This is a genomic window from Epilithonimonas lactis (assembly GCF_900110605.1).
Lineage (GTDB): Bacteria > Bacteroidota > Bacteroidia > Flavobacteriales > Weeksellaceae > Epilithonimonas > Epilithonimonas lactis.
The window spans coordinates 57,672-115,342 of sequence record NZ_FOFI01000002.1 but is presented as its reverse complement, the minus strand read 5'-3'; the positions used below and the strand labels follow the sequence as shown (position 1 = coordinate 115,342).

The 57,671-nt window shown below is 35.1% G+C and carries 56 protein-coding genes and 1 other RNA gene (1 of these 57 only partly in view); 46 read left to right on the top strand and 11 right to left on the bottom strand.

What is annotated here, in order from left to right; genetic code table 11:
- The first annotated feature begins 300 nt into the window (after window positions 1-300).
- The 9 genes from BMW39_RS05695 (at window position 301) to BMW39_RS05660 (ending at window position 8,825) form a co-directional block, all read left to right on the top strand.
- Complete coding sequence (locus tag BMW39_RS05695; RefSeq protein WP_034973018.1) at window positions 301-1,542, top strand: site-specific integrase; 1,242 nt, start codon at window positions 301-303, stop codon at window positions 1,540-1,542.
- A gap of 15 nt (window positions 1,543-1,557) precedes the next feature.
- Entirely contained in the window at window positions 1,558-2,292 is a 735-nt protein-coding gene (locus BMW39_RS05690) for a hypothetical protein (protein ID WP_034973016.1), read from the top strand.
- Window positions 2,293-2,849: 557 nt separating this feature from the next.
- The gene (locus tag BMW39_RS05685; RefSeq protein WP_034973014.1) at window positions 2,850-3,128 is read left to right on the top strand and encodes a hypothetical protein; all 279 of its coding nucleotides are present in this window, start codon (window positions 2,850-2,852) and stop codon (window positions 3,126-3,128) included.
- Window positions 3,129-3,834: 706 nt separating this feature from the next.
- A complete protein-coding gene (locus BMW39_RS05680; RefSeq protein WP_034973012.1) occupies window positions 3,835-4,113 on the top strand; it encodes a helix-turn-helix domain-containing protein in 279 nt (92 codons plus the stop codon).
- 74 nt (window positions 4,114-4,187) lie between these two features.
- Window positions 4,188-5,426 (top strand): primase-helicase family protein, encoded by a 1,239-nt coding sequence (locus BMW39_RS05675; RefSeq protein ID WP_034973010.1) that lies wholly within the window; start codon window positions 4,188-4,190, stop codon window positions 5,424-5,426.
- 268 nt (window positions 5,427-5,694) lie between these two features.
- A complete protein-coding gene (locus BMW39_RS05670) occupies window positions 5,695-6,678 on the top strand; it encodes a toprim domain-containing protein (protein ID WP_034973008.1) in 984 nt (327 codons plus the stop codon).
- Window positions 6,679-6,966: 288 nt separating this feature from the next.
- The gene (locus tag BMW39_RS05665) at window positions 6,967-8,127 is read left to right on the top strand and encodes a hypothetical protein (protein WP_051879792.1); all 1,161 of its coding nucleotides are present in this window, start codon (window positions 6,967-6,969) and stop codon (window positions 8,125-8,127) included.
- Between the two features lie 145 nt (window positions 8,128-8,272).
- Complete coding sequence (locus BMW39_RS19720) at window positions 8,273-8,443, top strand: recombinase family protein (protein ID WP_221406028.1); 171 nt, start codon at window positions 8,273-8,275, stop codon at window positions 8,441-8,443.
- A complete protein-coding gene (locus tag BMW39_RS05660) occupies window positions 8,436-8,825 on the top strand; it encodes a recombinase family protein (RefSeq protein WP_221406027.1) in 390 nt (129 codons plus the stop codon). Before BMW39_RS19720 ends, BMW39_RS05660 begins: the two co-directional genes overlap by 8 nt.
- A 191-nt stretch (window positions 8,826-9,016) precedes the next feature.
- On the opposite strand, the gene BMW39_RS05655 is transcribed toward BMW39_RS05660, so the two are convergent.
- The gene (locus BMW39_RS05655) at window positions 9,017-9,913 is read right to left on the bottom strand and encodes an oxidoreductase (RefSeq protein WP_034973006.1); all 897 of its coding nucleotides are present in this window, start codon (window positions 9,911-9,913) and stop codon (window positions 9,017-9,019) included.
- A 79-nt stretch (window positions 9,914-9,992) separates the two neighbouring features.
- Window positions 9,993-10,844, bottom strand: a complete 852-nt coding sequence (locus tag BMW39_RS05650; RefSeq protein ID WP_074719321.1) for a helix-turn-helix domain-containing protein — start codon at window positions 10,842-10,844, stop codon at window positions 9,993-9,995.
- A gap of 203 nt (window positions 10,845-11,047) precedes the next feature.
- On the opposite strand from BMW39_RS05650, the gene BMW39_RS05645 reads away from it, so the two are divergent.
- Window positions 11,048-11,479, top strand: coding sequence for an energy transducer TonB (locus BMW39_RS05645; protein WP_051879791.1), 432 nt, complete (start codon window positions 11,048-11,050; stop codon window positions 11,477-11,479).
- Window positions 11,480-11,651: 172 nt separating this feature from the next.
- Here BMW39_RS05645 and ssrA read toward each other — a convergent pair.
- Window positions 11,652-12,050: a transfer-messenger RNA gene (gene ssrA, locus BMW39_RS05640) on the bottom strand.
- A 688-nt stretch (window positions 12,051-12,738) separates the two neighbouring features.
- Between ssrA and BMW39_RS05630 the strand changes: the two genes are divergently transcribed.
- The 4 genes from BMW39_RS05630 (at window position 12,739) to BMW39_RS05615 (ending at window position 17,919) form a co-directional block, all read left to right on the top strand.
- On the top strand, window positions 12,739-13,554 hold the full coding sequence (locus BMW39_RS05630) for a peptidase associated/transthyretin-like domain-containing protein (protein ID WP_131474267.1): 816 nt from the start codon (window positions 12,739-12,741) through the stop codon (window positions 13,552-13,554).
- Window positions 13,555-13,931: 377 nt separating this feature from the next.
- A complete protein-coding gene (locus tag BMW39_RS05625; protein WP_034962801.1) occupies window positions 13,932-14,906 on the top strand; it encodes a ribonucleotide-diphosphate reductase subunit beta in 975 nt (324 codons plus the stop codon).
- 367 nt (window positions 14,907-15,273) lie between these two features.
- Window positions 15,274-16,941 carry a ribonucleoside-diphosphate reductase subunit alpha gene (locus BMW39_RS05620; protein ID WP_260260360.1) on the top strand — a complete coding sequence of 556 codons (1,668 nt, stop codon included), beginning with the start codon at window positions 15,274-15,276 and terminating at the stop codon, window positions 16,939-16,941.
- Window positions 16,942-17,031: 90 nt separating this feature from the next.
- Complete coding sequence (locus BMW39_RS05615; protein ID WP_034972999.1) at window positions 17,032-17,919, top strand: DUF72 domain-containing protein; 888 nt, start codon at window positions 17,032-17,034, stop codon at window positions 17,917-17,919.
- Between the two features lie 163 nt (window positions 17,920-18,082).
- Here the strand turns inward: BMW39_RS05615 and BMW39_RS05605 are convergent, their stop codons facing one another.
- Complete coding sequence (locus tag BMW39_RS05605; protein WP_034962796.1) at window positions 18,083-18,379, bottom strand: hypothetical protein; 297 nt, start codon at window positions 18,377-18,379, stop codon at window positions 18,083-18,085.
- A gap of 161 nt (window positions 18,380-18,540) precedes the next feature.
- On the opposite strand from BMW39_RS05605, the gene glyA reads away from it, so the two are divergent.
- The 27 genes from glyA to BMW39_RS05470 all read left to right on the top strand — a co-directional run bounded on the left by glyA (window position 18,541) and on the right by BMW39_RS05470 (window position 45,548).
- Window positions 18,541-19,809, top strand: a complete 1,269-nt coding sequence (glyA, locus tag BMW39_RS05600; protein WP_034972995.1) for a serine hydroxymethyltransferase — start codon at window positions 18,541-18,543, stop codon at window positions 19,807-19,809.
- Between the two features lie 60 nt (window positions 19,810-19,869).
- Window positions 19,870-20,346 carry a regulatory protein RecX gene (locus tag BMW39_RS05595; protein WP_175459331.1) on the top strand — a complete coding sequence of 159 codons (477 nt, stop codon included), beginning with the start codon at window positions 19,870-19,872 and terminating at the stop codon, window positions 20,344-20,346.
- 109 nt (window positions 20,347-20,455) lie between these two features.
- Window positions 20,456-21,112, top strand: coding sequence for an outer membrane beta-barrel protein (locus tag BMW39_RS05590; protein WP_034972993.1), 657 nt, complete (start codon window positions 20,456-20,458; stop codon window positions 21,110-21,112).
- Window positions 21,113-21,160: 48 nt separating this feature from the next.
- A complete protein-coding gene (locus tag BMW39_RS05585; RefSeq protein WP_034972991.1) occupies window positions 21,161-21,943 on the top strand; it encodes a polysaccharide biosynthesis/export family protein in 783 nt (260 codons plus the stop codon).
- A 4-nt stretch (window positions 21,944-21,947) separates the two neighbouring features.
- A complete protein-coding gene (locus BMW39_RS05580; protein WP_034972989.1) occupies window positions 21,948-24,284 on the top strand; it encodes a GumC family protein in 2,337 nt (778 codons plus the stop codon).
- Window positions 24,271-25,116 carry an ABC transporter permease gene (locus BMW39_RS05575; protein ID WP_034972987.1) on the top strand — a complete coding sequence of 282 codons (846 nt, stop codon included), beginning with the start codon at window positions 24,271-24,273 and terminating at the stop codon, window positions 25,114-25,116. The genes BMW39_RS05580 and BMW39_RS05575 overlap by 14 nt, the downstream gene beginning before the upstream one ends.
- A gap of 2 nt (window positions 25,117-25,118) precedes the next feature.
- A complete protein-coding gene (locus tag BMW39_RS19395; RefSeq protein ID WP_034972985.1) occupies window positions 25,119-26,390 on the top strand; it encodes an ABC transporter ATP-binding protein in 1,272 nt (423 codons plus the stop codon).
- Between the two features lie 4 nt (window positions 26,391-26,394).
- Window positions 26,395-27,249, top strand: coding sequence for a class I SAM-dependent methyltransferase (locus BMW39_RS05565; RefSeq protein ID WP_051879790.1), 855 nt, complete (start codon window positions 26,395-26,397; stop codon window positions 27,247-27,249).
- A complete protein-coding gene (locus tag BMW39_RS05560) occupies window positions 27,246-28,325 on the top strand; it encodes a glycosyltransferase WbsX family protein (protein WP_034972983.1) in 1,080 nt (359 codons plus the stop codon). The genes BMW39_RS05565 and BMW39_RS05560 overlap by 4 nt, the downstream gene beginning before the upstream one ends.
- The gene (locus BMW39_RS05555; RefSeq protein ID WP_131474266.1) at window positions 28,312-29,244 is read left to right on the top strand and encodes a glycosyltransferase family 2 protein; all 933 of its coding nucleotides are present in this window, start codon (window positions 28,312-28,314) and stop codon (window positions 29,242-29,244) included. Before BMW39_RS05560 ends, BMW39_RS05555 begins: the two co-directional genes overlap by 14 nt.
- A 1-nt stretch (window position 29,245) precedes the next feature.
- Window positions 29,246-30,166, top strand: coding sequence for a glycosyltransferase family 2 protein (locus BMW39_RS05550; protein WP_051879788.1), 921 nt, complete (start codon window positions 29,246-29,248; stop codon window positions 30,164-30,166).
- A gap of 91 nt (window positions 30,167-30,257) precedes the next feature.
- The gene (locus BMW39_RS05545; protein WP_034972981.1) at window positions 30,258-31,187 is read left to right on the top strand and encodes a glycosyltransferase family 2 protein; all 930 of its coding nucleotides are present in this window, start codon (window positions 30,258-30,260) and stop codon (window positions 31,185-31,187) included.
- A gap of 42 nt (window positions 31,188-31,229) precedes the next feature.
- Window positions 31,230-32,084: an SP_1767 family glycosyltransferase gene (locus BMW39_RS05540; protein ID WP_165569332.1), complete on the top strand. Its 855-nt coding sequence runs from the start codon at window positions 31,230-31,232 to the stop codon at window positions 32,082-32,084.
- A gap of 13 nt (window positions 32,085-32,097) precedes the next feature.
- Window positions 32,098-32,469: an acyltransferase family protein gene (locus tag BMW39_RS19715; RefSeq protein ID WP_074719307.1), complete on the top strand. Its 372-nt coding sequence runs from the start codon at window positions 32,098-32,100 to the stop codon at window positions 32,467-32,469.
- Window positions 32,470-32,477: 8 nt separating this feature from the next.
- Window positions 32,478-33,464 carry a glycosyltransferase family 2 protein gene (locus BMW39_RS05530; RefSeq protein ID WP_051879786.1) on the top strand — a complete coding sequence of 329 codons (987 nt, stop codon included), beginning with the start codon at window positions 32,478-32,480 and terminating at the stop codon, window positions 33,462-33,464.
- Window positions 33,461-34,441 carry a glycosyltransferase family 2 protein gene (locus tag BMW39_RS05525; protein WP_165569331.1) on the top strand — a complete coding sequence of 327 codons (981 nt, stop codon included), beginning with the start codon at window positions 33,461-33,463 and terminating at the stop codon, window positions 34,439-34,441. The genes BMW39_RS05530 and BMW39_RS05525 overlap by 4 nt, the downstream gene beginning before the upstream one ends.
- A gap of 1 nt (window position 34,442) precedes the next feature.
- On the top strand, window positions 34,443-35,468 hold the full coding sequence (locus tag BMW39_RS05520; protein WP_034972977.1) for an acyltransferase family protein: 1,026 nt from the start codon (window positions 34,443-34,445) through the stop codon (window positions 35,466-35,468).
- Window positions 35,465-36,532, top strand: a complete 1,068-nt coding sequence (locus tag BMW39_RS05515; protein WP_034972975.1) for a glycosyltransferase family 4 protein — start codon at window positions 35,465-35,467, stop codon at window positions 36,530-36,532. The genes BMW39_RS05520 and BMW39_RS05515 overlap by 4 nt, the downstream gene beginning before the upstream one ends.
- Before the next feature lie 2 nt (window positions 36,533-36,534).
- Window positions 36,535-37,650, top strand: a complete 1,116-nt coding sequence (locus BMW39_RS05510) for a glycosyltransferase family 4 protein (protein ID WP_034972973.1) — start codon at window positions 36,535-36,537, stop codon at window positions 37,648-37,650.
- The gene (locus tag BMW39_RS05505) at window positions 37,643-38,737 is read left to right on the top strand and encodes an EpsG family protein (protein WP_034972971.1); all 1,095 of its coding nucleotides are present in this window, start codon (window positions 37,643-37,645) and stop codon (window positions 38,735-38,737) included. Before BMW39_RS05510 ends, BMW39_RS05505 begins: the two co-directional genes overlap by 8 nt.
- Window positions 38,734-39,741: a DUF6625 family protein gene (locus tag BMW39_RS05500; RefSeq protein WP_051879785.1), complete on the top strand. Its 1,008-nt coding sequence runs from the start codon at window positions 38,734-38,736 to the stop codon at window positions 39,739-39,741. The genes BMW39_RS05505 and BMW39_RS05500 overlap by 4 nt, the downstream gene beginning before the upstream one ends.
- A gap of 12 nt (window positions 39,742-39,753) precedes the next feature.
- Entirely contained in the window at window positions 39,754-40,788 is a 1,035-nt protein-coding gene (locus BMW39_RS05495) for a glycosyltransferase family 2 protein (RefSeq protein ID WP_034972970.1), read from the top strand.
- Between the two features lie 5 nt (window positions 40,789-40,793).
- Complete coding sequence (locus BMW39_RS05490; protein ID WP_034972968.1) at window positions 40,794-41,678, top strand: glycosyltransferase family 2 protein; 885 nt, start codon at window positions 40,794-40,796, stop codon at window positions 41,676-41,678.
- The gene (locus BMW39_RS05485) at window positions 41,668-42,651 is read left to right on the top strand and encodes a glycosyltransferase (protein ID WP_034972966.1); all 984 of its coding nucleotides are present in this window, start codon (window positions 41,668-41,670) and stop codon (window positions 42,649-42,651) included. The genes BMW39_RS05490 and BMW39_RS05485 overlap by 11 nt, the downstream gene beginning before the upstream one ends.
- A gap of 32 nt (window positions 42,652-42,683) precedes the next feature.
- Window positions 42,684-43,835, top strand: coding sequence for a glycosyltransferase family 4 protein (locus BMW39_RS05480; protein WP_034972963.1), 1,152 nt, complete (start codon window positions 42,684-42,686; stop codon window positions 43,833-43,835).
- Window positions 43,836-44,018: 183 nt separating this feature from the next.
- A complete protein-coding gene (locus tag BMW39_RS05475) occupies window positions 44,019-44,609 on the top strand; it encodes a hypothetical protein (RefSeq protein WP_034972961.1) in 591 nt (196 codons plus the stop codon).
- A gap of 60 nt (window positions 44,610-44,669) precedes the next feature.
- Entirely contained in the window at window positions 44,670-45,548 is an 879-nt protein-coding gene (locus BMW39_RS05470; RefSeq protein WP_034972960.1) for a mechanosensitive ion channel family protein, read from the top strand.
- 4 nt (window positions 45,549-45,552) lie between these two features.
- Here the strand turns inward: BMW39_RS05470 and BMW39_RS05465 are convergent, their stop codons facing one another.
- The 6 genes from BMW39_RS05465 to BMW39_RS05440 all read right to left on the bottom strand — a co-directional run bounded on the left by BMW39_RS05465 (window position 45,553) and on the right by BMW39_RS05440 (window position 53,362).
- Window positions 45,553-46,773, bottom strand: a complete 1,221-nt coding sequence (locus BMW39_RS05465; RefSeq protein WP_034972959.1) for a hypothetical protein — start codon at window positions 46,771-46,773, stop codon at window positions 45,553-45,555.
- On the bottom strand, window positions 46,757-49,336 hold the full coding sequence (locus BMW39_RS05460; protein ID WP_034972951.1) for a DUF2339 domain-containing protein: 2,580 nt from the start codon (window positions 49,334-49,336) through the stop codon (window positions 46,757-46,759). Before BMW39_RS05460 ends, BMW39_RS05465 begins: the two co-directional genes overlap by 17 nt.
- A gap of 430 nt (window positions 49,337-49,766) precedes the next feature.
- Window positions 49,767-50,960 (bottom strand): ADP-forming succinate--CoA ligase subunit beta, encoded by a 1,194-nt coding sequence (gene sucC / locus BMW39_RS05455; RefSeq protein WP_034962752.1) that lies wholly within the window; start codon window positions 50,958-50,960, stop codon window positions 49,767-49,769.
- 238 nt (window positions 50,961-51,198) lie between these two features.
- A complete protein-coding gene (locus BMW39_RS05450) occupies window positions 51,199-51,459 on the bottom strand; it encodes a zinc ribbon domain-containing protein (protein ID WP_034972949.1) in 261 nt (86 codons plus the stop codon).
- 9 nt (window positions 51,460-51,468) lie between these two features.
- Window positions 51,469-51,855 carry a DUF423 domain-containing protein gene (locus tag BMW39_RS05445; RefSeq protein ID WP_034962748.1) on the bottom strand — a complete coding sequence of 129 codons (387 nt, stop codon included), beginning with the start codon at window positions 51,853-51,855 and terminating at the stop codon, window positions 51,469-51,471.
- 178 nt (window positions 51,856-52,033) lie between these two features.
- Complete coding sequence (locus BMW39_RS05440) at window positions 52,034-53,362, bottom strand: hydroxymethylglutaryl-CoA reductase, degradative (protein WP_034972947.1); 1,329 nt, start codon at window positions 53,360-53,362, stop codon at window positions 52,034-52,036.
- Window positions 53,363-53,528: 166 nt separating this feature from the next.
- Here BMW39_RS05440 and BMW39_RS05435 point away from each other — a divergent pair, with 166 nt between their 5' ends.
- From BMW39_RS05435 to BMW39_RS05415, 5 genes are all read left to right on the top strand, one after another.
- Window positions 53,529-54,047 carry a hypothetical protein gene (locus BMW39_RS05435; protein WP_034972943.1) on the top strand — a complete coding sequence of 173 codons (519 nt, stop codon included), beginning with the start codon at window positions 53,529-53,531 and terminating at the stop codon, window positions 54,045-54,047.
- 3 nt (window positions 54,048-54,050) lie between these two features.
- Window positions 54,051-54,617 (top strand): protein adenylyltransferase Fic, encoded by a 567-nt coding sequence (gene fic, locus BMW39_RS05430; RefSeq protein WP_446184386.1) that lies wholly within the window; start codon window positions 54,051-54,053, stop codon window positions 54,615-54,617.
- A 118-nt stretch (window positions 54,618-54,735) separates the two neighbouring features.
- The gene (locus BMW39_RS05425; protein ID WP_034972937.1) at window positions 54,736-55,992 is read left to right on the top strand and encodes a putative DNA modification/repair radical SAM protein; all 1,257 of its coding nucleotides are present in this window, start codon (window positions 54,736-54,738) and stop codon (window positions 55,990-55,992) included.
- A 2-nt stretch (window positions 55,993-55,994) separates the two neighbouring features.
- Window positions 55,995-56,420, top strand: a complete 426-nt coding sequence (locus BMW39_RS05420; protein ID WP_034972935.1) for a hypothetical protein — start codon at window positions 55,995-55,997, stop codon at window positions 56,418-56,420.
- 108 nt (window positions 56,421-56,528) lie between these two features.
- Window positions 56,529-57,287, top strand: coding sequence for a TIGR03915 family putative DNA repair protein (locus tag BMW39_RS05415; RefSeq protein ID WP_034972933.1), 759 nt, complete (start codon window positions 56,529-56,531; stop codon window positions 57,285-57,287).
- An 84-nt stretch (window positions 57,288-57,371) separates the two neighbouring features.
- On the opposite strand, the gene BMW39_RS05410 is transcribed toward BMW39_RS05415, so the two are convergent.
- A protein-coding gene (locus BMW39_RS05410) for a TonB-dependent receptor (protein ID WP_034974152.1) crosses the window boundary here: on the bottom strand, window positions 57,372-57,671 show its end. 1,728 nt of this gene lie beyond the right edge of the window; 300 of the gene's 2,028 nt are visible here — the last part of the coding sequence; its start codon lies beyond the right edge, outside the window; its stop codon occupies window positions 57,372-57,374.

The following is a 57,671-nucleotide window of genomic DNA, read 5'->3' as shown; positions in this document are numbered from 1 at the left end:
TCTACGAGGATTTCTTTAAACGGAAGCAAATATTATACAACAATAAACCACTGTATTGATGCTGATTAACAGGTAGTTGATGTTGTTTTTTGAAATGAAAAATAAATAAAAAAAGGCACTTGAAAGAGTGCCTTTGTTGTGTGGGGTGTGGAGTTGGAGGTTTTTGAACCTATTATGTTTTAACATAATTTAAAATATATAATGTGTCTATTTATCAGTATTTTAACTATATTTATATAAGCTAATATACTTAGTTTTTATGTCTAAATATAGAAGAAGTAGCACCTAAACTGGCACCTGATGAATTATACTTTCAAGCTCAAGCAACCCAATGGTACAAAAGAATCTCTGATTTATTTTCGTTCTTTTTTCAACAATGAAAATAAGAATTTCATCTATTCTACGGGTGAGAAAATAAAACCAAGCGAATGGGATTTTGAGGGCAGACAACCAAATGACATAAACGGAAGGACTAAAAGGGCAGAAATTCATCGAAGCGTCAAAATGCAATTAAATCGATACAGCAGTTTCTTTACAGAGATCGTTAATCGATATAAGAACATAAATGAAGAACTTACCGTCGATATTCTTAAACAAAGATTTGATGAAAAGTTCAAAAAAATTACTGTTAAAAGTGATTTCTTTAGAATTTATCAGGAGTTTTTAGATGAGAAAGAAAATGACTATACTGGGAATTCAATTTCAAATTCTACTTTAAAGCGTTACAAATGCAATAAGAATCTCCTAGAAGATTTTGAGAGCAATTGTAAAGTTAAGATTACTCTGGGAAAATTTGATGATAAACTTTACAATAGGTTTTTAAAGTATTGTATTGAAGAAAAAAAGCATTCTGCAAATACATTACATAGAAATGTCGGTTTGCTTAAAACTTTCCTTCTTTGGGCTCTCAATAAAAAATATACGTACAATAACAATTTTATTACTTTTAAAAAACCTGCGAAATTCACAACTGATGAAATAGCTTTAAATTATGAACAAGTTGAGCTCATATACAATTATGACTTCAGTGATAACAAAAGATTGGAAAGGGTACGTGACCTTTTTGTTTTTGGATGCACTACAGGAATGAGGTTTGGCAATTATAGCACGATTTCAAAAAGTGATGTTGATGGTAATTTCATACGAGTTATCGATTTAAAAAGTAAATCTAAAAACCTAGCAATTCCTTTAAACAGTATTTCTAAATCAATACTCGAAAAGTATGATTATAACCTGCCTAGTATCACAAATCAGAAGATGAATGAGTATATTAAGGAGGTTTTTAAAAAGCTAGAGTTTACTGATGAAATAAAGAAGACTATGAAATATGGCGATGAACTGGTTGATCAAAAAGCTGAATTTTGGACAAGAATTTCTTCACATACAGCAAGAAGAAGTTTCATCACGATAATGAAGAACAAACGAGTTCCGGATAAAGTAATTATGAGTTATACTGGTCATACTAGTTTGGAGGTCTTTAATGCTTATTACAGACCTAGCGAAGATGATAAGATCAACTATATGAATGAGGTTTTTCAATAATCACTAATTTAGATTATGGATAAAAAAAAGCTTTACGGACGTTGGAATTTTTGGGAAGAATTTGTAGGCTATCCTATGATGATATATTACTGGATGAGAGGACACAAAATTCAGAAGCTGTTACAGAGAAGAATTGAAAAAGCCAAACAAAAATCCTCTAAAATCGCTCTCAATGAAAAATTGAGGAATGAGTTTTTGATTAAATATGAAAATTTAGAGAATTTTTTTAGCTTCCATTTCAAAGATATTGATACATCAAGAAATCATAATTTTGAAGAGAAGATTCGTTATTGTTTAGATCAATACAAAAAAGAATCTACAAGTCTTCTAAGCTCAAGTAATCTGATGAAGTTGCAGGGGAATTTTTTAAATGGTGCCGAAACTACACTTTTTCTCTATTTCGTCTTAGAAAGTAAAACTAATAGGGAAATTTGCTTATCAGATATTATGATTGGTGATAAAAGTTCTAAAATTTTCATCGGATTTTTAAAAGGCAAAAAATTCATCGATGAAAATCACAATTTGATGGTAGATCAAAAATCATCATTTATAAGAATTCACCGTTTTCTAAAAGACAATCACATCATTAATCCAGATTTTCAAGATACCACAATTATTGAGGCTATGGAAAACGAATATAATACCAAATTTGATAAAGGAACATTTTCAAGAGCAATTACAGTCAAACCAAGTGACTTTGAAGAAATTATTTATCAAGAATTATCTAAGTTGTTTAATATAAATATTTAGGAATCAGTAATTTATTGATTGTGTTATTATTTATCTGTGAGCGATGTTAGTCAAGGAAATCGTATATTCAAGAGGGAGTTAGAATCAAGTTTTCTTTTGTTCTATTTTTTAGAATAATATGATTTTCGGTATTCATTTTTTGCTTTTATCTCAAATTCTTTCATGATCTAACTAGAAATTTAATCTACATTAAATTCATATTTGTTTTTTGTCATTTAATATCTTCTATTTCATAATCTTTCATTTTGCAATTTTTTTATTATACGTCAAGATTTGTCGTTATGGCTGTATAAATTTGTCACAATGATATGATAATATTCATATTAATTCTCTGTAATGAAGAGATAAATTTTGTTAAAAAATTAAATTCGCACATTATTAAATTAAACTAAAATCGTGAAAAAACTCTACATGAGTGCGGTATTTCTATATACTGCCGCAGGTATATCTGCACAGCAAGTGGTATGGCAGAAAGACATCAAGTCCTCCACACAGGATTTTCTAATGTAGATAAATTAAAAGATAAAACAAATGAATAAAAAAAGAATCTTTTAGTTTTGATTTTCCTAATAATTATTTTTCTTAATAGAAATGTATTAATATTTAGGCCTATATTATCTGTTGTTTCAACACAAACGACATACGGATTAGTTGTAAAAGAAAAAGATGCATTAAGGAGAGGTTTCATAACAGGTGCATTTAATTATTATTATAAGTTTTCAATAAATGGTAAAGATTATTCTAATCCAAGTTACGATGAAAAATATAAAGTCGGTGATACTGTTTTGGTAGAATACAACGAAACTTTTCCTTTTATGAATAGAATAAAAAAATAGAAATAAAAATCAGATTTAAATAAATAAGCCAACTCAATTCAGTTGGCTTATTTATTATTGTACATACTTTAGTACATTAGAAGTGCATCCTTTATTCTTTTCTTTCTTATCAAAGCATCTACGGTTCTAAAGATGGTTTCTATTCCTCTTGGTCAAGAGCATCAATCATTTTTACTTTTTCTATCACAGATCCATCCAGAGAATTAATATTTTCCGCATTATTTTCTGTATCGAAAAAATCAGACAGTTTTACACTAAGATCTTGTGCGATTTTTTCAAATTAAGAAAGATGGATCTGCCTTGCCAGTTTCTTTGCGGCTTTACATCGGTGCGCTAAATGCGACATTGGAAAAAAAGTTCGTTCTGCGACATTCGTTTGCGTTCTCTAATAGCTTTTGTATTGTTTGCAATATTTATCTTACTGCTTTAACAGTAACAAATTTAAATTATAATAATAAAAATAGATTTTCATAAGAAAGGATTGTTCTTAATCCAATTTATACTAGTGCTGATGGTAGACTGAGAGTTGTTTAAATAGTTCTTATTCCACATGTGATCAATTTGCGACTGAGTTTTGAAGTATGTAAATATAATGGGACTATTTAACTTATTTAATATCAATTATTAAACTTTACGCAATTGAGTAGAATTGCATCGTTAGTTATTCAAATCATACAATTTTGTCTGCAATTAAATATCACAGATTATGCAGACAACAAATCCATTCCAAACCATTCTTGACGAATTAGGGGAAGTGAAAGACTTACTTTATTCTCTCAAAAAAGAACCTGAAGTTGAGTTGAAAAAGAAACTATACTCTATCAAAGAGTGCTCAGAAATTCTAAAACTCGATTATCAAACCGTACGCTCACACATTTTAAAAGGTAACATTAAAGCGGAACAAATCGGAAGATTCTACAGGGTCAATCATTTTGATCTGATGGATGCTTTAAACGAAGTCAAATCGCTTAAGTACAGAAGATAAATAAGGCTTTATTTATCAAGCATTCTAATTCACCTTTCTGTACAACTTCCTGTACAGAATCAAACCTTTAAAATATGAGTGAAAAAATCCCATATCTCAGAGTAGGCACAACCTATTATAAAACTATTGAGAAGCCATTGATCTCAGGAGACAAGATTTCAATTTTGGTGCGCTGGAACCGTGAAACGATAATTGGCGACCACGGAAAAATCTACGTTTCTAAAGTTTCAAAGTATGATGGGTTCTGCTGTATTCCTTCTCATCTTAACTATAAGCAGATTATCGACGGATTCTATAATATTTACAATGAGATTCCTTATCAACCAATCAATGAAAGTATAAGTCCTGAAACTTTAGAAAACAAAATTCCATTCTCACTAAAATTTATGGAACATATTTTCGGAGAGCAATTGGAGTTAGGTTTAGATTACATCAAGATATTGCTCGAATATCCAACACAGATACTTCCGATTCTCTGCTTGGTAAGTAAAGAAAGATCCACTGGAAAATCTACTTTCATCAAATGGCTGAAATCCATCTTTGGATTAAATATGACCTACATCAAAGGAGACTCATTCAGCAGTCAGTTTAATTCAGATTGGACTTCGATGCTGATAGTAGCTATTGATGAAGTATTCTTCGACAAAAAGGAAATTACGGAACGCTTAAAATACCTTTCCACCACCGACAAAGACAAGAAGGAAGCCAAAGGAAAAGACCGTGAAGAGGTAGAATTCTTTGGCAAATTCATTCTCTGTTCCAATAATGAAGACAACTTCATTCAGATCGATGAAAATGAAATTCGGTTCTGGATTATCAAAGTTAGATCAATCAAAAGCGAGAACACCGAATTTCTAAAAAATCTCAACAGAGAGATTCCTTATTTTCTTCGATACTTAATGCAAAGACCTTTCCACAGTCGTAAGCAGACAAGGATGTGGTTCACGGATTCACAGATCAGAACAAAGGCTCTCCAAAGATTGGTTTGGAAGAACAACAATAAACTGGAATCCAAGATCATCGAGCTTTTATATGAGTTTTTCGAAAGTAATGAAGATTGCAAGATCCATTGTATTCCTCAGGATATTTTCAATATGCTCGGCAAGATGTTCAGCAAACAATATTGGACGGTAAATGATGTCCGAAAAATCTTGAAAGAGAACTGGAAACTCGAACCTCAAAGTAATTCTTTGTCCTATATCAAATACGACCTCGATTATGGTTTAAGTTTTTTCCAACAGAACAAAACAGGGCGTTATTTTACAGTTGAAAGGAATTTTATTCTTCAAAGATTTGATGAAATGATGAATTAATTGGTAATTAAATTAAAATCAATTAGTTACATCTCATCAAAAGCCTCATCAAATTTTTCAACCTTGGTTTTTGATGAGAGGATGATGAGAAGAATATTTCATATTTGATGAGATGATGAGACTTTGATGAGACTTTAATTTATTATTAATCAGTCCCTTATAGGAATTTCTCATCAATTCATCAAAAATTACTTAAAAACAAACTCATCCACTATCAACAACAGGATGCAGACTGAGTATTACTAAAAACAATAAAAATCAAAAAAAAATGAACTGCAATCAATTCAACAGCATATCGTTGGAAGAAGTCCTCCTTTCTCTCGGACACCTTCCAACTAAACAAAATGAAAAAGAAGCTTGGTATCTCAACCCCTTTGCCAGCGAATCCCAAGCCTCTTTTAAATTGGATAAAAGAATCAATGCCTGGTATCTTCACTCAGAGGGTCTAGGTGGTAACAACACCGATTTTATGAAAAAATATTTGAACACTTCGGTCAATGAAGTTCTGGATTGGGCAGCGAAGCAAAATTTTTCTTCTTTTCATCAGCAACAACAGATCAAAAAGCTTGAACCAAATTACAAAATCGATGAAATACTCGATCTCCAGAATCTTAACCTGAAACAATATTTGAAGGGACGAGCATTAAGTCCTAAAGTCTATGATTACATAAAAGAAGTACGATTTACCATAGGAAGCAAGAAACTCTACGCCATTGGTTTTGAGAACTTATCTGGCGGTTTTGAATTGCGTAATGCTTTTTACAAAAGTTCATTATTGAAAAAGGATTGTTCACTAATAAATCTCAGCAGCAATGGTCAGAATATATCAAATATTCAAGATAGAGATGTCAAAGGTGTAGCGGTTTTTGAAGGTTTTATGGATGCACTGTCTTTTATTGAATTGCAAAAGTCTTTTGCAGGAGATATTCTTGTGATGAATTCCATTGCTCTTTTAAATAAATCCTTAGAACATCTGAAAAACTATCCTGATATCCATCTTTTTCTGGACAACGATACTGCGGGAATTAAATGCAGATCTGAGATTATAAGATCTTTTCCGGAAGCAAAAGACCATTCAGGTATCTATTCAAACCATAAAGATCTCAACGAATTTTTGATACACAGAATGAAAAATAATCTATCAAATAAGGCAGCTGAACAATCTGAAAAATTTCCAGTACAGGATAAACAAGAAGTTAGAAATCAGGGGCAGGAGATCAAAAGATCAAATGGATTTAAAAGGAAACGGTGATCAAGCGTGCTGTATTTTTTACCAACTACACGCAGAAGTTAGGAGCGCATTCGCAACTTTGAAGGTCGTGCCTCCCAACAAAGTTTCTAAGACGCTCTGCGAGGCTTAACCTGAGTAAAATAATATCAGGTTAGCTTATTGAACCTGTGTAAAAAAGACCTAGATCATTCTAATGGAAGTTGTGTAAAATAAACACAGGTAAAATGTAAAGCTGAGTAATATAACTACAACAACTTCAAACAAAGAAATAAAAGCATAAAACTGTAAAACAACAAAGATGTAAAAGCAATGAAGACTTCTATTAATTTCAAAGAAGTTAAATCCGATTCTGAAACCCATAATTTCAGGAAGAAAACTTTCGATTATATCCGTAAAGATCTGACGCCAAAGAATGAATATTGGATGGAACAGAAAATAGCTGACAGGATTCAAAAGATCGAAGCGTATTGCAAAGAAAAGTCAGGAAGAAAATTACAGAAGAATGCAATGCCTGTTCGGGAAGCGGTTGTCGTGATCAAAGAAGATACAACGATGCTGGAGCTTCAAAACCTAGCCAAGAGACTGGAAGAAGAATTGAGCATCCGTGTTTTTCAAATTACTATTCATAAAGATGAAGGGCATACCGATAAAGATACGAAAGAATGGAAACCCAATTACCACGCTCATTTGGTAGCTGACTGGCAGGATCTGAATACTGGCAAAACACTTAAACACCAATCATTTCATTATTCAAAAATGCAGGATCTGACAGCAGAATGCCTGAATATGGAAAGAGGTATTTCCGGTTCCAGAGGAAGATTGGAAGCGATTGAGTTTAAGATTCAGCAGAAAGAAGAAGATCTCAAAGTGTTGGAAGAAAGATATGAAACGATGAGATCTGAGATGGGTTCTACAAAATCGGAGGAGCTGGTTGTCAAGGAAAATGATTTTCTAGGTTTTAAAAAAATTAAGACTGACAAGACCATTGACAATTATGAAAAAGCATTTCGAACATACAAAAGCATACTTCTAAAAAATAAAACGGAGTTGGAATCTAAGTCGAAGCAAATTACTGAGCTCAATACAAAGGTTGGTGATTTAAAAAAACAGGTGCATCTATCCAAAAACAAAAACGCTGTACTATTGACCAATCCGACAGTTTTTGCTTCTGAAAAGAAAAAATATCTGGATTCTGTTATTAATATTGTTGAGAGGGAAATCAAATTTTCAAGATTTAGAAATCCACACCTGGATAGAACAGATAGACAAAAGTTGATATCAGAAATGGAAAAAATCGCACAAAAAATTTCACAGGAAAATACGGTTCCATTTTCAGCCTTCAATGAGATTTTTAAAGATACTGAGATCACAAATCAGCTCTTCTCTCTGTTGCAATTCGGTAATAACAGTACCAATTATGAGGCTGAGGATATTCCAATTCAAAATAAAAGAAAGAGAAAAAGACTCTAATAATCGTAAGGTATTGCAGAGTAATCTCTTTTGATTGATGGCAATCAAGGAAGCAAGAATTCAAGATAGCAAGGATGCAGGAAAGCAAGGAAGCAACCAATTAAGCAGGCAATCTCGCTGGATTGATTGATGACACCTTTAACAAATTGAAGCCTTAGAAAAAGCAGGCTGTGAAAAAATTTATCAGGAGAAAATTTCGGGTGCAACAAAAAATCGCCCGGAACTTGATAAAATGATTGAGCAGTTTAGAGAAAGTGACGAACTCTATGTTTGGCGGCTTGATCGATTAGGTCGAAGCTTAAAAAAACATTATTGATCTTGTTTTAAGTTTAAGCGATAAAGGAATTATCATAAAAGGTCTTGTAGATGGTGTTGATACTTCAACTATTAATGGGAGACTTTTCTTAAATTTAATGGCTTCTTTGGCTGAATATGAAAGAGAATTAATTAGAGAAAGAACAAATGCTGGTTTACAATCTGCAAGAGCAAGAGGTAGATTGGGAGGTAGACCTAAGGGTTATACTAAAGAAACAATTTCTAAACTACTACTTCTGCGCACTATATACAAAGATGTCACTAAACGTCCGGAAGATATTTATAAGCCCTTCGGATTGACCAGAGCAACTTTTTACAGGTATGCTAAAATTCTTGATCATCATACGGACGAAGAAATTAAAAAAATGGGCATTAAAAAGTAAAAAGTTCGCCAATCCAAAGATGCTTAATACTTACTTGTAATCCTAGAAAATTTGTTTGCTGAATGTTTGGTGTTATCCGATTTTGTAAACATAAAAAAACGTCTCAAAAAACGTTTTTTTTTACTATTTCAGGATGTAACAATATCGATAAATTTTAGATTACGATATAGTTAGAACAGATTATTTAAGGCTTACGGAAAAAATAGATTAGTACTATTTTCTGCAAAACGCCACAATTTTTCTCCTAAGTTTGGATCCTTTGCATTTTCACCGATGGAGGCTTTTGCTGGAAATCCAGAGAATTCTCCTTCACCATCAGGACCATAATACTCTCCACCTGTAATATCCGGGGAAGTAGCTGCATATAAAGTTGACAATGCTCCTTGGGGTGCCTCCATGACTGCGGGGTATGCTGCAAATCTTTCTTCAAGATTATCAAGATGTCTTTGAAGATCGGTTCTAGTAACTCCAGGATGAGATGATACTGAAATAATGTGATCTCCTTTCGTATTAATTCTTCTCTGTAGCTCAATAGCGAAAGTTATATCAGCCAACTTACTCATTGCGTATGAAGATCTTGCATCATAAGGTTTTTCCAATCGGACATTTTCAAAATCGATAGTATCAGTCAATTTATGAGCACCGCTGCTAAGTGTTACAACTCTGCTGTCTTTAGTATCTTTTAATAAAGGATATAAGTAGCAGGTTAATGCAAAGTGGCCAATAAAATTAATACCAAACTGAAGTTCAAATCCATCTACGGTTTTTCCTGCTGGAGGAACCATTACTCCGGCATTATTTATCAGAAGATCTAATTTTTTGTATTTGCTTTTAAAATCAGATGCAAAATCGGAAACAGATTTTAGATTTCCTAAATCCAAAACCATATAGGAAATACTGCCATTTCCAGATATTTTACTAATTTTTTCAACAGCCATTTTCATTTTATCTTCATCTCTGGCAGCGATGATCACATCAGCACCCTTTTCATAAAGAGCCAATGCTGTTTGATATCCTATACCTGCGTTGGCTCCTGTAACAATGGCAGTTTTATCTGATTGATTAGGAATATTTTCTATTGTCCACATTTTTTTTATTTATTTGATTACAAAATTACAGATAAGGCGACTCAAGAAAGTATATTTTTCACTGCAATAACTACAAAATTCAAATGTTGATTTTTCTATATTCAGAAGGAGTTATGCCTTCTCTTTTTTTAAAATAAGTATCAAAATGATTGGAGTAAGAGAAACCCAGTGCGTATGCGATGTCGGATATATTCCAGCCGCTATATTTCAATAGTGCTTTTGCTTCATTTAAAATTCTTTCAGAAATGTGCTGAGTGGTAGTTTTTCCGGTGATTTCTTTTACAGCTTTATTGAGTGAATTCACGTGAATATTTAATAATGATGCATAATCGGAAGCCATACGCAACTTAAGGTATTGATTGGGCGATTGTAACGGGAATTGCCTTTCAAGCAATTCCAAAAATTGATAAGCAATCCTTTTTACAGAGTTTTTTGATGGTAAGGCTTTATTATTCTGAATTTTAAGACCCTCATAAATCAGAAGATATATGTAATATTTAACAACTTCTTCCTTAAATGAAAAATCGGTGTTAAGTTCATTAATTAATAAATTATATATGTTTATAATCGTTTCAAGCTGTTTTGGTTCAGGAAAAAAAATATCAACATTGTCTGCATTAAAAATAGGTGAACCCATTGCATTTTCTTTCAGTGCCAAAATATTTAGATATTCTTTTTTAAAAACACAATAGTATCCTTTCTGCTGCTCACTTAAAATATCATAACCATAAGGAACATTAGGATTACTGAAGAAAATTGCAGGCTTATTGATATATACTGACCTGTCGTTAAAATGAAGTCTTGTATCGCTTTGAATAAGCCAAATCTTATAAAAATCATTTCTGCCCAAAGGTGAGGAGTTAACTTCGTATTCATACTCATATCGTTGTGCATTTATAGGATAAGATATCTGTCTGATATGATTTAACATTTTTTCCATATACTAAAATAGTGCTAAAAATGAAACTGTAAGATTAAATTTAGAAAATCGATAATTAGTATTAAAAAATATTAATTTAGCCAAGTTCGAAATATATGTATTTTGTAATCTTGCAATTTTTTACTTAGTAATATTGATAAAAAAATAAGTAATCAGTCTCACAAAACGATCAATTACTTGTAAAAATTATTTAAATGAAAATAAAAATAACACTTATAGGATTGCTTTTATCAATCATTTCCTATGCTCAGGAACTGCCCACAACTGGAGTTCAAACATATCCCCAAAATACAAAAGAATCAAAAACGGATAACAACAAAATTTACAATGAGGTAGAACAAGCGCCGGAGTTTCCAGGAGGAATTAATGCATTCAGGAAGAAGTTTACTGAGAATCTGGATCTTTCTAAAATCGAAGCTAAAGGAATAGTATCAAGTGAACTGAGTTTTACTATTGAAAAAGATGGAACAGTGACTGATCTAAAATCTGAAGGAAAAAATGCACAATTTAATTCTTCGGTTATAGCTGCAGTTAAATCGATTAAAATGAAATGGATTCCAGGTAAAATGGATGGGGATTATGTTCGTTCTACTTTTAAGATGCCATTGAGAATGGCTTTTGAGTGATGTTGCTAAGGTAGAAATACTTTAAGAGATATGTATAGTAGAAAAACAATTTTCTTTAAGTAGTAATAATTATTGGTTTAAAGTTTTTTTCAAAAAGAAATTATTTAAAACTAGCACCTAAACTAGCACCTTGGAATAAAAAACCCTGTAAATTAACAATTTACAGGGTTTTGCGTGGAGTTGGAGGGATTCGAACCCTCGTCCAAACAAGCAATACATAAGATTTCTACATGCTTATTTCGCTATTGATTTTCGAGCTCAGGCAGAGAGCAAACACCCAACCTAAACCTTATCTTCTAAAATTTTCGAATTTTGGTCGAAGTTCCCAAAACCTTATTTCTGCATTGCTATGCCCCAGAATCAAACGCCGCAGAACAGAGCGTTTGTGAGACATCTTGCTTCCTTACTATCTTCGGGAAAGCGCTGGATCCTACTAAGCTTCGGATTAAGCTGCAAGAGCGAACTCTTCGTTGCCAGTTAAAAGTGTGTAGCAAGGGATTTAAGAGATCGCGCTACGGTTCTCTGCATGCTTACTTACCCATTGGCCTTGCTGTCGAAACCAGTCAACCCCAATTTTAAAATAAGACTACAAATTTACAAAAAATTAATTTACCAATGCAATTCAAATCACCACTTATAATTCATCGTTTATCATTCGTCACTCATCATTTATGATTTGGGCGTATCCCTCGCCACCGCTGTCATCCTGAGGCTCTCGAAGGGCCAACCGCTCGGGTCGGGCTGTCCGCTGCAATCTTTTTGTCATTCAACATTGGTCTGCGAAAGACGATTTGATAAAGACAAAAAGGATTTCCACTACCATCCCTTACGCAGCTTCGCAAAAATCCAAGATTTGTCATATTTAGAACTTCACCCAAAAAATCGGAATATTAAGAAACTTAAACGGACAAAAACCTTTTTTTTACTTCGCGACCTTTGATAAGTTTGAAGTTTATGCTTAGCCTGTCGAAGTATCTTTGCGAATACCTTAAATTATCCTTGCGACCTTTGATAAGTTTTACGTCTTTGCGAGCCTTAAAAATGTTTTCAACAATAATCAAAAAAATCTTTGCGGGCTTTGCGTTCAAAATATTTTAACTCGTTCAAAAATATTTCCAAATTAAATTAACAAAACCAAATCACACAATTTCTAAAAAAATCACAAAACTCCTTAAAGTCGGTTAAACTACCGTTCCAAAAATCACCTTCACATAATAACAGCCTCAATTAGAATTAATTTTGCACAAAACGTACAGTCCGTGAAAATCAAATTACTATCACTTTTTATATTTCTCTTCTCTATCAAGGCATTTTCCCAATCAGAATATGTGATGGGAAACATCTCCAATGAGAATGGCGACAAACTTCCCAATGCCAGCATCGTCAATATCAGAACAGACCAAGTCGTGGTCTCAGATTTTATGGGAAACTTTGTTATCGCTGCAAAAGCTTCCGACGAACTAAGGATAGCACGACAGGGCTATGAACGTAAAAACCTGATTGTAAATGTCGAGAATTTCTCAAAAAGCTTAGACGTCAAATTGTTCACAATCCCACTGGAAATAGAAGAGGTCAAACTCACCTTCCGCCCAACCGGGATCCTGAAAAAAGATGTCTCACGACTCAATCCACCGCCAAAGGTCACAGCGCTCAATATGGCAATGAACAATTATATGCGGACACCTCCAAACGAGGTTGGGCCGTCAGCAAAAGTGCCTTCCTCTTTCCAGCAACCTAATCTTTTGGCAGGACAAATGGATATGGTGAAACTGGCCGGTGCGATTGGCAAATTGGTCGGTAAGGCCACACAGTCGCCAAAAACCTCAGCCAACTATACGGAGAAACAAGAATTCTACAAACGCGTGAAAGCGGTCGTCAATATTGACTATTACACAGATTACGGTTTAGACGAATATGACTTCGATATTTTCCTGGCTTATGCGGATGAGCAGAAAGAACTTTCCAAGAATTATAGGAACAATTTCAACAAGGTGGCGATAGAATCCCAACTCAAGCAGGTGTTTGCGGAATACATCAAGACGCACAACTTTTCCAAGAAAGTTTCCGAAGGTTAATATTTTTAATCAAATTAAGCTTTGTTAATATAGCGTCGGAAATTCTCAATCCTAATGTTTAGCTGTTATCAACCATTATTACTGAATTTAATTGATGTCTGTTTAAATTTAGTTTGACAAATTAACAGTCATATTGGATTCCAATTTATAAGGAATTCCCTATCCATCCACCTTTTAACATAATGTGGAAAACTTTTGCTGATGATTGTCAGTTTTTTGACTCATTTCGACATTTTGCCCTTTCATGTATAGACTTCAATTTCTATTTTTGTATTCACTTAAAAGATAAAAGTAACGCGTTTCCAAACTGGAAATATTCTGTTGCTGATCACTATCTTTTCATAGAATTTTTAATAAACTAATAAATACGGCTGATAATGGGAATTTTCGATAAAAGAATAAGCTACAAACCTTTTGAATATCCAGAAGTAATGCAATTTGTAGAGGCTATCAACAAGTCTTATTGGGTGCATTCCGAAGTGGATTTCACAGCCGATGTTCAGGATTTCCATTCCCAGCTGGAGCCTCACGAGAAAAACGCCGTGAAGAATGCTTTGCTGGCAATCGCTCAGATCGAGGTCAATGTAAAGACCTTCTGGGGAAATCTTTATGATCACCTTCCGAAGCCGGAACTCAACGGTCTAGGCGCAACTTTCGCTGAATGCGAATTCCGCCATTCCGAAGCTTACTCCAGATTGTTGGAAGTGTTGGGTTACAATGATGACTTCTTGGAAGTAGTAAACGTACCAGCTGTAAAAGACAGGATCGAATATCTTGGAAAAATGTTGAAGAACGCCAATTCCCAAGACCCGAAAGCTTACGTTTCCTCATTGTTGCTTTTCAGTATTTTGATTGAGAATGTTTCGTTGTTCAGTCAGTTTGCGATCATTTTGTCGTTTACAAGATTCCAAGGTTATATGAAAAATGTGTCCAACATCATCGCTTGGACTTCTGTAGATGAGCAGATCCACGCCAATGGCGGAATCTATTTGATCAACAAGATCCGTGAAGAACAACCTGACCTGTTGACAGATGAGGACATCGAAGCGATCTATGATCTGGTAGATGAATCTATCGAGATGGAATCTAACATTTTGGATTGGATCTTCGAGCAAGGTGAATTGCAGAAAGTGTCCAAAAAGAATCTTCTTGATTTTATGAAATACAGAGTAGATGATTCTTTGAAGAAAATCGGGGTGAAAACAAGATACAACGTTTCCCAAGAAGATTACAAACCAATGGTTTGGTTCGAAGAAGAGGTTTTCGCCAACTCTATGGATGATTTCTTCGCAAAACGTCCGGTAGATTATACAAAACACGATAAAAGTATTACAGCGAACGATTTGTTTTAATTAAGGACAGGAAGCTGGATGTCTGAAGCTGGAAGAAATTAAACAAGAACATAATATTTGTCATTCCTATGGAATTGCAAAACTGAATAAAAAATCCTTTCAAAGTTTCAGGCTGAGAAAGGTGTGAAAAAGAAAATTTTGAGAACGATTTATAATTCTTGGAGTTTTCTTTTTTATGTGAAATCGTCAAAAATGGCGAAGCGCGCCCCGGCTTGAGTGGAGCTCTTTTTCTGGCATTGCGATGTGGAAATGTTCAAACGGATGACCTCACGTCGTAAGCAATGACAGAAAAAAGCGGGAACGGAAGACGGAAATAGGCGCCCAAAAAATGATTTAAAAAACAATAAGCCAATACAATAAGCAAAATATAAAAGTTATGATGGACGAAAATATAGATATCTGGTGGCTCAACGAAGAGTCTGAGCAAATGTTGAACAGAGGTTACCTTTTGAAAGGTGAGACTGTAGATGGCGCGATCGACCGTATCACAACGGCGGCAGCAAAACGTCTTTACAAACCTGAATTGCAACCGGCTTTCAAGGAAATGATCGTGAAAGGCTGGATCAGTTTCTCATCTCCTGTTTGGGCGAATATGGGAACACAACGTGGTTTGCCGATCTCTTGTTTCAACGTTCACGTTCCGGATAATATCGAAGGCATCACGCACAAGTTGGGAGAGGTGATCATGCAGACGAAGATCGGTGGTGGAACGTCCGGTTATTTTGGAGAATTGAGAAATAGAGGAACTGCGGTGACAGACAACGGAAAATCTTCCGGAGCGGTTTCTTTTATGAAATTATATGACACTGCGATGGATGTCGTGTCGCAAGGTGGCGTGAGAAGAGGTGCGTTTGCAGCGTATCTTGACATCGACCACGGTGATATTGAGGAATTCTTGAGTATCAAAGATATTGGAAGTCCGATCCAAAACTTGTTTACAGGGATCTGCGTTCCGGATTACTGGATGCAGGATATGATCGACGGTGATGCAGACAAGCGTAAAATCTGGGCAAGAGTTTTGGAAAGCCGCCAGCAAAAAGGTTTGCCTTACATCTTCTTCACGGATAATGTGAACAGAAACAAGCCTCAGGTCTACAAAGATTCTGGATTGATGGTGAACGCAAGTAACCTTTGTTCCGAGATCATGTTGCCTTCTACAGCCAACGAATCTTTCATCTGTTGTCTGTCTTCTATGAACCTGGAATTGTACGACGAGTGGAAAGATACGAATGCTGTAAAATTGGCAATCTATTTCCTAGACGCGGTTCTTTCAGAATTCATTGATAAAACTGAAGGGAATTATTACCTGACTTCAGCTAGAAACTTTGCAATGCGTCACAGAGCTTTAGGTTTGGGCGTTTTAGGATACCATTCTTATTTGCAGAAAAATATGATCCCGTTCGAAAGTTTCGAGGCGACTCAGTTCAATGCGAGAGCGTTCCGTCACATCAAAGAACAGTCTGAGATTGCTTCCAAAGAGTTGGCGAACATCTACGGCGAACCAGATATGTTGAAAGGTTACGGATTGAGAAACACGACGTTGATGGCGATTGCACCAACCACTTCAAGTTCTGCGATCCTTGGACAAACTTCTCCTGGAATCGAGCCGTTTGCTTCTAACTATTACAAAGCTGGTCTGGCAAAAGGAAACTTTATGCGTAAGAACAAATATTTGGCAAAATTGCTTGATGAAAAAGGTTTGGACAACGAAGAAACTTGGAGAACGATCATGTTGAACCACGGTTCTGTACAACATCTTGAAGGTTTGTCTGATGAGGAAAAAGCGGTATTCAAAACGTTCAGAGAAATCTCTCCAATGGAGATCGTTTCTCAGGCGGCTCAAAGACAGCAATATATCGATCAGGCGCAATCGCTTAATTTGCAGATTCCTTCTACAATGCCAGTGAAAGACGTGAACTACGTGATGATCGAAGCTTGGAAGAAAGGTGTGAAAACGTTGTATTACCAAAGAAGTTCATCGGTTTCAAAAGAAATGATGGTCAACTTTGTGACTTGCTCGGCTTGTGAAGCTTAATTGCATATAAATAGAATTAATAATTGAAACCACAGAATTTTCTGTGGTTTTTTTGTTAACTTTAAACCTCGAACTTTAAATTCAATTCCAATGAAATTCGGACAAGTCCCAGATCCTTCGCAGATAGATTTTACATTGCCAAAAGACCATCCTCAAACCAAATTCATTCTCGAGCAGAATAAAAAAGGGCTTGAGAATATTTCGATTGGCTGTGCAAAGTGGAACAAGACCGACCTCAAAGGATTCTATCCGAAAGGAACAAAAGATGAGTTGACCTATTATTCCACACAATTCAATTCGATTGAGTTGAATGCAACGTTCTATGGAATGCCAACTGCCGAACAAGTCCAAACTTGGAAAGAGAAAACACCAAAAGATTTCAAGTTCTTCCCGAAGATCACCAACACCGTTTCCCACTTCCGAAGATTGCTGAATATCACAGATGTGGTGACACAATTCGCTTCAGCAGTTTTGAATTTTGATGAGAAATTAGGAATGGTTTTTCTGCAGCTTCACGATAACTTCAAGCCGAAAGACTATGAGCGATTGGAGAAATTCGTACAAGATTGGCCAAAAGAAGCGCCTTTGGCCATTGAACTCAGAAATACCGAATGGTTTATGGACGAAGAGGTTTTCAATACCGTTTGTGAATTGTTTGAAATGAATAACATTACCAATATCATCGTCGATACAGCGGGCAGAAGAGATATGTTGCATATGCGATTGACGACGCCAAATGCTTTCATCCGTTACGTTGGTGCAAACGCCGAAAGTGATTACGAAAGATTGGAGGATTGGCTGAAAAGATTGACCAAATGGAAAAAAGAAGGATTGCAGAATTTGTACTTCTTTGTTCATCAAAATATCGAAAAAGCATCACCACTATTATCTTCCCACTTGATTCAAAAGATGAATGAAGATTGGAAAACGGATATTCACATTCCTGTAATGGCAGATGGTCAGCCGACTTTGTTTTAAATGATATTAACGAAAATAAAAATTCCCTTCGAGCTGAAGGGAATTATTTTTTTCTCCAAAAATTTCCCTCCTTTGGAGGGGCGACGAAAATTCTTTGAATTTTTGTCGGGGTGGTTTATTAATCCAGCATTGTCAGTCTTAGGCTCTCGAAGACCAAAAAAGCTTAAGCCAAAAACTTAAGCTCCTTGTCCTTGAAATTGTTATTTTCAACGAGTTTGTTCATTGCCTTCATTGTCTTCTTGCGAAGTTTGGCAAGGATGCGGACGTTTTTGTCCTCGCTGTAGTCGAAGATGTTGTCTTCAAAAGAAAAGACATCGCCTTTCTTGAAACTGATGTTGTTTTCCTTCAACTCTTTTAGAAGCATTAGGTTGGTCATTACTTTCAGAGAAGTGCTTTCCGCCGCTTCCATATATTTTAAAGATTTCAGAAGCTCTTTTTTATATTTTTTCTTAGAATTCATATTGTAGATATTTATTGTTTTTTAAGGTCTAATTTTATACCATCTTAATTAATCGAGGTTCGGATTTCCAAAAGATGTCGATGATATTAAGTAAATGTTAATCGGCGAAAGTTATAAAAATATCTTCAGAATTTCTTATTTTTGACAAAAATAAATCTAAAATGCAAGACCCGATCTTTGACCTCATTGAAAAAGAAAGAGAAAGACAAACCCACGGAATCGAATTGATCGCTTCGGAAAATTTTGTTTCCGAAAATGTGATGAAAGCGATGGGAAGTGTATTAACCAACAAATATGCAGAAGGCTATCCTGGCAGACGTTATTATGGCGGTTGCGAAGTAGTGGACCAAGTGGAGCAATTGGCAATCGACAGAGCGAAAGAACTTTTTGGTGTCGATTATGTGAATGTTCAGCCACATTCTGGTTCTCAGGCCAACGCGGCGATCTATCTTTCAATCCTGAAGCCAGGTGACAAAGTGATGGGAATGGACCTTTCTATGGGAGGACATTTGACGCACGGTTCTGCGGTTAATTTCTCTGGAATCCAATACGAAGTTTGTTCGTACGGTGTTCAAAGAGAAACTGGTTTGATCGACTACGACCAAATGAGAGAAGTGGCTTTGAGAGAAAGACCAAAGATGCTGATCGCAGGATTCTCAGCTTACTCTAGAGATTTGGATTATGCAAAATTCAGAGAAGTGGCGGACGAGATCGGTGCGACGCTCTGGGCAGACATTGCACATCCCGCTGGTTTGGTTGCTAAAGGTTTGCTAAATGATCCTTTTGCACATTGCCACGTCGTGACGACTACGACTCACAAAACCTTGAGAGGTCCAAGAGGAGGAATGATCATGTTGGGCAAAGATTTCGAAAATACATACGGACATAAAACACCAAAGGGTGAAACCAAGTTGATGAGTGCCGTCTTGGACAGCGCCGTTTTTCCAGGGATTCAAGGTGGTCCATTAGAGCATGTGATCGGGGCGAAAGCGGTGGCATTTGCAGAAGCAATTGATTCTAAATTCGAGGTTTATGCTAAGCAAGTGAAGGCTAATGCGCAGGCTTTGTCAAAATCAATGGTTGATAATGGATTCGAGATCGTAAGTGGCGGAACGGACAATCACTTGATGTTGATCGATTTAAGAAATAAAAATGTGAACGGAAAGGAAACAGAGAAGGCATTGGTAAAAGCGGACATCACTTGTAACAAAAATATGGTGCCGTTTGATGACAAATCACCTTTCACAACGTCTGGAATCAGATTGGGAACTGCAGCCATCACAACAAGAGGTTTGAAAGAAAACGATATGACAACCATTGCCAATTTAATTTCTGAAGTGGTTGATAATATCTCAAACGATGAGGTTCTAACTTCTGTAAGAAAGAAAGTAAACGAATTGATGGAAGGCCACGCGCTTTTCAACTATTAATAAAATAATCAATTTTTATAATAAAAGAATGGACAATTTCGTTCATTCTTTTTTGTTTGAATACCAATGGAAAAGAAATCCTACACTTTTGACGAGATCAAACAGAAAATGGTCAATTATTGTGTTTATCAAGACCGTTGTCATGCTGAAGTAGAGCAGAAGATGAGAGATTTTTTACTGATCCCAGAAGCGAAGGATGAGATCTTTATCTATTTGATGAAAGAAAATTATTTGAATGAAGAACGTTTCACGAGAAGTTATATTCGCGGGAAGTTCTACATCAAACATTGGGGACGGAACAAGATCAGGATGAATCTCAAGCAAAAAGGGATCAATGAAAAATTGATATCAAATTCTATGGATGAGATCTATGACGAAGATTACGAGAAAACCCTCAACAAGCTTTTTCAAAATTATATATCTACGCAAAAAGGTTTGAAGGATTATCAGAAAAAAAGCAAAACCATCAGACATTTGATGTCCAAAGGTTATGAATATGAAGCAATTTTAGATATGATTACCAATGCCAATGATTAGGGAGCTGCGTAACTCAAATGTGTCTAGTAATTTAGCAAAATCAAATTATTTCGGCATAATAAATAAAAAATCCTTAATTTCGTCGCAAATTATAGCAACCTTTAAATTCATGAAAAAACTTATTATCATATATTCCTTATTATTGTTTGGTTTGACGAATGCACAATCTGTAAAATATGGATTGACAGGTAGTGTTCACAAGGGTTCAATAGCGGGAATACATGGTGTTTCCAAAGGTGATTTTGGTGGAAATATTGGTGTGTTTGCAGATTTTTCTTTGGTGACAAATGATGTTTATGACTCGGCTTGGTTGTACTTCACACCACAGTTGGAGGTTTACACACTCGGAGAAAAAGCAGACTGGGACGAGGATAAGAGAGATTATCAAAAGTACAGCAACGTGTATGTTGGCGTGCCTCTTTATTTAAAATATTATCTCAGAAACCATGGCTACAAAGGTGATATCTATTTGATGTTCGGTCCAAAACTCGAATTTCTTGTCAGCGAGAAGACCGATGAGGGAAATGCTTTGGCAGAAGCAACTGCAGCTGGCTTTGATCCCAACATCTTTGGCCTAGGTCAGAAACCTAAGTCATTTGGCTACGGTATCTCTGTGAAAGCGGGAGCGAAAGTAAGTGACAACGTGGAAGTTTTTGTGAGATTCGATAGAGGATTGTCAAAAATATACCCTGACTTCAAACCACAAGCTACTTACAACAGGTTTTTTGCGTTGGGTCTTAGCTATTACTTAGGAAGCACAGATTAACACTCAAAACAACGCAATAAGAGTTTTTGCCTTTTTAGAAACTTAAAAATGAGTAAACAAATATTTTTATTGGTTTTATTTTTATTAGCTTTTTCTTGCAAGCCTAAAAAGAATATGATCTATATGAGCAACCACAACTTCGAGCAAGAAGTTGCACAAGCCAGATATACAGGACTAAAAATAAAGGAAGCGGATGTTTTGGATATCAAAGTATCCGCTTTTGACGAGATAGCGGTAAAGCCTTTCAACCTTTCCAGCATGGCTGCAACAAGCAATCCTGCCAATGGTGATTCTGAGAGTGCTGCTGGTCAGTACTTAGTGTCAGCGGATGGCTATGTGGTGATGCCAGTTTTAGGAAAAGTATATTGCCTCGGTATGACGAAGCAACAATTGGAACAAGATCTAGAGGAACGATTAAAAGTATACCTCACCGACCCAAGAGTGGATGTGAAATTGACCAATTTCAGCATCAGCGTATTAGGCGCAGTAGCAAGTCCAGGGCAGAAGACGACCAATAAGGAAAAGCTCAATCTGTTCCAAGCCATAGCGCTTGCAGGAGACATGAGTCCAGCTGCAGACAGAACCAATGTGAAACTTTTGAGATACTCCGAGGAAGCTCAAAAAGATGTCTTGGTCAACTTGGATTTTTCTGATGCAAGCATTGTGAATTCGCCTTACTATTACTTACAACAGAATGACATTCTTTTCGTAGAACCAGACAAGAATGCACAGATCGCGGCCAATACGACGAACCCAAATCGAAATTTGATCCTACAGCTAGGCGGGACCATATTGGGAATTGTATCATTAATTATTGCCGTAAGTCGATAAAATCATGGAATTACTAGATAGCACGCCGCTAAAAAGTGGTAAGAAGATAAATATTAAAAAAGAACTAAACCGGTATTTGAAAAACTGGTATTGGATCCTTTTGAGCATGCTTGTTTTCTATACAGCTGCAAAAGTTTATTTACGCTACACGACGCCGCAATATCTCTCCAAGACGACCATTCAGTTTCCTGAAACGAAAGGTAAGGGAAGCGCCGCACTCAGCGATTTGCAAACTTTGGGAGTAGGCGTGCACGGCAATGAGGAACTACAAAGTGAGGCCACCGCGATCCTATCAAAACCAATATTGGCAAGAGTGGTGGACAGTCTGAATTTGAATGTAAGTTTCTACGCCTTGGGAAAGATCAAGGAACTGGAAATGTATCCACAAGCGCCATATTCAGGTAAAGTTCTAGAATTTAAGGATAAGAAATTCGTTTCCGCAACTTATATTATTACGCCAGCCAATGGTAATGCTTTCACGCTTTCGGAAGGTCCTTTGTTGGCAGGGAAATCCCAGTTTCAATTTGGAGAAGTGATTGAACTTCCTTTTGGGACAGTGGTATTATCTCGCAAAACAGGAATTGACACATCTCCTGTGAAAGTGGTATTTCGCAGTACATCATCTTGGGTCTCAACGCTGGAAAGCTGGGTCAATGTAAGTCTTCCTGAGAATAAAGGTCTGCTGATGGATATCACCATCAAAGGCGCAATCCCGGAAAAATCAGAAAATATTCTGAACGAGATCACCAAGCAATACAATATCGAAGGTGTACAAGACAGAAATCAAGAAGCACAAAATACACAGGACTTCATCAACAGAAGATTGGATATCATTACGCAAGACCTTTCGGGAATAGAGGGCGAAAAAGAGAGCTTTAAAAAACAAAACAAGATCACCGATCTGGAAGCACAGGCCAACATGGCTTTGGCAAATTCCAATGAGAATACGAAGCAGATCCTGCAATATGCGACAAAACTGGATATGGTCAATTCTATATTTAATTCCAGTTCTACAGAGAAATTGCTTCCTTCCAACATTGGATTGTCCACAGTGACGGAGGAATATATTTCAAAATACAACGACCTGTTGTTGACCAGAAATAAAACGCTAAAACAAGCGACCCAACTCAATCCTTCTGTCATTCAGATGAATAAGGATATTTCTGAACTTCGTGGCCTCATCCGGCAGAACCTGCAGGAATCCAAATATACCCTGCAAGATCAAATTGCACAGATCAATGGACAATTGAATGCGGACCGGTCAAAGATCAACAACTATCCGACACAGGAAAAAGTGTTCCGAAGTATTGAAAGACAACAGAACCTCAAGGAGCAATTGTACCTATATCTACTGCAAAAAAGAGAAGAGAATGCTATCACACTAGCTGTAGATGCGCCGAAAGCAAAAATCCTAAATCCAGCCTACACACTGGGAATTGTGGAGCCGAACCAAAAGCAAATGATCACGGGTGCATTGGCTCTAGGTTTTTTACTACCGGTTCTATGGCTTTTCGGAAAGTACACATTGGATACAAAGGTGCATACGAAAGAAGAGATTCAGTCCCGCATTCCAAATGCCGCCGTCATAGCAGAAATACCTGTGAAAAACGGAGAAGAAACATTGATCGAGACCAGTGATTTCTCTGTCTTTGCAGAATCTTTCCGGATCTTGACCTCCAATCTCAAATTTATCATCAAACCAAAACAAGAAGTAAGGAAAGGCAATGTCATTCTCATCACCTCATCCATCAAAGGAGAAGGTAAGACCACAATTGCGATGAATACAGCACTGACGTTAGCTGGAGCATCCAAAGTATTGATCATTGGCGCGGATATCAGGAATCCACAGTTGCATCGCTTCGTGAAAGGCCAGAAACCAGGACTGACAGATTATTTGATCTCTAATGACCATTCGCCGGAGAAATTCATCATTCCTTCTGGACTTCATCACAACTTGGATGTCCTTTTCAGTGGCGCCATTGCGCCAAATCCGAACGACCTTTTGGATATGCCGAAATTTGATGCTATGATCCAGCAGCTTAAAAACCAATATCAATACATTATTTTAGATTCTGCACCAGTAATGTTGGTAAGCGATACACTGCATCTCATGGGCAGTGCCGACGTGATTCTGTACATCGTCAAATCCGACTACACAGAGAACGATATGCTTGATTTTGCAGAAGAATTCCAACGCACACACGACGCAAAAAATATGTCCTTCATCCTGAACAACGTGCAACCGCAGAACACCAGGTATGGGAATAAGTATGGATATGGGTATTACTCATATAACGAGAAAAAGAAAGGGATAAAAAAAATGTTTGATGGAAAAGCCTAATAATTATTATAAAATAGATTCCAAGACCTCGGTTTTTTCATTAAATTTAAAAGAAGTTTGGCATTATCGGGACCTTTTGCAAATGTTTGTGAAAAGGGATTTTATTACCTTCTACAAACAGACCATCTTAGGACCGCTTTGGTTTATAGTACAACCTTTGTTGACGACTTTGATCTTTATCATCCTATTTGGAAATATTGCAAAACTTTCTACTGATGGAATTCCTCAGGTGCTGTTCTATCTTTCGGGAATCACTATCTGGAATTATTTTTCGGAGAGTTTAACTAAAACTTCCACCGTTTTTAAAGACAATGCAAATATGTTCGGGAAAGTATATTTTCCGAGATTGATCATGCCGCTTGCAATTGTGAGTTCATCTTTGATGAAATTTTTGGTGCAATTTGGGATTTTCATTGTTGTACTACTGTACTATGTAATTTTTACGGATTCTATCAAGCCAAATATTTGGATATTATTTACACCATTTTTAATATTTTTAATGGCAATCTTCGCTTTAGGAATGGGAATGATCTTCTCTTCTTTGACAACGAAATACAAAGATCTGATCTTTCTTCTAACATTTGGGATCCAGCTTTTCATGTACATCACGCCAGTGGTCTATCCAATTTCTTCTTTGCCAGACAATTTTAAGTTTTTAGCGGTCATCAATCCTTTGTCACCATTGTTTGAATGTTTCAGATATGCTTACTTGGGAACCGGAAGTTTCAGTGTCGAAAGTATTTTGATAAGCTCTGTGATCATTTTTATCATATTGATTGCGGGAACAGTGATTTTTAATAGAGTCGAAAAAACCTTTATGGACACCGTATAAAAATGAATAAAAATATTGCCATAAAAGCTGAAAATATCTCCAAACAATATCGTCTTGGAGAAGTAGGAACTGGGACAATTTCTCATGACCTGAACCGATTTTGGGCAAGATTGCGAGGAAAGGAAGACCCTTTTCTAAAGATTGGTGAAAGCAACGACCGTTCTCAAAAAGGAGAAAGCGATTACGTATGGTCGTTGAAAGACATTAATTTCGAAATCGAAAAAGGCGATGCCGTTGGAATCATTGGCAGAAATGGTGCGGGAAAATCCACCTTGTTAAAATTATTGAGCCGTGTTACAAAACCAACCACAGGTCATTTCGAAGTGGATGGCAGAATTGCGTCACTTTTGGAAGTTGGCACGGGTTTCAACCCGGAAATGACAGGCCGCGAAAACATATTTCTCAACGGTGCCATCCTCGGAATGCGCAAACACGAGATCAAAAGAAAATTTGATGAAATTGTAGATTTCTCCGGCGTGGAGCGCTACATCGACACGCCTGTAAAACGATATTCTTCCGGAATGTATGTTCGTTTGGCTTTCGCTGTTGCGGCACATTTAGAATCTGAGATCTTGATCGTAGATGAGGTTCTAGCCGTTGGTGATGCCGAGTTCCAGAAAAAATGCCTGGGAAAAATGGGCGATGTTTCGAAAGGCGAAGGAAGGACGGTTTTGTTTGTGAGTCATAATATGGGCGCGGTGCAGAGTTTGTGCAATAAGGGGATTTTGTTAGAGAATGGGAATTTATCAACTTTAAATACGATGGAAAAAGTTATCCAAAATTATCTTCATAAAGAAAGCGAATCCTCACATCAAAAATGGTCGTTAGAAAAAGCTCCGGGTTCAGAGCAATTCAAGATACTCGAACTTGAAATTCTGAATGATAAAAATGAACATCAAATTGATTTTCTTTCATCACAAGAAATAAGAATTAGATTGACATACATGAATCTTGGAGATACTGAGCCTTATACACACGGATTTAACTTATACAATAATTTCGATATCCACATCCTGAGTTCTCATGATTTAACGGCGGATCAATTAAAAGGAAATAACTCCAATGGTATTTTCTCTAGAACTATAATAATTCAAGGAGGCTTACTTTCGGAGGGGAATTATAACTTTAGCTTTGCTGTTATGAAGTATAATCCTTTTACTGTAATATTTCATGAGCTAAATTTGGGCGGATTTAGTATAGTCGATGATCTGCATATCGAAGGTTACGAATTTAAAATACCGGGAATAATAAAACAAAATTTAAATTGGATTTAAGATTATGGATGATTTAGAATGGACAGGAGAACGCCTAGTTACTAATATTAATACAAGTTTTGGTACGATTGAACACCTCCATAGATATGCCATTGCACAACAAATATGTAAAAACAAAATTGTTCTTGATATAGCATCTGGTGAAGGCTATGGAAGTGCTTTAATTAGTAAATTTTCAAAAAAAACTTTTGGAGTTGATATAGATGAAAAAAGTGTAAATCATGCACAGAAAAAGTATTCATTGCATAAAAATCTTCAATTTTTACAAGGGTCTGTTGAAAAAATTCCGCTTCCAGATAAGTCTGTTGAAATCATTATCTCATTTGAGACAATTGAGCATTTGGTAGATCATGACCAAATGCTGAAAGAATTTAAAAGAGTTCTTACCGAAGATGGAATTGTATTTCTTTCATCACCTGAAAAATCGATATACAGTCAAAGAGATCCCAATAATCCTTTTCATGTAAAGGAGTTAACACTAAATGAACTTAAAACTACAGTAGGTAAATATTTTCCATTTTCAGTTTATTCTAAACAGAGATTCGTCGCAGGGTCACTAATTTCTCCATTTGATGCATCTGAAAAGTTAAACTTCAATGAATTTGATGGAGATCATTACGAAATTCAAAAAGGGCTCAAGGAGGATCAATTTTATAATAAGCCTTATTTCAATCTTGCTGTTTTCTCTGCTAAACATTTTAATATCCATGATTTCAATAATCTTTCATTATTTAATGGTGTACAAGTAATTACTAAAAGGGAGAATCAATTAGAAAAAGAACTCCAAGATTTACTTAACAGTACAACATATAAAATAGCTAAGACTATAGTGAAAACTTTTAGATTTCTTAAAAAATGATTAAACCCATAGCAATTCACCTTCCGCAGTTTCATCCTTTTCAAGAGAACGATGAATGGTGGGGAAAAGGCTTTACAGAATGGACCAATGTGACGAAAGCAAAACCGCTTTTTGAAGGACACTACCAGCCTCATCTTCCATCCGATTTGGGATTCTATGATTTAAGATTAGAAGAGGCAAGGCTTGCCCAGGAAGCTTTGGCAAAAGAATATGGAATTTTTGGCTTTTGCTATTATCATTATTGGTTCAATGGGAAAAGACTTATGAATGAGCCTGTTGATCGAAAGCTTGAAAATCCCAAAGAAAATCTTCCATTCATGTTATGTTGGGCCAACGAGAATTGGACCAGAGCGTGGGATGGTAAAGATAAGGAGGTTTTGATAGAGCAAAAATATAATCTGGAAGATGATGCGGCACATATTAGATATTTATTGGCTAATGTTTTTAATGATCCCAGGTATATCAGGGTTGAGAAAAAAATATTTTTTGCAATCTACAGACCAGCCAATTTTCCAGATCTTGAAAAGACCATAAATCTTTGGAAAGAGATTGCAAGAGACGAATTCCAAGAGGAATTTTTTCTTGCTTATATCACGCATTCAACATTTAATGATAATGAAAACACGAAATTGTTTGATGTGGCAATCGATTTTCAACCAAATTATAATTTGAAATTAGATGTGAAAATCCCAAATTATAAAGAAAGAGTAGAGAGGAAATTCTTTGGCAAACGGACTTTCCTTTTTGATAATAGAGTAATTACTTATAAGGATTTCTCACAGAAGGCATTTGATAATCAAACATTTGATAAGGGAATTTTTCCAGGTATTACGCCTATGTGGGACAATTCTGCAAGACGCACGGAAAATGCTCTTGTAATTGACGGTTCGACACCAGAACTGTATGGAACCTGGCTAGAAAATATCATCAACAGATATCGAATGATAGAGTCCGATGAAAAATATGTTTTTATTAATGCATGGAACGAATGGGCAGAAGGCAACCATCTTGAGCCTTGTCAAAAGTGGGGAAGGAGATATTTAGAAGTTACAAAAGAAAAATTTGACAATCAATAAAATGCCCCTTGTCTCCATCATAATACCAAATTACAATCATGCACCTTTTCTTAAGCAACGCATAGACTCTGTCTTGGACCAAACTTTTCAAGATTTTGAAGTCATTATTTTGGATGACTGTTCTTTGGATAATAGCAGAGAAATAATAGAAAGTTACAGGAATCACCCGAAGATTTCTCATATTATATATAATGAAAAAAATTCTGGGAGCACTTTCAAGCAATGGAAAAAAGGTATTGACCTCGCAATAGGTGAATGGATTTGGATTGCAGAAAGTGATGATTGGTGTGAAGCTGTATTTCTGGACAATGTCTTGGAATCTGATAATGTAAATTCTGAAACAGTAATAAGCTTTGCTCAGGCGTATATCATCAACGAAGCAAAAAAGTCATGTTATGCTTCGTATAATGGCGATGCCCTATTTTATAATTTGGACGGATTATTATTTATAAAGAAAAAAATGCTGCCTTACAATGGAATATGGAACGCAAGCCAAGCAATTTTTCGGAGAAAATACTATTATAAACTCTCTTCTGAGTATCTAAAATATAAATTTTGCGGTGATTGGATTTTTTGGGTAGAACTATCACTGATGGGAGATGTAGCGGTTTGTGGAAAAATAATTTCTTATTTTAGAAAACATGATAAAGATGTTACCTCTAAATCCACAAAATCTGGAATTAGATACTTTGAAGAATTTGATGCTCTGAGATATTTTAATCATTTACTTGCCGATAAAGCATATTTCAGTCGACATAATACTTATTACACTCACTACAAACAACTTTGCAATATCAGAAAAAGTATTACAAAAGAAGATATGAAGAGGCTTAAAAAAAAATATTCTCAGCAATTTACATCAAAGCAAAAAATTAAACTGAGGCTGAACGAATTTTTTGGATATTTAAAAATTTTTTAAGATGAAAGGTCATGTCATCTCAATTATTGTTCCTGTATACAATGTTGAGTTATATTTGCAGGATTGCATTGATTCAATTTTAAACCAAACATACAAGCAATTAGAAATTATACTTGTAAATGATGGTTCTACAGATGGTGGTGGTGAAATTTGTGATGAATATGCTAAATGTGATGATAGAATCAAAGTTATTCATAAAAAAAATGGAGGGCTTTCGGATGCACGAAACACCGGAATACAAGTTTGCAAAGGAGAATACATTTCATTTGTTGATTCTGATGATATCCTCCATGTAGAATTTATCAATGTTTTGTTTCAAAACCTTATTTCCAACAACGCATTGATAAGTTGTTGTAATTTTCAATCATTTACCGATAGTTCTGATTTAAACTATGATTTATACGAAACTGAAGTTGAGATTTTCACAGGCAATGAATTTTTAGGAATGTTGTATGACCCGAAATGGGTTCCGCAGAATGTAGTTATGTGGAATAAAATCTATCACAAAAGTATCTTTGAGAAATTGCGATTTCCTTTAGGAAAGCTTCATGAAGATGAATTTGTTTTTCATGAGATTTATGATGGTAAAAAAACAATTGTTTATACTGATGTTAAACTTTATTTCTACAGGAAACATGGCGCAAGTATCACAAAAAATTACAGCCTACAAAATTACTATGATGCAAAAGAAGCACACATTAAAAGAATCGAATTTGGAAAAGTAATAATGAATAGAGCCTTTGTGAATAACACAAAACTAAATCTACTGAAAAAGACCATTCATGCCTTTTATTCTTTTTCATTTGATAAGAACGTGAAAAAGGAAATCTTAAAAAAACCTTATTGGATACTGCAATTGTATCTCAAGAAACATTATAATGCAAAGGAAATTATTTACTTATTATATAAGTTAATGAAATGATGAAATTACAGAATGATAGACGTAATAGATATGCCAAAATTAAAATCAGTTTGCAATATAGATTGCCCCGACTAATTGATAAATTGTAACAATGCTTAGTATAATAATTCCCGTCTATAATGTTGAGCAATATTTGAATCAGTGTATTGACTCTATTCTTTGTAATTCAGACGATGATGTTGAAATTCTCTTAATCAATGATGGTTCTACGGACAATAGTGGAAGAATTTGTGAGCACTATCTTGAAATAGACTCTCGAATAAAAACGTTTCATAAAAAGAATGGTGGCGTATCCTCCGCTCGTAATCTTGGAATTGAAAAGGCAAATGGAGAATACTTGTGGTTCATAGACCCAGATGATTGGATTTCATATAACGCAGTTGAAATTATTAATGAAACTTTGAGACGGCAAGAGCCGGAATTGTTAGTGTTTTCACATATCAAGTATTTAGAAAGCGATAAGACTTTTAAAGAAACAATTGCCCCGATAGAAATAGAAAGAACTTCAATAGAAAATTACACATCAACACTTGGTTATTTCCGTCCAAACGTATGGTGTTATGTTTATAAAAGAAAAATGATCAGACAATTTGATATCTCTTTTCCAGCACAACCATATTTCGAAGATGAAATTTTCAATTTAGACATCTTTGCTAAAGCTGAATCAATAGTTCAAATAAATGAACAACTATACTTCTACAGAGAACGGGAAAATTCTGCAATGACAAAACCATTTTCTGAAGAAAAGCTTCTCTGCTATATCACACTATTGCAGGCGTACAAATGTTTTATGGAAAATTCATTTACAAAAACATATATGTGGAAAAATGTATTCGTATACATAGGAAATATGAAAAGTGGTATGAAAAAATTAAATTACTCCACTAAAAAACAGAAGAAAATAATAGGAAAAACTAAGTCAATCTTTAAAAATTTAAAATTCCTGAATGATGATTCTCGGGGAATTATAGTTTATAAAATACTCTATAATTATTTTCCCTCACTATTTGCACTGTTGTAATTGATTATGATTAAAAAATATCTCATAAAGTATTACCTCATTATGCGGTATCTGCCTTTTCTATTATTTGGCAAGAAACCAACGATTCTTTCTTTTGATCAAACCGTAGAAGAGATAATACGTAACAAAAAATCATTAGCCCGTTTTGGAGATGGCGAAATTTGTATTCTATTGTTAGAAGGCGAAGGTATCGGTTTCCAAAAGCTTGATTATGAATTATCTTTAAGATTATCCGAAGTCATAAATCATCAAGGAGACAAATTGTTGGTTTCTTTACCTAACACCTTTGGGAAAATCTCAGAGCTAAGAGTTGAGTCAAAAATTTTTTGGTATGGATTCAATTTAGCTTATGCAAAAAAAATCCTTAAGAAAATTCCCACAAATAAAGTTTTTGGCGATACAAATGTGACAAGATTTTATATGATGTATAAAGACAAATCCCATTTGAATGTATTAAAAAAGGTAAATAAATTAAAGTCTATTTGGGAAAATCAGGACATCCTAATAGTGGAAGGTGTGGAAACAAAACTGGGTGTGGGAAACAATCTTTTTGCTAATGCTAATAGCATCAGCAGAATATTATGCCCATCAAAAAACGCTTTCAGTAATTATCAAGATATTTTTGAATCCGTTAAGAAATATGGGAAAAACAAGTTGATTCTTTTAGCGCTAGGTCCTACAGCTACAGTATTAGCATATGATTTATCACAAGAAAATTTTTGGGCATTAGATGTAGGACATATTGATGTAGAATACATGTGGTTTCTAATGAATGCGACGGAAAAAGTTGGGATTAAAGGAAAATCGGTAAATGAATATAATAGAGGCATAAGTGAAAATGATTCTAAATCCATTGACACCCTGTATGAGCAGACCATATTAACTAAGATAGAATAATACAAAATATTCAATGCATAATAAAGCTATAGATAGCAGAATTGAAATAATGGATAGTCTTCGAGTTGTGGCTGTTATAATGGTGATGTTGTACCATTACTACAGCAGGTTTTACGGAAATCATTATACTTATGTTGTGAATACTTCAGAATTCTTAAAATTTGAGTATCTGGGTGTTGAACTCTTCTTTATTATTTCAGGTGTTGTAATAATGCTAACATTACAAAATTGCGATTCTATCTTTGTCTTTCTTAAAAAGAGGTTTGGTAGACTTATTCCGGGAATGTTGATTTGCCCTACCTATACTTTTTCACCAAATAGTCATCTTTTCTCCAATATAATAATATCAAATACATTCAGTTTTATTAAACGTAAGATTATTTAGAACACCTTATGAAACTCTCAATTATAGTTCCAATATATAATGCCGAAAAATATATAGAGAAGTGCTTGGAAAGTTTAGTACAGCAATCCTATGCAAACTTAGAAATCATTTTAATTAATGACGGAAGTACTGATAGCTCTATAGAAATTTGTCGACAATTCGCTACTTATGATCACCGGATAAAAATTTTAGAGCAATCCAATGGTGGACCTGCAAAGGCAAGAAATTATGGTATGTTAAACACTACAGGAGACTATATAGGTTTTGTAGACGCTGACGATTATGTAGAAATTGATTTTTTTGAAAAAATGATTCAAGCTTCTATTTCTTCTAATGCAGACATTATTATCAGCAATATTAAAGAAATTAAAAGTAGTAATGTCATTTTAAATACTTTGCCCAAGAATAGAATCATAAATAAAAATGAAATAAAAGATTTAGTAATAAAACAATACTATACTTCATATCTTGGTAATTTAGCTTCCTTATTTAATAAAATTTATAAAAAATCTTTTATCAAAAGAAATGAACTTCTAATTGATGAACAAAGAATCAGAGCAGAAGATTACTGGTTTAATTTTGAGGCTTTTAGCAAAGCAGAATCTTGTTTTGCGATTGATAATATGGGATACATATATAATACATTTTCTGAAAATAGTATTATGAAATCTTTTAGAAGTAGTCAGTATCAGGACTTTTTGACTACGAGATACAAACTTTTGGAATACAATAAAACATTATTATTTGAAATTAATTATTCCGATTGGGATACTACATTTATAAATCATACAAATGAATTTATACTACAAGGAATAGAATTTAGACAAAAAAAAATTGTGAAAAACATATTGAAAGATGACACTTTTATAAATTGTATGAAAAATTATCAAGCTAATAATTTACACACAAAAATTATTAAGCTGTCAGTTAATATAAATTTGAAAAAGATCACATATTTTTTATATGTATTATGGTCGTTAAGAATCAAAAAATGAAAATATCACTAATAATTGCAGCCTATAATGTTGAGTCATTTATTGAAAAGTGCATACTTTCTTGTCTACATCAAGATCTATCCAATAATTCATTTGAAGTTATTGTTGTAGATGATGGTTCCACGGATGATACAGCACTAATTTTGGAAAAATCAAAATCAGATTTCAGTAATTTAAAAATCATAAAACAAAAAAATTCCGGCTTAGGAGCAACCAGAAATACAGGTTTATTAGAAGCAAAAGGTGACTATGTATGGTTTATTGACGGCGATGATTATATAAAAGAAAATTGCCTTATCCAAATAACAAATTTTCTAAACGACAGGAATTTAGATTGTTGTGTTTTAGATTATAATGTAGTTTCAAACAAGAATATTACTCAAGATAGTTTATTTCAAGAATCACTCGAAAATAAAAGTGAAATATTCACAGGAGAGAATTATTACTATAAATATTATGAAAAAAATTATACCTGGATATTCATCTTTAAAAAAAGTATTTTTATAAATAATAGAATCTATTTTAGAGAAAGAATCAACATGCAGGACTCTGAGATTCTACCCAAAATAATGTACAATATTAAAAGATTGTCTTTTTTACATAGAAATTTATATTATTATGTACAACATCCTAATTCGTTTACTAATTCCACAGATAATATAAAAAGATTGAATTATTTTAATTCAATTATACAAGTAAAAAAATCATTGGAAATACAAAGCATAGATTTGAAGAATCAACAGAAATTAAATATAGGAATTCAAAAAAAAATTGAATCTCTACATACAATTATTTTGTTTCATTTGACTTTTTTCAAGTATGATAATAAAATGATGCAAAGAATTATTAAATTACTAAAATCTAATGATTCTTATCCATTAAAAGCTACTACTAATGGTAAAATGAAATTCGTAAAAATAGCATTAAATATAAATCCATTTGTTACTAATTGGCTCATACAGATTATAAGAAAATAAAATGCCCATCACTCTCCAAAAATCCAACCAGCTAAAATCCATCGCTATTTTGATGATGCTTTTTCTGCATCTCTTTAATAGAGATTTTACAGGCGTATTTCGACCGATGTTGTTTGTGGGCAAACAGCCGATTTCTTATTATCTTTCCCTATTTTGTGATGCCTGTGTTCCGATTTTTGCATTTGTTTCAGGCTATGGTTTGTATTTTAAATATATACAAAACAAAAAAGAGTATCAAGATGACAATTATAAAAGACTGAAAAAACTCTACATCAATTATTGGATTATCTTGATTGTGTTCGCGGTTCTGCTAGGTTTAATTTTAAATAAAGACGGATATCCGGGAAGTATTTCAAAATTCTTCCTGAATTTCATCGCAATCAATCCAAGTTACAACGGTGCTTGGTGGTTTTTCACTACCTACGTCCTTTTCGTTATGACATCGTCTTTTTGGTTTAGAATATTCGAAAGGTCCAATCCAATATTTTTGTTCATGTTTTTGTTTTTAGGTTACCTCATTGCATTTTACTTTAGGATTTATAAAACAGATGTATTTACAAACGCTGTCCTCAGTTGGTTTCATAGGCAAACTGCACTTTATTTTTGTACCCTTTTTCAATTTATGATGGGAGCGTTTGCTTTAAAATATCAATGGAATAAGGTGATTAAAGAAATTTTCAATTTAGTTAAGTTCAAAAATGTTTTAGCACTCATTTTAATCGTTGGGCTGATTGTTTTTCATGGGCTGGTTCCCAATTTTGTTGTCGCGCCTTTCACAGGTCTAGCTTTTATATTCTTATTTTTACAAATCAAATTGCCTGATTTTGTAACCAGATTCTTAGATTATTTTGCTCCTCATGCTACCAATATTTGGTTGGTGCATATGTTTTTTTATATGATATTTTTTCCTGGAATTGTGTATGGATTTAAGTACGTTCCTGTTATTTTTTTAGCCTTAGTAATGATGTGTTTGGCGAGTTCGTACGTTATTAATTTTATTAAAGAAAAAATCCAAAGAATCATATGAAACTCCTATACATCACAAATGGCATCAACGGAGCAGGCGGTTTGGAAAGGGTTCTTTCCGTGAAAGCATCAATTTTGGCTGAAAAGTATGATTATGAAATTCATATTTTGGGTTTGAATAATGCGCATCAAAATCCGTTTTACGAGTTCAGTTCCAAAATAAATTTTCATTCCATTGATGTTGTCGGAAATCCATTAAACTATTTAATTTCCTATAAAAATGGAATTCAAGAAATGATAAATCAAATCGATCCAGATGTTATTTCAGTGTGTGATGATGGCGTGAAAGGCTTTTTTGTACCACGATTTTTAAAGACGAAAGCTAAAATCATTTATGAACGCCACGCTTCCATTCATCTAAATACAAGCTCGTCTTGGAAAGGAAAGTTTCTTCAGAAATTAATGAAAAGTCAGGTTTCTAAGTTTGATAAATTTGTAGTTCTTACAAAAGGTAATATTTCGGAATGGCGTAATCCCAACGTGATTGCAATTCCCAATCCTTTAAGTTTCGAAAATCACGAAACAAACGATTTGCTTCAAAAAAGAATTATCGCTGTTGGCAGCCATTCATACAACAAAGGTTACGATTTGCTTCTGAAGATTTGGAAAAACGTACAACCCATTTTTCCCGATTGGAAGTTGGAGATCTTCGGAAAAATTGATAAAGAAAATACGTTTGTAGATCTATCAAAACAGATGAAACTGGAAAAAATTAAGTTTCATCAACCAGTAAAAAATATTAAAGAAGAATATTTAAAATCCTCGATTTTGGTCTTGCCCTCCCGCTCAGAAGGTTTCGGAATGGTGCTGATCGAAGCCATGGAATGTGGCGTGCCGTGTGTTGCCTTTGACTGCCCTTCTGGTCCGGGAGATATTATCGACCACGAGAAAAACGGATACTTGGTTCAAGCAGAAGATGATAAAGCCTTCCAGGAAAAATTGATCAAACTAATGACTGATGATGGTCTGAGAAGGAAGCTCGGACAGCAATCCCAAAACGATGCACAAAGATATCATCCAAACATGATTGTCGGACAATGGCACCAACTTTTTAAAAGCTTGTAATAATGACAATTGTTTTCAATACCGATCAAATTTATCTTCACGGTGGAATCGAAAAAGTGATGGCAACCAAAGCCAATTACTTCGCCAATATTCCTGGTGTCGAGGTTTGTATTGTCACCACCGAGCAACAAGGGAATTTGACACGTTATCATTTAGATTCTAAAATACAATTGCTTGATTTAGGGATTAATTATGACCGGTCAAAAAGTTACTTTTCTCGCAGCAATTTTTTTAAATTATTTCAACATTTTAAACAGCAGCAAAAACTGTTCGAGACTTTAGATCCTGACGTGATTATTTCTCCAAATTATAACTTTGACCACTATTGGTTGCCCTTCATTCATCAAAAATCGAAGAAAATAAAAGAACGACATAGCTCTCGCTTTTATGAGAAAGAGGAAAGACAATCCGCCTCTTTTGTCAAAAAAATTAAATTTTGGTTGGATGATATAATAGATAAAAAATATGATCACATTGTTGTCTTGAACAAAGATGAAGAAAAATATCTTGCCTCAAAAAATGGCGTGGTCATTCCAAATCCTGTTGAGATTCCAGTTTTTGCCTGCGAGTTGACAAATAAAAAAGTCATGGCCGCGGGGCGTATTGCGCCAGTGAAAGGTTTTGATGAATTGATCAAAGCTTGGGAAATCATTAACCATAGATTTCCCGATTGGGAACTTCACATTTATGGTGAGAATTATTCTGGAACAAAAGAAATGCTGGAAGAATTAATTGAAAATCTGAATCTTGGAAAAAAAATAATTTTCAAAGGAAATGTTTCGGATTTGCCAAAGGAAATGCTGGATTACAGCATCTACGCCATGAGTTCTGAAACAGAATGTTTTCCAACAGTTCTTTTGGAAGCTTTGTCCGTAGGTTTACCTATTGTTTCTTATGATTGCCCGAATGGACCCAGACACATCATAGAAGATAAAGAAGACGGATTTCTTGTAAAACATAAAGATCCTAGGGATTTGGCAGATAAAATGATGGTATTGATGAATGATGAAATACTTAGAAAAAGGATAGGAAAAAATGCAAAAGAACATTCTTTTCGTTTCAGCAATACCAAAGTAATGAAGAAGTGGTGCGAATTGCTAAATTTGCGAAATGTTTGATTTTGTCCCGGTAGAATTTTACACGAATATTCAGTACTACGCTTTGCTTTTCATAGCGGTTCTAATGTTATTCCATTCGCTGATGTATGATGTTCGGGATGAGCAGAGTATTAATTTTTTTAATTATTTTGGATATTTTGTTGTCATCTTATTTACGTTATATATTGGGCAAAGGCAAGTGAGCGGTAGATTTGGTGACACTGTGAACTATGATAGCGCTTACAAACTGCTTTTACAGGGAAAAGAAATGAAGGTTGAAAAAGACTATCTTTTCAATTATTTGATGATTTTTTGCAGTAAGTTTATGTCAGTACGTGGTTTTTTCCAGCTGGTGGATGTTTTATATGTATTGCCTTGTTTTTTGTTTTCTCGAAAATATTTTGGAAGATATTGGTTTTTTGCAATGTTTATGTTTTTAGGATCATTTTCATTTTGGACTTACGGTGTAAATGGTTTGAGAAATGGTTTAGGAACTGCTTTCTTTGTATTGGGCCTCTACTTTTATGAGAGGAAATGGTGGATGTATGTTTGCTTTTTAGTGTCATATTTCATGCATGCATCACTCATTATTCCAATTGCGGCTTTTTTTGTTGCAGGAATTTATAAAAATCCTAGAATTTATCTTTACATTTGGTTGGCTGCAATTCCGCTATCTTTAGCAGGAGGAAGTTCATGGACTACATTTTTTTCAACACTAGGGTTCGAAGATAGAACGCAAGGATATCTCACAGGTGGGGAAGCAGAGTATAATGTTCAGTTTTCAAAAATTGGTTTTCGATGGGATTTTTTGATGTATAGTGCTTTTGCAGTTTTTGCAGGATGGTATTTTATTTTTAAGAAAAAAATCACTGATATTTTTTACATCCATTTATTCGGAATATACATTGTTGCCAATGCTTTTTGGATTCTTGTGATTACCGCTTCATTCAGTAATCGTTTTGCTTATTTATCGTGGTTTTTGATGCCTGTAGTAATCGCATATCCAATGTTTCGATACAAAATATGGGAGGATCAGTATAAGATTTTTGGGATTGTGATGTTTCTGTATTTTATGTTTACGTTTTATATGAATGTTGTTTTACTATGAAAAAAGTTGCTGTAATTATTCCTTATTTTGGCGTGCTTCCTAATTGGTTTTCTGCATTTTTAGATTCTTGCAAGAATATTGAACTGATTGATTTCTTTTTATTTACAGATGACCATACAACGTATGATTTTCCACCAAATTTTAAAATGTTTTACTTAAAATTTTCTGAGTTACAAAGCTTAATAAAAAACAAGTTAGGAAGTGATACCTACATAAGTCGGCCATACAAGTTGTGCGATTATAAGCCTACATATGGTTATCTTTTTCAGGAATATATAGCAAATTATGCATATTGGGGACATTCGGACGTAGATATTATTTTTGGAGATATAGACAAGTTTTTAGAGCCTTTGTTGAATGAAGGATATGATAGGGTTTTTCCTCATGGTCATTTCTCAGTATATAAAAACAATCAAGATATTAATTCTTTATTTAGAACTAAATTGAATCAGGAATACCCATCGATATTTAATTTTGATTTTGTTCGCAAAACAACCTATCCTTGCCATTTTGATGAGATAGGAATGAATGTCATACTAAAAAATAAAAAATTCTATGATAAATATTTAGGAGCGAATGTTAATATGAATTTTCATAATTATTCTGTAGGAAGTGGCAAGCACACCCTACCAGAAATTATCCTTTATAAAAATGGACAAACTATTGTTTTGTCTGAGGACAATGAAGTTAGAGAATTTATGTATTTGCATTTGCAAAACAGAATTATACAAAAAAATATTGATTTGTCCGAGAATAGTCTGATCTGTAATGATGGTTTCATTCCTTTTTCAAAAAAAGATGCAAAGCATTTTTTTGAAAAATATGGTTTGAATAATTATGATGAGAAACAGAAGCTGTACCAAGAAAATCTAAAAAAAATAACGGCAAAGAAACAAAAAGGAAAATTTTGGAAAGAAATATATACCTATAATGTGCGAGGTCTTATTAATATCTATAAGAGATATATTAGTATTAAGTTCTTGATTAAAAACGATTTGTTTTAAAATAATATGTTAATGAAGGTAAGCATTGTTATCCCTTGCTATAACGCTGAAAAATACATTGAACAATGTATTGAAAGTATTTTGGTCACTAAATTAGAAAATGTAGAAATAATTGCAATAAACGACGGTTCAAAGGATAATACTTTAAAAAAGCTTTATGAAATAAAAGAAAAATTTAACCTTCATAATCTGCATATACTAAATCAGGAGAATCAGGGTTTATCTGAAACACGTAATGTAGGAATTAATATCGCATCAGGGAAATATATAGTTTTCATTGATAACGATGATTGGGTGGAGCATTATTATTTAGATACTTTATTTGAAAAAATCGAGACTGGATATGATGCGGTATATGTGAGCTATAATCGATGTTATGAAAAAACAAAAGAACCTCGCATTCTGAATCTGGATGGTGTGTACAATTCTAGCGAAGTCAAGAGACGCTTGTTAGGTCTTTATGAAAAAGAATTATCAGATCCTTCACAAGCAGATAGTATTGTAACGGCCTGGGCGAAAATTTATAAAGTAGATATCATAAAAAGTAAGAATATTAAATTTGTTTCAAACAAGGAAATAGGTACAGAAGATCTGCTTTTTAATTTACAATATGTTGAGTACTCTAATAATATTTTAATCAAGGATATTCCTATATATAATTACAGAAGAAATAATATAGAATCTCTAACAAGTTCTTACAGACCCCTACTATTCCAACAATGGCAGAAAAAATATGATTATATTTTGAAGACAATTTCTATAAATACGAATGAACATATAACTGCTTTTGAAAATCGTATAGCGCTAAGTATTATAGGGATAGGATTGAATGAAATCAATAATACAGAAGGAATTGGAGTTGTATTTGAAAATCTGAATAATTACTTAAATCATCCAAGATACCAAAAAGCTTATAAAACATTAGATTTCAAATATTTTCCAATTCACTGGAAATTATTTTTTATGGCAGCAAAATACAAACAAGTTTTGATTTTATATCTATTGTTAATCGGTATGAACAGAATTATTAATAAAAATAGCAGATAATTATTTTGAAAACACTCACAATATTTACCCCAACTTATAATAGAGTCCATCTTTTGCCGAGGTTGTATAAAGCTCTTTTACAACAAAGTATTCAAGACTTTATTTGGTTGGTTGTTGATGATGGTTCTGAAGATAATACTCTTGAACTTTTACAAAAATGGAAATCCGAAGATAAAATTAATATTGAGTTTCATTCCAAAGAAAATGGAGGCATTCATACTGCATATAATTTAGGAATCGAAAAATGCAACACTGAATTATTTATGTGTATTGATTCAGACGATTTTCCACCGATTGACGCTGTACATAAAGTTATCAGTTTCTGGACAAAAAATAAAAATGAAAAATACGCCGGGATAATAGGTTTGGATTATTCATTAGATGGAAAACCATTAAAAAATCTACAATTACCAGCCAAAAAAGAAATACATATTATAGAGCTTGCGACAAAATACAATTTTCAGGCAGATACCAAAATGGTTCATAGAACAGAACTTCTTAAAAAAGTTGCCCCTATGAAAGTATTCCCAAATGAAAAGAACTTTAATCCAATATATTTATTTTTAATCATTGACCAAAACTACCCATTATTGATTTTGAACGAAAATCTCTGTTTTGTCGATTATCAAGAAACAGGTATGGCAAATAATATTCTGAATCAATATAAAAATAGTCCTAAAAGTTTTGCTGAGCTAAGAAGACTACAAATGTCTTTATCTCATGCTCCATACAGTTTTGTCTTCCGAAATGCCATACATTATATATCAAGTTGTTTGTTTGCAAAACAAAATTTATTGAGAGATTCCCCTAAAAGATTCACAACTTTTTTAGCAATTCCTTTCGGTTTTTTATTATACTTTTATTTACGATTAAGAACTGATGGGGAATAATTATTTCAGTATTATAATACCAATTTACAAAGTAGAAAATTTTCTAGAAAAGTGTATTAATAGTGTACTTCATCAAACATTCCTGAAGTATGAGCTTATATTAGTAAATGATGGTTCTCCTGATAAATGTGGAGTGATTGCAGATAATTTTGCTAAAAAAGACCATAGAATCATAGTTATTCATAAAAGTAATGGAGGTTCATCCGAAGCAAGAAACTTCGGATTAATGAAAGCTACGGGGAAATATGTACTTTTTTTAGATAGTGATGATTTTTGGGACGATATTGATGCACTTCAAAAATTGCACATTGCTCTTGAAAAGAAAAATAGTGATATTCTCATTTTTGGGTGTAAAGATTTTGATGCTCAACGAAAAGAATTTGTTAGCAAGAAAACCGAATTTGATTTAAGTATATTTCAAAAAAATAAAAAAGAAATTGTAGAATATCTGCTTAAAAATAATATGTTTCCCGGAGCAGCATGGATTTTAACCGTCAAAAAATCAATATTGACAAATAATAATATCCAATTTCGAATCGGGGTTAAAGCCGAAGATATAGAATGGCTAATTTCAATATTCATTTACGCTCAAAAAATAGATGCCACAAATGAATTTTTTTATGTATATCTTAAAAACCGTCAAAATTCTATAACAGCAACACCAGATTCTAAAAGTATTTTAGGAATATTGCATGCGATTGATAGTTGGAAATTAAAACTTAAATCCGAGAAATCCCCACTTTTAAGCTTTTTACAATACCAATATTTCATTGCAATAATGATTCTAAATAATAAAAATTTAGAAAATAGAAAACTGATATTTAGCGAATTAAAAAAACATAAAGACTTGTTGAATATAAGTTATTCATATACTACTAAAGCAAAATTATTAGCCAGCTTCATACGTTTTTTTGGACTTTTAAAATCATCGAAAATTCTTGCCTATGTTTACAAAAAACAAAAAGCGAATTAATTTTTTTAGTTTCTTAAAAAAGCCTCATCTGAATGAAACCTAAACTCTTCCGCATTTCCACAGTTCCAATCTCTCTCAATATTCTGCTGAAAGGCCAATTGTCTTTCCTAGATCAGTATTTTGAGGTGACTGCGATCTCTGGTTCTGGAAAGGATCTGGATGAGGTGGCGCAGAGGGAAAAAGTTAAAATCCATTCCATTGAGATGCAACGGCAGATCTCGCCTTTCAAAGATTTGATCTCGCTTATAAAGTTGTATTGGTATTTTAAGAAGGAAAGGCCGGACATTATCCATTCCATTACACCAAAAGCAGGATTATTGTCGATGGTTGCAGGGAGATTGGCAGGTGTTCCCATCAGGATACATACGTTCACTGGTTTGGTCTTTCCATACAGGTCGGGATTTATGCAAAAAGTTCTGATCCTTATGGATTGCGTGCTTTGCCATTCTGCGACCCACATCTATCCCGAAGGTAAAGGTGTGAAAGCTGACCTGATAAGGTATAAGATCACAGATAAACCATTGACGATCATTGGCAACGGCAACGTAAATGGAATAGACGTCACCCATTTTGATCCACATTGCATTAGTGACGAGGCAAAACTTCAGCTAAAAAAACAATTGAATATTTCAGAAAATGATTTCGTTTTTGTTTTCGTCGGAAGATTGGTGAAGGACAAAGGGATCAATGAATTGGTTTCCGCCTTCAAAACCCTCAAACCCTCAAACCCTCAAACCCTCAAACTGCTTCTCGTCGGTCCGTTGGAACAGGAGCTGGATCCTTTATCTCAGGATGTTTTGAATGAAATAGAAATTAATCCCGACATCATCTCCGTCGGATTTCAGGTAGATGTGCGACCGTATTTGGCAATCAGTGATTGTTTGGCATTTCCCAGTTATAGGGAAGGCTTTCCAAATGTAGTTTTGCAAGCTTTGGCCATGGAGCTTCCTGCATTGGTCTCTGATATCAACGGCTGCAATGAGATTGTTCAAAATGGTGTCAATGGACTTATCTTCCCACCCAAAAACGCAAAAGCACTCGCAACTGCGATGGGAAAAATCCTCGAGAAAGAATGCTATCATTATTTGAAAAAAAATTCAAGAGATAGTATTATGGATTTCAAGCAAGAATTAATCTGGGAATCGTTAAAAAAAAATTACGACGATTATCTCAAACTTTTGTAAGAATGTCACTCAAGTCTTTCAATATTAATTTATAGTACTAAATATGTTATAAAAATTGATTTTTTAATTATACCCAATTTTAGTTAAAAAAGGTCAATAACTGTTATAAATCACATTTTTTTAAAATGGCACAGCCTTTGTAAAATGTAGAAAAGATAATTATTAACGAAAAATTTTGAACATATGAAAAAATTATTATTGGGAGCATTTGTAATAGGCGCAGGATTACTTTCTACAGCTAATGCTCAAATACAAGAAGGGAATTGGATGGTAGGAAGCAGCTTGGTGACAAGTAACTTCGGACTAAACACAGGTGCTGGTTACGATTTTTCTATTCAGCCAAAAGCAGCTTATTTTATCAAAGATAATGTGGCTTTAGGTGGATATGTTAATCTTGGTTTTGCAAAACCTGGTAAAGGTGAGGCAACTCAATTTAATTACGCTGTTGGTGCTTTAGGACGTTACTTCATCTCACCAGGAGAAGCGGGAGTTGATAACCTTTTGAACCACGGAAGATTTTTCTTCGAAGGTAACTTAGGTGTTGGTGGTACTTCTGTTGAAAACGGAATCTCTACTAACGGTTTAGATTTCGGAGTTGGACCTGGTTATTCTTACTTCATCACGCCAAACATCGGAGTTGAAGGCTTAGTAAAATATAATGGTGTAACTGGTTTTGGTAACGAAGGATTGACTTCCAAAATTACTTTCAACGTTGGTTTCAGTATCTATTTACCAAGCGGACAAGCAAAAAGAATTGCAAACGAAGCTAAATAAATTTAGTCTCAACATACAATAAAACCGGCTTTTGTCGGTTTTTTTTATTAATATCATAGCATGGAATATTTACACACCGTTTACGCCGTCCTTCAAAGATGGTACATTAGTTTCGCAGAAATTACACCAAGGCTCATCGTTGGGATTTTAGTTTTTCTCTTTTTCCTGATGACCAGTACGTATCTCAGCCGTTGGTCGGTAAAACTCTTCCACAAATTTTTTCCGAAGACCAAAAACGAATCTGTGGTTACACTGATCTCCGTGTTCAAATTTCTGATCATTCTAATGGGTGCTTTCATCTCACTGGAAATTATGGGATTCAGCGGGTTCTTTATCAAATTCTTAGGAAGTTTGGGGGTTGCAGGGGTGATTGCCGGGGTTGCGCTGAAAGATCTTGTATCGAGTATGTTTTCCGGAATGTTGGTGGGTGTGGACAAAGCTTTCAAAATTGGCGATTATGTTACCATTGGCGGTAACTCTGGAACAGTCCAAGACATCGGATTGTTGACCACCAAAATGATCACGGACGATGGAAAGAAAGTCTATATTCCAAATCAGATCATCTTCAACGCGCCGTTTTTCAATGTGACAGCTTCGCCACAGCGTAGGATCATTTTGGATTTCGAAATTCCTGTGGGTGAAGATATTCAGAAAGCCAAATCGGCAATTTTGGATGAGATAAAAAGTCTCGAACATGTCGATAAGACCGATGCGACCGAGGTTTTATTCACCAATGTCAAACAAGGCGTTTTCAATCTTCAGGTCAAATTCTGGCTGGAGCAAGGCAACAACTTTAGCAAACTGAAAAGTGATGCGATCATGCAGATCAATGAAAGATTGGTGAAAGAAGGAGTCAACCTTGTGACGCCAACAAGCATCAATGTTACAACTTCACAGGAAACGGCAAAAGACCAGATCAACCGGGACGACAAGGTTTAATTAATTAATTTTCTTTGTTTAGATCCTTGATCATCGTCATAGCAAAATAACCAATGATCAAAACTGCAAAACCAATGCAAAGCCACATGAACAGAGGCGTTTGCCAAAAGGTCTTCGATGAGTCAGCATCTTTTGGATTGTCGATTTTGTCTAAATTTGAAATGGTCGCACGTGGATAACTTTGATTGAAATCAATGCCCGACTGTGCCAGATCATAAGCTGGTGCAGAAAGTTTTGAATCGATTTTAAAAGTATAATTTTCATTGGCTTTAAGGTCTGCCAAAATGCTCACTGGATTTTGAAACAATGAGATCTTCTTGATTTCCAATTCCGGATTGTCTTGATTATCAATTTCAATCGTGAATTCCTTGACAAACAATTCTGAAACTTCAAAGCTGTTTTTGACTTTCGAATTGAGTTGAAAATTGCTGACTGTTTCAGTATAATCAACTTCGGCTCTCTTCTGAGTTTTGGTTTTATTAATGACAATTTTGGCATCTCTCAAATAGAAATTTGGTGCCGAGATATCAAAACTGATGGCGTCAATCACCTGAGGATCTTTGAAGCTGATATGAATTTTCGTTTGTTTATTCTTTTTATCCGTCGTGATTTTCTGCTCAAAATGTTGAAGTTCAATCTTTGATTTTTTTATTGCATAATTTTTCTCCAACCCAACTTCCAAAACATTGATTGGAAGCGAATTCTTATCAACAAAATCAATTCTCAAGAACTTGTAATTATTAAAAGGAAAATAAAAATCACGCTCCACAAAGTTTTCACCAGCATCGTTCAGTCCTATGATCTTTTGATCAATGACCAAGCCAAACCATTCCAAGTTGTCATTGCTTCCGCTAATGCTGTAGGTTTTGTCAACATCTGTGTTGGCGATCTTTAAAGTGAGATGATCTAGGTTCAACGCTTTTTCGTTGGCAACAATGATAGATGTGACTTTATTTGGAACTGCGTTCTTCGATAAAATATTCAAATTCTCATATTGTAGATCCGTAGATCTTCCTTCAAAAAGAACATAAGGAACTTCATTTTTTTTCGCATCGAAAATTCTCAGATGATCTAAATTATTTTGAGATGCAGAACGCAATTCAGGCGAAAGTAAGATCTGATGCAAACCACTTTCTGGAACTGGATTCATCTTCCCTTGGTAATTTTGCGCAGAGGAAAAGCTTAATGTAAAAAGAATGAAAAGTATGCTAAATATGGTCTTCATTGTCTATGTTTTGAGGTTGCTCATCGATCACCAGTTTTTTGATCTTCTGATAAACAAATGAGATAATTAAAATAAGAACGCCCAGCAAAATGAATGCGATGATTTTCCCCGTTTCTGACACATTTGTAATGTCAAACAGGAAGAGTTTTGCAATGGTCAAACCTAATAAAGAAAGCGAAATAATACGCAAAGGTTTGTTCTGTGTTCTGATCCCGACAATCAGGAAAACGAAAGAGAGAACACCCCAAAGAATCGGATAACCAATTTTGATGATCTGGATCTTTGCCAATGAGATTTTGTTGTCGATAAATGAGACTTTGTCAGCATTGTAAAGGCCGTCTTTCATTGGGTAAGTTTTCGCCAGTTCTGCCTGATTCACGATGTCGCCAGAGAATATCAAGCTGTGGATCATCACCTCGTTGCTCAAAATATAGACCACGCAAAATGCCAATAACCAAAGCGCGAATTTGTGATTCAGGAATTTTGAAAGTTTGTTGTTTGTCCTGTTTGTAACGATGATATAAAGGAAATAGCCTAGACAAATCAACAACAAATAATGCGTGAAGTAAGCAGTTTTGTTTGAGGTGTATTGCGTGATGTTTTCAACCATTTCGTTCGTCGTCAGTTGGAAATAGATGATGAGATAAAGTAAAATATTGATTCCGGCTAAGCTAATGGCGAAGCTTGTATTGAGGTTGTTTTTCCGTTTTAAAACAAAGAAAATCAAGCCTGCACTGAAAATAAAATGGTACAGAACCGGAAGCGATGTCGCAGAATAATAATTTGTAATATATTCATTAGACTGATAAAATATTTCAAACATTCCGACAAAATAACCAATGATCACCGACAAGATGATCGCTGCATTTCGATAGATCTTCGGATTGATCTCGAGGAAATAGTAATGCGTGATCTCTTTTTCTTTTTTTAATAAATAATAAGTTGCCACCAAAGAAGCCAACGCCACCAAACCTGTGATGAAGATCTTATTGAAAAACGGCTTCAAAGTAATGTCTGTAAACTCGTGGTAATACTGATTCCAATCGATGAACAAACTGAAAAGCATCAGGATTTGAACAACGATTGCACCAAATTTGAAAGTCGCAATCTTTGATTTCTGAGAAAGCCACAACAGCAAAACCGCTTCACCGGCCCAGAATAAGGTGATGTAATTTCCATTGAACTGGAACGGGATTGTCAACGTTACAAAAGTCAAAGCTAATCCCAGCAAAAAGTAGATCGCGTTCTTGTTGATCCCGAACTTTCGGTACAAGACCATTGCAAAAACCAAATTGTACAAAGCCAAAGCAATTGTGAAAAGCCCTTTGAACTCAGGTTTCCAGCTTTGAATGATGCTTGCGCCCATTCCGAAATAGAAAAACGTGTTGGCCAACATCAGGAAATATTCCATCTTCGTGAATCCACCTTTGTTTCGGATATTGTTGATGACCGTTGCAATGCTGAAGATGATGTAGAAAATGGTCGCGAAAAATAATGCACCACGATACGGAAGTTTGTCATCAGAATACTCGACGCCGAACCATCCGGAGAACAAGACACACGTGAAAATAAATGCCAACAAAGTTACCAGATTCCACTTTTTGAAATAGGCAATGATCAACATTCCGATGTTCAGGATCGCAATGTAGGTGAAGAGAACTTTGTAGTTGCCTTCGCCTGTACTGACCATAAATGGAACGGCAAAACCACCGATCAAGGAGAGGATCGCCAATTCTTTTCTGTCATATGAAACCGAAACCAGCACACTGAAAATGGTGATCACCACCATAATTATGAAGGCGACGGTTTGGCTGAATAATTTATAATCGTGGAAGGCAATCCCGATCGTGAGGTAGAAAATACTGATGGCGCCGGCCACAAAAACGGAACTGAACGCGGCGTAATTTTTCTTCAATCGGTGGGCGATGACCATCACGATGGCGCCACTTAAAATGCCGATGCCGACACGTGCTGGTTCGTTGATCCAATCTTTGTCGATCGCGTATTTTACAAAGAAGCTGATTCCGAGGACCAAGATCAGGATCCCGATCTTGTTGATGAGGTTTTCACCGATGAATTTCTCGATGTCCGGATTTTTCTCTTTGAAGTTTTCTATCCAGGATTTTTTTGGAACGCTCGGTTCTGAGATCACTGGAATTGCATGCTCAAGAATTTCTTCTTTCACCTCAAGTGGATTTTGGTTGGAACTGAAGGCGACTTGAGAGATTTGTGCTTCTTCTTGTGGAATTGTTTCTTCTACAATGTCTTGTTCCTCGATGATCGGTTCTTTGATAATTGTTTCCTCAAAAACTGGTTCTTCAATTTCTGGTTCTACGACTGTTATAGGTTCTTCATCCTCAAAAATCGGAAGCTTTTCTTCTTTAGATGTTGGTTTTGAAAGGTCGTTGAGGATGAATCGCAAGGTCGAGATCTGTTCTTTGAGATCGTCGATCTTGTCATTGAGTTGTTTGAAGTTTTGCTGTTGGTCTGCGGGTTTTTGATTTGTTCTATTGTAAATGATCAGGGTGAAAATCAAAATCGCTAAGAGTAATACTACTTCCATAAGTGTTCTTTCTCTAACAAATATAATTTAAAATTAGATGCTTTGGTGATTTGATTCTGAAAATCTTAGTATTTGGAGGTTTAGGAAGACTTGAAAAACTCTTTTCATTTTTTGTCATTCCGTAGGAATCTAAATTTAGCTGTCGAGATTGACTTCGTCGAAACACTTCGTTGGGTTTCCTACGAAATGACAAAGCAATGTTTTTATATGCAAACGTTGTATTTCGCGAAGCTGCAGCCCGACTTGAACGGAGCTCATTTTTTGCGGCGGGAAATGCGGCGGGAAAAATAGCGGGAGTGGAAGGCGGAAAAGCTGCCCAAATAAAAAGACTCTAAATCGGTTTCGATGAATGTCAAATAGTTGCCCAAATCAAGACAAAAAAAATCCGCTCAAAAAATTGAACGGATCTGATATTTATTTTAAAAAATTCTTAGCTAGCAAGAACTTCTTTTACTTTGTTTGCAGCTTCGTCCAAAGTAATTGCAGAGTGAACAGGTAGTCCAGACTCGTCAATTAGTTTTTTAGCTTCTACAGCGTTGGTTCCTTGCAATCTTACGATCAATGGCACTGGAAGGCTTCCCATTGCGTGGTAAGCGTCTACAACACCTTGCGCCACTCTGTCGCATCTTACAATCCCTCCGAAGATGTTGATCAAGATCGCTTTTACGTTCGGGTCTCTCAAGATGATCCCGAAAGCAGTCTGAACTCTCTGTGCATCGGCAGTTCCACCTACGTCCAAGAAGTTTGCAGGATTTCCACCAGACAATTTGATGATATCCATCGTCGCCATTGCAAGACCAGCTCCGTTTACCATACAAGCCACGTTTCCGTCCAACTTCACGAAGTTAAGACCAGCTTCACCAGCTTCTACGTCCAATGGATCTTCTTCTCTTGTGTCTCTCAATTCAGCAAGGTCTTTGTGACGGAACAGTGAGTTGTCGTCCAAAGTTACTTTTGCATCTACTGCGATGATCTTGTTGTCAGAAGTCTTAAGAACCGGGTTGATCTCGAAAAGAGAGGCATCGATCCCGATGTAAGCGTTGTAAAGAGACGTGATGAATTTTGTGAATTCTTTGAAAGCATTCCCTTCAAGACCAAGTCCGAAAGCAATTTTTCTAGCCTGGAAACCTTGCAATCCGTAAGCCGCGTCGATCACTTCTTTGTGGATCAAGTGAGGCGTAACTTCTGCAACGTGCTCGATGTCCATTCCACCTTCTGTAGAATAAACGATCGTGTTTTTCCCTAAAGCTCTGTCTAGAAGGATAGAAACATAAAATTCTTTAGTTTCAGATTCTCCAGGATAATATACATCTTCAGCTACCAAAACAGAATGTACTTTTTTACCTTCAGCAGAAGTCTGAGGTGTGATCAGTTGCATTCCGATGATGTTTCCAGCGTTTTCTTTAAGTTTGTCCATGTTTGGAGAGAACTTTACACCGCCACCTTTTCCTCTACCACCAGCGTGGATCTGAGCTTTTACCACCCAAGCTTGCGCTCCAGTTTCAGCAGTAAGTTTTTCGGCAGCAGACACAGCTTCGTCCACATTGTTTGCAACAAAACCACGTTGGATATTAACCCCGTATTTTGCTAAAATCTCTTTTGATTGATACTCGTGAAGATTCATAATATATTATTGATTAATTTTTAGATTTTATAAGATTCACAAATTTAAGAAAAAGTGACGAATTACATTATATAAATGTCTGATTGAAATCAGTTTTCACTATTATCTGGGTGTGTCCCTCGCCAGCGCTAAGTTCCAGCCGCTCGGGTCGCTACGACCGCTGCAATTCCTCATTCCCTGGCTCTGGCCAGCGCGTATTCCGGGATTTCCGCTAACATCGCTCACACAGCTTGGGTTTTCAGTAGTTCCTTCCCACTTCTTTACAAAGTTCCAGATATTCTTTCGGCATATCCGAAGAGCCAAATCCGGTCTCATAATACTCATCCGAATGTGGAATATAGATGCTGTATTTCTTACTGAATGGAAAAATCGGAATAAAAAACAATTCGAAATAATTTTTGTAAATCGACACAATAGCATTTGCCATAAAGCCATTTTTCAGGACTTTACGGTCTTCTTTTCCTACGAGTTTGGTTTTGATTCCGAAGATGAAGAACATGAGGTTTGATTAAAATTTAGCCTTAGCAAAATACCAGATCAACATTCCCCAACTGATGATCATAAACAAACCTCCAAGTGGCGTGATCGGTCCAAGGAATTTCAAATTTACGCCCCAAACATCCTGAAAAGCCAGACAATAAATGCTCACAGAAAATATAAAAGTTCCGGCGATCATCAGGATGGAAATCCATTTTTCAGAAGTCGTTTCGAATTTTAAAATATAACCGACAATCAAAAGGAAAAACGCTGCGTACATTTGATAACGAACGCCTGTTTCAAAGCTTTCCAGTCTTTCGATTGATAATATTTTTTTGAAGGCGTGCGCACCAAATGCGCCAAGAACTACGGATAGCAAACCGTAGATTCCGCCAATGATCAGAGTTAAGTTTTTCATAATTTATAATTCTCCTTTTTGATATAAAATAATAAGTTTTCCTGTAACTGTTAGCAATCCTAAAACAATGAATAGCCAAGAAAACCTCTTGACATTTGCAAATCCTGGGTCCTTTGTGAATTTTAAAAATATCCCAAAGAGCAAAATAAACGACGACAATAAAATTCCGTACATAAATCTATCTATTTCTCAATTTTTCCAATTCCGCAATCACCTCGTGATGGCTCACCGTTTTGTCTTTGAAATAGGTCACAAAATGCTGTTTCTCCTCTTCTGTCGCACCAAATTGATTCAAAATATTGAAAAGATGCATTTTCATATGACCTTTCTGGATTCCCGTTGTCACCAATGAGCGAAGCGCTCCAAAGTTCTGCGCCAAACCTGAAACCGCCAAAATACTCATCAATTCCTGAGCAGATGGCTTTCCAAGAAGTGCCAAAGAGAATTTCACCAATGGATGAAGATTCGTCAAACCACCAACTACACCCACCGAAATCGGCAAGTCAATCCAAAATCTGAAAATCCCGTTGTCTGTGGTGCAATGTGTCAACGAAGAATATTTTCCGTTTCTTGCGGCATAAGCGTGCGCACAAGCTTCCGTAGCTCGGAAATCATTTCCAGTCGCGATGACCACAGCATCAACACCATTCATAATCCCTTTGTTGTGCGTCGTCGCTCTGTAAGGTTCGATTTCTGCAATTGTCACCGCACGTTTGAATTTCCACGCAAATTCTTCGTTGGAAATCCCGCTGTCATCTTTCAAATCTTCAATTTTGCAGGAAACTTCGGCTCTTACGATGCAATCTGGTGTGTAATTGGATAGGATATTCATTACGATTTGCAACGAATCCTTTTCTTCCTGAGAGAAACTTTCCTCGTTGGCAACTTCTTCCTTCAAAGTTTTGCCGAATTGTTCCAGACAAGAATTAATGAAATTCGCGCCCATAGAATCCACGGTATCAAAACTCGCTTTCAATTGGAAATAATCTTCTAGCTCAGCCGTTTTGTCGATGAGTTTGATATTCAGAATTCCGCCACCACGGTTGCGCATATTTTTGGTAATATCTTCCGTGGCCTCTAACAATTTTTTCTTCAGTTTGAAATTGAAAAAATGCAACAGTTTATGAGCCTCGGTCTTAAAGATAAAATGCGTGTGACCCAGTTTTTCTGTATTGATAATCGTCGTTTTGAAACCGCCTTTGTCAATCCAGAATTTGGCCGCTTTACTCGCCGCCGCCACCACAGAACTTTCTTCAACCGCCATTGGAAGTGCCAATAATTTTCCGTCTATCAGGAAGTTTGGAGCAATTCCGTAAGGCATAAAGAAATTGGAAATTGTGTTTTCCGAGAATTCGTCGTGCAGCTTTTGCAGGTCTGGATTTTCGTTCCAATATTGAGTAAGAACCGTTTCGTGTTCTTTGTTTCCGTCGAGATATTCTTTGATTAGCCAATCGATTTTTCCCTGTTTTGACAATTTGGAAAAACCTTCAACCGGTTGATGGTTCATAAGTGATGATTGATAATTAATAAATGATAATTGATTTTAAATAATTTAAAAATGAAATCTTGAATTATTTAAGTACATAATGAAATTTTATGTTTTGTAAAGATAAGGATTTTGGAAGATTTTTTGTTGAGAGTTCGTATATTTGTGTATATCCGATTTTAATACTGTGAAGCAGCCGATTATCAAAGAAGCAAATAGATACCTCGATTCTTTGGGTTGTTTGTCTTATGCGATTTTTGAATGTAAGGAAGATTTATCTACCAGTGAAATTTTGTGTTATTTAGCAGAAATTTATAGATTTAGAACGCCATCAGAGTACAATAAAGAATCAGATAAATGGCTTAACCAAATATTTGGACCTCTCAAGATTTCTAAACTTAGCCTTGATGATTTTTCATTTATATCATTTTCTAAAATTAATTCTAAAATCCAATCGTATATGGAAATGCCAGATTGGGGTGTTGATTTAGCTATATTCAAAAAAAATTGGGACGAAGTTTGTAAGCTTATCGAAAAAGAAAATTTACTTGATTCCAAATTTTATTACATCAATATAGATGAAATTGGCAGAGAAAACCTTAAGGAAAATCATCCACAAGTACAGTTTTACACATATTTTATCGGACTATTCGCCATAGACAAAAAAAGTCAGAGATTATTTGTAATTGATTTAAGTGAGGATTGAATTATTAATATGAAAAACATAGACAAAAATAGTTTGGAAAATGCGTACCGCTTATTCGAAAGTGGTGCAATTGAAAAATTAGAAATTGGTACAACCAAAGGTTTGCAGGATATTCATCAATATTTATTCGGTGGATTGTATGACTTTGCGGGTAAAATACGCACTCAAAATATTTCCAAAGGTGGTTTCCGATTCGCCACAGCTTTGTATTTGAATGAGATTCTTGCAAAAATCGAACAAATGCCCGAAAATACATTTGAAGAAATCATCGCAAAATATGTGGAGATGAACATCGCGCATCCTTTTATGGAAGGTAATGGCAGAACAATGCGGATTTGGTTGGATATGATTTTAAAATCTAATTTAAAAAAAGTGGTCAACTGGCAATTTGTAGATAAAACACTGTATTTACAGTCGATGGAGCGCAGTCCAATCAATGATTTGGAATTGAGAACTTTGCTTAAGGAAAACTTAACCGATGAGGTAGAAAATAGAGAGATTATATTTAAAGGGATTGAGCAATCGTATTATTATGAAGGTTATGAAAAAGAAAAGGATGATATACTATAATTAGTGTTTCTATTTGTTAGTAACTTAATTGACAAAAACTATCAAAATTGTAATTAATTGGACTTATTTTTGACGTAATTTTATAGCTTAATTCTTCTAAATCAAATCCTCCAAAAATATGAACTTCGACCGCACAAAAGAAAAACTGGAAATACTTGCCGATGCTGCCAAGTACGACGTTTCCTGCTCATCAAGTGGCGGAAAAAGGAAAAATAATGGCGGATTAGGCGACAGTTCTGCAAGCGGAATTTGCCATACTTACACGGAGGATGGGCGATGCGTTTCGCTTCTCAAAATCCTTTTGACCAACCACTGCATTTACGATTGCATCTACTGCGTTTCCAGAAAATCAAATGACATCAAACGCGCTGCCTTCACGGTGGAAGAAGTGGTGGATTTGACCATCAGTTTTTACCGTCGGAATTACATCGAAGGACTGTTCCTGAGTTCCGGGATTTTCAAAGATGCGGATACGACGATGGAACGTTTGGTTCGTGTCGCGAAAAAATTGAGAAACGAACATAACTTCAACGGTTATATTCATCTCAAATCGATTCCTGGAGCAAGTGATATTTTGATACAGGAAGCTGCACTTTACGCTGACCGACTTTCCGTAAACCTAGAAATTCCGACAGAATCTGGCCTCAAACTTTTGGCGCCTGATAAAAATCGAGAAGATATGCTACAACCGATGCGAATCGTGCAAAAAGGAATTCAGCAATATAAAGACGAGAAGAAAATCATCAAAAGCGTTCCGAAGTTTGCTCCAGCCGGTCAATCCACACAAATGATTGTAGGCGCAACCAACGAAAACGATTTGCAAATCATCAAAGTCGCCGACCATTTCTATCAAAATTATGGAATGAAGCGCGTCTACTATTCAGGTTATATTCCTGTCACGTCGGACAATCGTTTGCCAGCAATCACTGCGGAAGTTCCTGTTTTGAGGGAAAATCGTTTGTACCAATCCGATTGGTTGATGCGTTTCTACGGTTTCAAAGCGGATGAGATTTTAGATTCCAATATGCCATTTCTGGATTTGGAAGTCGACCCGAAATTGAGTTGGGCGTTGCGTCACTTAGACCAATTTCCAGTCAATCTTCAAACGGCGGATTACAGAATGATTCTCAGAATTCCGGGAATTGGTGTAAAAACGGCGATGAAAATTGTCAGCTCCAGACGTTTCCAGGTTTTGAATATTGATAATTTGAAAAAGTTAGGTGCAGCTGTCAATCGTGCAAAATATTTCATCGATTTCAGTTACGGCAATCCATTTTTGAAACATTTGACCGATTTGAATTTGAGAAAATTAATTATCGGCGGAAGTCAATCCAAATTCCAAAATCAGTTTTCCCAGCAATTGACTTTATTTTAAATATGAGAACAAAAAAAGCCTTTCGCCAAGCCGAACGAAGAATTAGTGAGATTGAAAATTCAATTTCGAAATTTTCTCAACCATTAATGTCAAATTCAAAATGGGTCAGATTGATTGAACAAATAGTTGTTCATAGTGATGAAATAAGGAGAATAGAATTTAAGAAAATTCAAAGTGAGAGAATTGGAGAATTGTATTTGAATGAAGAAAGTATTTTTGAATTCGATTATTGGCAAACAGGTTTTGAAGCTAATAATTCTTTTAATGAATGTCTTGAATATCGAGAAATTGAATATTTAATTTTTCCTAAAGTCATTAGTCCAGACACAAATCAAGATTTAAACAGAATATCAGCTATAATAAAAAATGTTGGAGAATTTGATTTAGAATCCAACGAAAATGAATTGAAGCTTTTGTGCTATAAGTAATTAAAAATCAATTTAGATTCTTTACGTCGAACCTCTTTGTTAGGTTCCCTGCGGAATTACAAAATTGCGTTTCCTCAACTCCAAAATCCTCCCACACTCCAACCCAAAATGACAACCCTCCTCTACGACGGCAGTTTCGACGGAATTTTAACCGCAGTATTCGAAGTTTTTGAATACAAGTATAAAGACGTGGAAATCCGAAACAGAGACAGATTCCAACAGGAAAATATGTTCGCAGAAATCCACGAGGTTGTGACGCAAAACGAAAAATCTGACCGCGTTCTAAAGAAATTAGAAACAAGCATTGGAAAATCCGGCATCAAACAATTGCTAATGGTTTTCCTCTCAGAACTTCCGGAATCTGAAGTTTTAATATTTTCCGCCATCAAGCAATCGATTAAAAGTCCTGACAATAATGTTTTGCAGAATTTCGCTAATGATGATATTCTTCAAATCTCAAAAATCTGCAAATCAGTAAGTCGAGAAAGACATCGAATGACAGCATTCGTAAGGTTTGAGAAAATGAAAGACGATATTTATTTCGCCAAGATTGACCCTGATTTTGATGTTCTGCCTTTGATTCGAAAACATTTCAAAGACCGATACGCCGACCAAAAATGGATGATTTATGACCTCAAACGCCATTACGGACTGTTTTATGATTTAAAAGATTGTGAATTTTTCTATCCAGATTCGGCTTTCAATCTGAATCAATATCAGCAGAAATTCCACGAGGAAGAAATCAATTATCAGGAACTTTGGAAAAGTTATTTCACGAAGACGAATATCAAGGAACGAAAAAATATCAAACTCCACGTTCAACACGTCCCGAAACGTTATTGGAAATATTTGACTGAAAAATTTTAAAGCTCTTGCAGATTCAGCAAATCAAAATGATAAAAATAAATCTGCATAATCAGCAAAATCTGCGAGACATTTTTTCAATTTAAATTACAACTGAATAGTCGCACCCACCACAAAATTCCGCTTTGCCGATGGATTATAAAATCGGTTTCCAAAAGCATTGATGTCAAATCCCAAAACATATTCCTCATTGTACAAATTCTGAATTTGGAAAAACAAATCCAGCCTTGATTTTTCGAATTTAATAGGATAACGGAATTGAATATTTGAGACCAAACTTGGTTCTGACCAAACAGAATTGGCATCTGTCAAAGGAATTTTAGAAGTCAGAAATTGAGAATAATCAACAGCTAATTTTTTGAAGAAAGTGAAATTCAGCAAACTGTT

What these genes read in the sequence shown, in the direction of transcription:
- BMW39_RS05530 (WP_051879786.1), top strand. Translation starts at nt 32,478, where the DNA reads ATGAAACTCTCAATTATAGTTCCAATATATAATGCCGAAAAATATATA.
- BMW39_RS05460 (WP_034972951.1), bottom strand. Translation starts at nt 49,336, where the DNA reads ATGGAAGTAGTATTACTCTTAGCGATTTTGATTTTCACCCTGATCATT.
- BMW39_RS05510 (WP_034972973.1), top strand. Translation starts at nt 36,535, where the DNA reads ATGACAATTGTTTTCAATACCGATCAAATTTATCTTCACGGTGGAATC.
- BMW39_RS05695 (WP_034973018.1), top strand. Translation starts at nt 301, where the DNA reads ATGAATTATACTTTCAAGCTCAAGCAACCCAATGGTACAAAAGAATCT.
- BMW39_RS05500 (WP_051879785.1), top strand. Translation starts at nt 38,734, where the DNA reads ATGAAAAAAGTTGCTGTAATTATTCCTTATTTTGGCGTGCTTCCTAAT.
- BMW39_RS19715 (WP_074719307.1), top strand. Translation starts at nt 32,098, where the DNA reads ATGCATAATAAAGCTATAGATAGCAGAATTGAAATAATGGATAGTCTT.
- BMW39_RS05580 (WP_034972989.1), top strand. Translation starts at nt 21,948, where the DNA reads ATGGAATTACTAGATAGCACGCCGCTAAAAAGTGGTAAGAAGATAAAT.
- BMW39_RS05480 (WP_034972963.1), top strand. Translation starts at nt 42,684, where the DNA reads ATGAAACCTAAACTCTTCCGCATTTCCACAGTTCCAATCTCTCTCAAT.
- BMW39_RS05485 (WP_034972966.1), top strand. Translation starts at nt 41,668, where the DNA reads ATGGGGAATAATTATTTCAGTATTATAATACCAATTTACAAAGTAGAA.
- BMW39_RS05545 (WP_034972981.1), top strand. Translation starts at nt 30,258, where the DNA reads ATGCTTAGTATAATAATTCCCGTCTATAATGTTGAGCAATATTTGAAT.
- BMW39_RS05540 (WP_165569332.1), top strand. Translation starts at nt 31,230, where the DNA reads ATGCGGTATCTGCCTTTTCTATTATTTGGCAAGAAACCAACGATTCTT.
- BMW39_RS05465 (WP_034972959.1), bottom strand. Translation starts at nt 46,773, where the DNA reads ATGAAGACCATATTTAGCATACTTTTCATTCTTTTTACATTAAGCTTT.
- BMW39_RS05505 (WP_034972971.1), top strand. Translation starts at nt 37,643, where the DNA reads ATGTTTGATTTTGTCCCGGTAGAATTTTACACGAATATTCAGTACTAC.
- BMW39_RS05615 (WP_034972999.1), top strand. Translation starts at nt 17,032, where the DNA reads ATGAAATTCGGACAAGTCCCAGATCCTTCGCAGATAGATTTTACATTG.
- BMW39_RS05575 (WP_034972987.1), top strand. Translation starts at nt 24,271, where the DNA reads ATGGAAAAGCCTAATAATTATTATAAAATAGATTCCAAGACCTCGGTT.
- BMW39_RS05585 (WP_034972991.1), top strand. Translation starts at nt 21,161, where the DNA reads ATGAGTAAACAAATATTTTTATTGGTTTTATTTTTATTAGCTTTTTCT.
- BMW39_RS05450 (WP_034972949.1), bottom strand. Translation starts at nt 51,459, where the DNA reads ATGTTCTTCATCTTCGGAATCAAAACCAAACTCGTAGGAAAAGAAGAC.
- BMW39_RS05690 (WP_034973016.1), top strand. Translation starts at nt 1,558, where the DNA reads ATGGATAAAAAAAAGCTTTACGGACGTTGGAATTTTTGGGAAGAATTT.
- sucC (WP_034962752.1), bottom strand. Translation starts at nt 50,960, where the DNA reads ATGAATCTTCACGAGTATCAATCAAAAGAGATTTTAGCAAAATACGGG.
- glyA (WP_034972995.1), top strand. Translation starts at nt 18,541, where the DNA reads ATGCAAGACCCGATCTTTGACCTCATTGAAAAAGAAAGAGAAAGACAA.
- BMW39_RS05665 (WP_051879792.1), top strand. Translation starts at nt 6,967, where the DNA reads ATGAAGACTTCTATTAATTTCAAAGAAGTTAAATCCGATTCTGAAACC.
- BMW39_RS05445 (WP_034962748.1), bottom strand. Translation starts at nt 51,855, where the DNA reads ATGAAAAACTTAACTCTGATCATTGGCGGAATCTACGGTTTGCTATCC.
- BMW39_RS05675 (WP_034973010.1), top strand. Translation starts at nt 4,188, where the DNA reads ATGAGTGAAAAAATCCCATATCTCAGAGTAGGCACAACCTATTATAAA.
- BMW39_RS19395 (WP_034972985.1), top strand. Translation starts at nt 25,119, where the DNA reads ATGAATAAAAATATTGCCATAAAAGCTGAAAATATCTCCAAACAATAT.
- BMW39_RS05520 (WP_034972977.1), top strand. Translation starts at nt 34,443, where the DNA reads ATGCCCATCACTCTCCAAAAATCCAACCAGCTAAAATCCATCGCTATT.
- BMW39_RS05605 (WP_034962796.1), bottom strand. Translation starts at nt 18,379, where the DNA reads ATGAATTCTAAGAAAAAATATAAAAAAGAGCTTCTGAAATCTTTAAAA.
- BMW39_RS05670 (WP_034973008.1), top strand. Translation starts at nt 5,695, where the DNA reads ATGAACTGCAATCAATTCAACAGCATATCGTTGGAAGAAGTCCTCCTT.
- BMW39_RS05565 (WP_051879790.1), top strand. Translation starts at nt 26,395, where the DNA reads ATGGATGATTTAGAATGGACAGGAGAACGCCTAGTTACTAATATTAAT.
- BMW39_RS05440 (WP_034972947.1), bottom strand. Translation starts at nt 53,362, where the DNA reads ATGAACCATCAACCGGTTGAAGGTTTTTCCAAATTGTCAAAACAGGGA.
- BMW39_RS05680 (WP_034973012.1), top strand. Translation starts at nt 3,835, where the DNA reads ATGCAGACAACAAATCCATTCCAAACCATTCTTGACGAATTAGGGGAA.
- BMW39_RS05550 (WP_051879788.1), top strand. Translation starts at nt 29,246, where the DNA reads ATGAAAGGTCATGTCATCTCAATTATTGTTCCTGTATACAATGTTGAG.
- BMW39_RS05415 (WP_034972933.1), top strand. Translation starts at nt 56,529, where the DNA reads ATGACAACCCTCCTCTACGACGGCAGTTTCGACGGAATTTTAACCGCA.
- BMW39_RS05475 (WP_034972961.1), top strand. Translation starts at nt 44,019, where the DNA reads ATGAAAAAATTATTATTGGGAGCATTTGTAATAGGCGCAGGATTACTT.
- BMW39_RS05525 (WP_165569331.1), top strand. Translation starts at nt 33,461, where the DNA reads ATGAAAATATCACTAATAATTGCAGCCTATAATGTTGAGTCATTTATT.
- BMW39_RS05655 (WP_034973006.1), bottom strand. Translation starts at nt 9,913, where the DNA reads ATGTGGACAATAGAAAATATTCCTAATCAATCAGATAAAACTGCCATT.
- BMW39_RS05425 (WP_034972937.1), top strand. Translation starts at nt 54,736, where the DNA reads ATGAACTTCGACCGCACAAAAGAAAAACTGGAAATACTTGCCGATGCT.
- BMW39_RS05645 (WP_051879791.1), top strand. Translation starts at nt 11,048, where the DNA reads ATGAAAATAAAAATAACACTTATAGGATTGCTTTTATCAATCATTTCC.
- BMW39_RS05560 (WP_034972983.1), top strand. Translation starts at nt 27,246, where the DNA reads ATGATTAAACCCATAGCAATTCACCTTCCGCAGTTTCATCCTTTTCAA.
- BMW39_RS05495 (WP_034972970.1), top strand. Translation starts at nt 39,754, where the DNA reads ATGAAGGTAAGCATTGTTATCCCTTGCTATAACGCTGAAAAATACATT.
- BMW39_RS05420 (WP_034972935.1), top strand. Translation starts at nt 55,995, where the DNA reads ATGAGAACAAAAAAAGCCTTTCGCCAAGCCGAACGAAGAATTAGTGAG.
- BMW39_RS05590 (WP_034972993.1), top strand. Translation starts at nt 20,456, where the DNA reads ATGAAAAAACTTATTATCATATATTCCTTATTATTGTTTGGTTTGACG.
- BMW39_RS05650 (WP_074719321.1), bottom strand. Translation starts at nt 10,844, where the DNA reads ATGTTAAATCATATCAGACAGATATCTTATCCTATAAATGCACAACGA.
- BMW39_RS05625 (WP_034962801.1), top strand. Translation starts at nt 13,932, where the DNA reads ATGGGAATTTTCGATAAAAGAATAAGCTACAAACCTTTTGAATATCCA.
- BMW39_RS05515 (WP_034972975.1), top strand. Translation starts at nt 35,465, where the DNA reads ATGAAACTCCTATACATCACAAATGGCATCAACGGAGCAGGCGGTTTG.
- BMW39_RS05470 (WP_034972960.1), top strand. Translation starts at nt 44,670, where the DNA reads ATGGAATATTTACACACCGTTTACGCCGTCCTTCAAAGATGGTACATT.